The organism is Deltaproteobacteria bacterium (assembly GCA_016933965.1).
GTDB lineage: Bacteria > Desulfobacterota > Syntrophia > Syntrophales > UBA2210 > JAFGTS01.
Genome location: JAFGTS010000036.1, coordinates 1 through 55,972, shown reverse-complemented (window position 1 = coordinate 55,972; position 55,972 = coordinate 1). Strand labels below are relative to the sequence as shown.

64 protein-coding genes and 5 tRNA genes (1 of these 69 cut by a window edge) are annotated in these 55,972 nt (G+C 55.1%); 7 read left to right on the top strand and 62 right to left on the bottom strand.

Going from position 1 to position 55,972, the window contains the following annotated elements; translation table 11 throughout:
* On the bottom strand, positions 1-532 hold the 5' portion of the coding sequence (locus JXO48_08830; protein ID MBN2283979.1) for a 4Fe-4S binding protein. Its footprint begins 380 nt before the window's first position; the window shows 532 of its 912 coding nt (coding positions 1-532); the start codon lies at positions 530-532; its stop codon lies off the left edge, out of view.
* 834 nt (positions 533-1,366) lie between these two features.
* On the opposite strand from JXO48_08830, the gene JXO48_08825 reads away from it, so the two are divergent.
* The 5 genes from JXO48_08825 to pal all read left to right on the top strand — a co-directional run bounded on the left by JXO48_08825 (position 1,367) and on the right by pal (position 7,860).
* On the top strand, positions 1,367-4,732 hold the full coding sequence (locus JXO48_08825) for an AAA family ATPase (GenBank protein ID MBN2283978.1): 3,366 nt from the start codon (positions 1,367-1,369) through the stop codon (positions 4,730-4,732).
* A 158-nt stretch (positions 4,733-4,890) separates the two neighbouring features.
* The gene (locus JXO48_08820; protein MBN2283977.1) at positions 4,891-6,309 is read left to right on the top strand and encodes a sigma-54-dependent Fis family transcriptional regulator; all 1,419 of its coding nucleotides are present in this window, start codon (positions 4,891-4,893) and stop codon (positions 6,307-6,309) included.
* Positions 6,310-6,588: 279 nt separating this feature from the next.
* Positions 6,589-6,903 carry a hypothetical protein gene (locus JXO48_08815; GenBank protein ID MBN2283976.1) on the top strand — a complete coding sequence of 105 codons (315 nt, stop codon included), beginning with the start codon at positions 6,589-6,591 and terminating at the stop codon, positions 6,901-6,903.
* A gap of 25 nt (positions 6,904-6,928) precedes the next feature.
* Complete coding sequence (locus JXO48_08810) at positions 6,929-7,222, top strand: hypothetical protein (GenBank protein MBN2283975.1); 294 nt, start codon at positions 6,929-6,931, stop codon at positions 7,220-7,222.
* Positions 7,223-7,320: 98 nt separating this feature from the next.
* Positions 7,321-7,860: a peptidoglycan-associated lipoprotein Pal gene (gene pal, locus JXO48_08805; GenBank protein MBN2283974.1), complete on the top strand. Its 540-nt coding sequence runs from the start codon at positions 7,321-7,323 to the stop codon at positions 7,858-7,860.
* A 115-nt stretch (positions 7,861-7,975) separates the two neighbouring features.
* On the opposite strand, the gene JXO48_08800 is transcribed toward pal, so the two are convergent.
* The 4 genes from JXO48_08800 to JXO48_08785 all read right to left on the bottom strand — a co-directional run bounded on the left by JXO48_08800 (position 7,976) and on the right by JXO48_08785 (position 13,576).
* Positions 7,976-10,240 (bottom strand): type II/IV secretion system protein, encoded by a 2,265-nt coding sequence (locus JXO48_08800; GenBank protein ID MBN2283973.1) that lies wholly within the window; start codon positions 10,238-10,240, stop codon positions 7,976-7,978.
* A gap of 426 nt (positions 10,241-10,666) precedes the next feature.
* Positions 10,667-10,900 carry a DUF3343 domain-containing protein gene (locus tag JXO48_08795; protein MBN2283972.1) on the bottom strand — a complete coding sequence of 78 codons (234 nt, stop codon included), beginning with the start codon at positions 10,898-10,900 and terminating at the stop codon, positions 10,667-10,669.
* 2 nt (positions 10,901-10,902) lie between these two features.
* Entirely contained in the window at positions 10,903-12,096 is a 1,194-nt protein-coding gene (locus JXO48_08790) for an aminotransferase class V-fold PLP-dependent enzyme (protein MBN2283971.1), read from the bottom strand.
* 4 nt (positions 12,097-12,100) lie between these two features.
* Positions 12,101-13,576, bottom strand: coding sequence for a CoA-binding protein (locus tag JXO48_08785; GenBank protein ID MBN2283970.1), 1,476 nt, complete (start codon positions 13,574-13,576; stop codon positions 12,101-12,103).
* A 242-nt stretch (positions 13,577-13,818) separates the two neighbouring features.
* On the opposite strand from JXO48_08785, the gene JXO48_08780 reads away from it, so the two are divergent.
* A complete protein-coding gene (locus JXO48_08780; GenBank protein ID MBN2283969.1) occupies positions 13,819-15,069 on the top strand; it encodes an acyl-CoA/acyl-ACP dehydrogenase in 1,251 nt (416 codons plus the stop codon).
* A 204-nt stretch (positions 15,070-15,273) separates the two neighbouring features.
* On the top strand, positions 15,274-15,750 hold the full coding sequence (greA, locus tag JXO48_08775) for a transcription elongation factor GreA (protein ID MBN2283968.1): 477 nt from the start codon (positions 15,274-15,276) through the stop codon (positions 15,748-15,750).
* A 53-nt stretch (positions 15,751-15,803) separates the two neighbouring features.
* On the opposite strand, the gene JXO48_08770 is transcribed toward greA, so the two are convergent.
* The 57 genes from JXO48_08770 to JXO48_08490 form a co-directional block, all read right to left on the bottom strand.
* Positions 15,804-17,285, bottom strand: coding sequence for a cysteine--tRNA ligase (locus JXO48_08770; GenBank protein MBN2283967.1), 1,482 nt, complete (start codon positions 17,283-17,285; stop codon positions 15,804-15,806).
* Between the two features lie 58 nt (positions 17,286-17,343).
* Positions 17,344-18,381, bottom strand: a complete 1,038-nt coding sequence (locus JXO48_08765) for an N-acetyl-gamma-glutamyl-phosphate reductase (GenBank protein MBN2283966.1) — start codon at positions 18,379-18,381, stop codon at positions 17,344-17,346.
* A 53-nt stretch (positions 18,382-18,434) separates the two neighbouring features.
* Positions 18,435-18,827 carry a 30S ribosomal protein S9 gene (rpsI, locus tag JXO48_08760; protein ID MBN2283965.1) on the bottom strand — a complete coding sequence of 131 codons (393 nt, stop codon included), beginning with the start codon at positions 18,825-18,827 and terminating at the stop codon, positions 18,435-18,437.
* A gap of 21 nt (positions 18,828-18,848) precedes the next feature.
* A complete protein-coding gene (gene rplM, locus JXO48_08755) occupies positions 18,849-19,277 on the bottom strand; it encodes a 50S ribosomal protein L13 (GenBank protein ID MBN2283964.1) in 429 nt (142 codons plus the stop codon).
* 140 nt (positions 19,278-19,417) lie between these two features.
* Positions 19,418-19,972: a hypothetical protein gene (locus JXO48_08750; protein MBN2283963.1), complete on the bottom strand. Its 555-nt coding sequence runs from the start codon at positions 19,970-19,972 to the stop codon at positions 19,418-19,420.
* A gap of 37 nt (positions 19,973-20,009) precedes the next feature.
* Entirely contained in the window at positions 20,010-22,202 is a 2,193-nt protein-coding gene (locus JXO48_08745; GenBank protein ID MBN2283962.1) for an LPS-assembly protein LptD, read from the bottom strand.
* 141 nt (positions 22,203-22,343) lie between these two features.
* On the bottom strand, positions 22,344-23,621 hold the full coding sequence (locus JXO48_08740; GenBank protein MBN2283961.1) for a bifunctional folylpolyglutamate synthase/dihydrofolate synthase: 1,278 nt from the start codon (positions 23,619-23,621) through the stop codon (positions 22,344-22,346).
* A 34-nt stretch (positions 23,622-23,655) separates the two neighbouring features.
* Positions 23,656-24,429, bottom strand: a complete 774-nt coding sequence (locus JXO48_08735; GenBank protein MBN2283960.1) for a 3',5'-cyclic-nucleotide phosphodiesterase — start codon at positions 24,427-24,429, stop codon at positions 23,656-23,658.
* Positions 24,430-24,573: 144 nt separating this feature from the next.
* Positions 24,574-24,834 (bottom strand): translation elongation factor-like protein, encoded by a 261-nt coding sequence (locus JXO48_08730; protein MBN2283959.1) that lies wholly within the window; start codon positions 24,832-24,834, stop codon positions 24,574-24,576.
* A gap of 153 nt (positions 24,835-24,987) precedes the next feature.
* Positions 24,988-25,392, bottom strand: a complete 405-nt coding sequence (gene rplQ / locus JXO48_08725; protein MBN2283958.1) for a 50S ribosomal protein L17 — start codon at positions 25,390-25,392, stop codon at positions 24,988-24,990.
* Positions 25,393-25,481: 89 nt separating this feature from the next.
* On the bottom strand, positions 25,482-26,480 hold the full coding sequence (locus JXO48_08720; protein ID MBN2283957.1) for a DNA-directed RNA polymerase subunit alpha: 999 nt from the start codon (positions 26,478-26,480) through the stop codon (positions 25,482-25,484).
* A 31-nt stretch (positions 26,481-26,511) separates the two neighbouring features.
* On the bottom strand, positions 26,512-27,138 hold the full coding sequence (rpsD, locus tag JXO48_08715; GenBank protein MBN2283956.1) for a 30S ribosomal protein S4: 627 nt from the start codon (positions 27,136-27,138) through the stop codon (positions 26,512-26,514).
* Positions 27,139-27,187: 49 nt separating this feature from the next.
* Positions 27,188-27,580, bottom strand: a complete 393-nt coding sequence (gene rpsK / locus JXO48_08710; protein ID MBN2283955.1) for a 30S ribosomal protein S11 — start codon at positions 27,578-27,580, stop codon at positions 27,188-27,190.
* Positions 27,581-27,592: 12 nt separating this feature from the next.
* Entirely contained in the window at positions 27,593-27,964 is a 372-nt protein-coding gene (gene rpsM, locus JXO48_08705; protein ID MBN2283954.1) for a 30S ribosomal protein S13, read from the bottom strand.
* An 18-nt stretch (positions 27,965-27,982) separates the two neighbouring features.
* Entirely contained in the window at positions 27,983-28,096 is a 114-nt protein-coding gene (gene rpmJ / locus JXO48_08700; protein MBN2283953.1) for a 50S ribosomal protein L36, read from the bottom strand.
* Between the two features lie 18 nt (positions 28,097-28,114).
* Positions 28,115-28,333 carry a translation initiation factor IF-1 gene (gene infA, locus JXO48_08695; protein MBN2283952.1) on the bottom strand — a complete coding sequence of 73 codons (219 nt, stop codon included), beginning with the start codon at positions 28,331-28,333 and terminating at the stop codon, positions 28,115-28,117.
* Positions 28,334-28,366: 33 nt separating this feature from the next.
* Positions 28,367-29,116 carry a type I methionyl aminopeptidase gene (gene map, locus JXO48_08690; protein ID MBN2283951.1) on the bottom strand — a complete coding sequence of 250 codons (750 nt, stop codon included), beginning with the start codon at positions 29,114-29,116 and terminating at the stop codon, positions 28,367-28,369.
* 31 nt (positions 29,117-29,147) lie between these two features.
* Positions 29,148-30,455, bottom strand: a complete 1,308-nt coding sequence (gene secY / locus JXO48_08685; GenBank protein MBN2283950.1) for a preprotein translocase subunit SecY — start codon at positions 30,453-30,455, stop codon at positions 29,148-29,150.
* 1 nt (position 30,456) lies between these two features.
* A complete protein-coding gene (rplO, locus tag JXO48_08680) occupies positions 30,457-30,897 on the bottom strand; it encodes a 50S ribosomal protein L15 (protein ID MBN2283949.1) in 441 nt (146 codons plus the stop codon).
* Positions 30,897-31,091 carry a 50S ribosomal protein L30 gene (gene rpmD, locus JXO48_08675; GenBank protein ID MBN2283948.1) on the bottom strand — a complete coding sequence of 65 codons (195 nt, stop codon included), beginning with the start codon at positions 31,089-31,091 and terminating at the stop codon, positions 30,897-30,899. The genes rplO and rpmD overlap by 1 nt, the downstream gene beginning before the upstream one ends.
* Positions 31,092-31,120: 29 nt before the next feature.
* Complete coding sequence (gene rpsE / locus JXO48_08670) at positions 31,121-31,606, bottom strand: 30S ribosomal protein S5 (protein ID MBN2283947.1); 486 nt, start codon at positions 31,604-31,606, stop codon at positions 31,121-31,123.
* Positions 31,607-31,625: 19 nt separating this feature from the next.
* Positions 31,626-31,985 (bottom strand): 50S ribosomal protein L18, encoded by a 360-nt coding sequence (rplR, locus tag JXO48_08665; protein MBN2283946.1) that lies wholly within the window; start codon positions 31,983-31,985, stop codon positions 31,626-31,628.
* 32 nt (positions 31,986-32,017) lie between these two features.
* The gene (gene rplF, locus JXO48_08660; GenBank protein ID MBN2283945.1) at positions 32,018-32,557 is read right to left on the bottom strand and encodes a 50S ribosomal protein L6; all 540 of its coding nucleotides are present in this window, start codon (positions 32,555-32,557) and stop codon (positions 32,018-32,020) included.
* A gap of 37 nt (positions 32,558-32,594) precedes the next feature.
* Positions 32,595-32,999, bottom strand: coding sequence for a 30S ribosomal protein S8 (rpsH, locus tag JXO48_08655; protein MBN2283944.1), 405 nt, complete (start codon positions 32,997-32,999; stop codon positions 32,595-32,597).
* A gap of 12 nt (positions 33,000-33,011) precedes the next feature.
* On the bottom strand, positions 33,012-33,197 hold the full coding sequence (locus tag JXO48_08650) for a type Z 30S ribosomal protein S14 (protein MBN2283943.1): 186 nt from the start codon (positions 33,195-33,197) through the stop codon (positions 33,012-33,014).
* Between the two features lie 12 nt (positions 33,198-33,209).
* Positions 33,210-33,749 (bottom strand): 50S ribosomal protein L5, encoded by a 540-nt coding sequence (rplE, locus tag JXO48_08645; protein ID MBN2283942.1) that lies wholly within the window; start codon positions 33,747-33,749, stop codon positions 33,210-33,212.
* A gap of 15 nt (positions 33,750-33,764) precedes the next feature.
* Positions 33,765-34,085, bottom strand: a complete 321-nt coding sequence (locus JXO48_08640) for a 50S ribosomal protein L24 (protein ID MBN2283941.1) — start codon at positions 34,083-34,085, stop codon at positions 33,765-33,767.
* Positions 34,086-34,106: 21 nt separating this feature from the next.
* The gene (gene rplN / locus JXO48_08635) at positions 34,107-34,475 is read right to left on the bottom strand and encodes a 50S ribosomal protein L14 (protein MBN2283940.1); all 369 of its coding nucleotides are present in this window, start codon (positions 34,473-34,475) and stop codon (positions 34,107-34,109) included.
* Positions 34,476-34,505: 30 nt separating this feature from the next.
* The gene (gene rpsQ, locus JXO48_08630; GenBank protein MBN2283939.1) at positions 34,506-34,763 is read right to left on the bottom strand and encodes a 30S ribosomal protein S17; all 258 of its coding nucleotides are present in this window, start codon (positions 34,761-34,763) and stop codon (positions 34,506-34,508) included.
* Entirely contained in the window at positions 34,763-34,963 is a 201-nt protein-coding gene (gene rpmC, locus JXO48_08625; GenBank protein ID MBN2283938.1) for a 50S ribosomal protein L29, read from the bottom strand. Before rpmC ends, rpsQ begins: the two co-directional genes overlap by 1 nt.
* Positions 34,953-35,375, bottom strand: a complete 423-nt coding sequence (rplP, locus tag JXO48_08620; protein ID MBN2283937.1) for a 50S ribosomal protein L16 — start codon at positions 35,373-35,375, stop codon at positions 34,953-34,955. The genes rpmC and rplP overlap by 11 nt, the downstream gene beginning before the upstream one ends.
* A gap of 42 nt (positions 35,376-35,417) precedes the next feature.
* A complete protein-coding gene (gene rpsC, locus JXO48_08615) occupies positions 35,418-36,068 on the bottom strand; it encodes a 30S ribosomal protein S3 (GenBank protein ID MBN2283936.1) in 651 nt (216 codons plus the stop codon).
* An 18-nt stretch (positions 36,069-36,086) separates the two neighbouring features.
* Entirely contained in the window at positions 36,087-36,419 is a 333-nt protein-coding gene (gene rplV, locus JXO48_08610; protein ID MBN2283935.1) for a 50S ribosomal protein L22, read from the bottom strand.
* A 33-nt stretch (positions 36,420-36,452) separates the two neighbouring features.
* The gene (gene rpsS, locus JXO48_08605; GenBank protein MBN2283934.1) at positions 36,453-36,737 is read right to left on the bottom strand and encodes a 30S ribosomal protein S19; all 285 of its coding nucleotides are present in this window, start codon (positions 36,735-36,737) and stop codon (positions 36,453-36,455) included.
* A gap of 3 nt (positions 36,738-36,740) precedes the next feature.
* The gene (gene rplB / locus JXO48_08600) at positions 36,741-37,562 is read right to left on the bottom strand and encodes a 50S ribosomal protein L2 (GenBank protein ID MBN2283933.1); all 822 of its coding nucleotides are present in this window, start codon (positions 37,560-37,562) and stop codon (positions 36,741-36,743) included.
* Between the two features lie 18 nt (positions 37,563-37,580).
* Positions 37,581-37,868: a 50S ribosomal protein L23 gene (locus JXO48_08595; GenBank protein MBN2283932.1), complete on the bottom strand. Its 288-nt coding sequence runs from the start codon at positions 37,866-37,868 to the stop codon at positions 37,581-37,583.
* Positions 37,868-38,491 (bottom strand): 50S ribosomal protein L4, encoded by a 624-nt coding sequence (gene rplD / locus JXO48_08590; GenBank protein MBN2283931.1) that lies wholly within the window; start codon positions 38,489-38,491, stop codon positions 37,868-37,870. The genes JXO48_08595 and rplD overlap by 1 nt, the downstream gene beginning before the upstream one ends.
* Before the next feature lie 17 nt (positions 38,492-38,508).
* A complete protein-coding gene (gene rplC, locus JXO48_08585) occupies positions 38,509-39,138 on the bottom strand; it encodes a 50S ribosomal protein L3 (protein ID MBN2283930.1) in 630 nt (209 codons plus the stop codon).
* Positions 39,139-39,224: 86 nt separating this feature from the next.
* Positions 39,225-39,533 carry a 30S ribosomal protein S10 gene (rpsJ, locus tag JXO48_08580; protein ID MBN2283929.1) on the bottom strand — a complete coding sequence of 103 codons (309 nt, stop codon included), beginning with the start codon at positions 39,531-39,533 and terminating at the stop codon, positions 39,225-39,227.
* Positions 39,534-39,537: 4 nt separating this feature from the next.
* On the bottom strand, positions 39,538-40,731 hold the full coding sequence (tuf, locus tag JXO48_08575) for an elongation factor Tu (protein MBN2283928.1): 1,194 nt from the start codon (positions 40,729-40,731) through the stop codon (positions 39,538-39,540).
* Between the two features lie 52 nt (positions 40,732-40,783).
* Complete coding sequence (gene fusA / locus JXO48_08570; protein ID MBN2283927.1) at positions 40,784-42,862, bottom strand: elongation factor G; 2,079 nt, start codon at positions 42,860-42,862, stop codon at positions 40,784-40,786.
* Positions 42,863-42,906: 44 nt separating this feature from the next.
* Complete coding sequence (gene rpsG, locus JXO48_08565; GenBank protein ID MBN2283926.1) at positions 42,907-43,377, bottom strand: 30S ribosomal protein S7; 471 nt, start codon at positions 43,375-43,377, stop codon at positions 42,907-42,909.
* Between the two features lie 15 nt (positions 43,378-43,392).
* On the bottom strand, positions 43,393-43,764 hold the full coding sequence (locus tag JXO48_08560) for a 30S ribosomal protein S12 (GenBank protein ID MBN2283925.1): 372 nt from the start codon (positions 43,762-43,764) through the stop codon (positions 43,393-43,395).
* 67 nt (positions 43,765-43,831) lie between these two features.
* Positions 43,832-47,983 (bottom strand): DNA-directed RNA polymerase subunit beta', encoded by a 4,152-nt coding sequence (gene rpoC / locus JXO48_08555; protein ID MBN2283924.1) that lies wholly within the window; start codon positions 47,981-47,983, stop codon positions 43,832-43,834.
* Between the two features lie 54 nt (positions 47,984-48,037).
* On the bottom strand, positions 48,038-52,129 hold the full coding sequence (gene rpoB, locus JXO48_08550) for a DNA-directed RNA polymerase subunit beta (GenBank protein MBN2283923.1): 4,092 nt from the start codon (positions 52,127-52,129) through the stop codon (positions 48,038-48,040).
* 60 nt (positions 52,130-52,189) lie between these two features.
* Positions 52,190-52,579, bottom strand: a complete 390-nt coding sequence (gene rplL, locus JXO48_08545) for a 50S ribosomal protein L7/L12 (protein MBN2283922.1) — start codon at positions 52,577-52,579, stop codon at positions 52,190-52,192.
* Positions 52,580-52,603: 24 nt separating this feature from the next.
* Positions 52,604-53,131, bottom strand: a complete 528-nt coding sequence (gene rplJ, locus JXO48_08540) for a 50S ribosomal protein L10 (protein MBN2283921.1) — start codon at positions 53,129-53,131, stop codon at positions 52,604-52,606.
* A gap of 167 nt (positions 53,132-53,298) precedes the next feature.
* Positions 53,299-54,009: a 50S ribosomal protein L1 gene (locus JXO48_08535; protein MBN2283920.1), complete on the bottom strand. Its 711-nt coding sequence runs from the start codon at positions 54,007-54,009 to the stop codon at positions 53,299-53,301.
* A gap of 21 nt (positions 54,010-54,030) precedes the next feature.
* Entirely contained in the window at positions 54,031-54,456 is a 426-nt protein-coding gene (rplK, locus tag JXO48_08530) for a 50S ribosomal protein L11 (GenBank protein MBN2283919.1), read from the bottom strand.
* Between the two features lie 61 nt (positions 54,457-54,517).
* A complete protein-coding gene (nusG, locus tag JXO48_08525; protein MBN2283918.1) occupies positions 54,518-55,048 on the bottom strand; it encodes a transcription termination/antitermination protein NusG in 531 nt (176 codons plus the stop codon).
* A gap of 3 nt (positions 55,049-55,051) precedes the next feature.
* Positions 55,052-55,255, bottom strand: coding sequence for a preprotein translocase subunit SecE (secE, locus tag JXO48_08520; GenBank protein MBN2283917.1), 204 nt, complete (start codon positions 55,253-55,255; stop codon positions 55,052-55,054).
* A gap of 23 nt (positions 55,256-55,278) precedes the next feature.
* Positions 55,279-55,355 (bottom strand) — tRNA-Trp (locus JXO48_08515).
* 18 nt (positions 55,356-55,373) lie between these two features.
* A complete protein-coding gene (gene rpmG / locus JXO48_08510) occupies positions 55,374-55,523 on the bottom strand; it encodes a 50S ribosomal protein L33 (GenBank protein MBN2283916.1) in 150 nt (49 codons plus the stop codon).
* A 22-nt stretch (positions 55,524-55,545) separates the two neighbouring features.
* Positions 55,546-55,621: transfer RNA gene (locus JXO48_08505), tRNA-Thr, on the bottom strand.
* A 48-nt stretch (positions 55,622-55,669) separates the two neighbouring features.
* A tRNA-Gly gene (locus tag JXO48_08500) sits at positions 55,670-55,745 on the bottom strand.
* 21 nt (positions 55,746-55,766) lie between these two features.
* Positions 55,767-55,851, bottom strand: a tRNA-Tyr gene (locus JXO48_08495).
* Positions 55,852-55,868: 17 nt separating this feature from the next.
* Positions 55,869-55,944 (bottom strand) — tRNA-Thr (locus JXO48_08490).
* Positions 55,945-55,972 lie beyond the last annotated feature (28 nt).

The window sequence follows — 55,972 nt, the reverse complement described above, 5'->3', positions numbered from 1 at the left end:
AAAAGGCATTGTGTACGAAGCCTGCTTCATGGGCCTGACGGATCGCGTCGAGTGCCTCTTCCTTGGTGGCATAGTGGATGTTCAGCTTCTTTCCGCGCTTGACGGCATAGGTGGAAAAGGGTTCGCCGATAAACATGCACACGTGGTTCGGCTTGCAGGGATTCTCTACCAGGCTGCGACAGATGCAGTCACCGAGAGCGATCGTATCCGGGCTATTGATAACGATCTGATTCACGTGCTCGTACGTAAGCACCCGTTTTGCCCGCTGCACATCGACCTGTATGTCCTCATTCAGGTTTATTATTTTGCTGACATGATCGATCGTGAGGACTTTTCCATGATATCGTCCGGGCAGGTAGGTAACAATGGGTTTTATGAACGGGAGCTGCCAGATCCTTTTAGGAACATGTTTATCAACGAAGTTGAATATCTTGATCAACTTTGCGATATATTTTCTCGGATCACCGAAATAATAAATTGCATGCAAGAACAGGAAAGGATGCCGCCAGCCGTGCAATCGCCAGAAATCCATCGGCCTTCCCGTGTATCTGTCACGTTTGGTGGAATTGCGCGATTGATCGGAAGATGAAGTCGCCACTGTGTACCCCCTTGGTTTTTCTCTGTCACCAGTTGAAGTTCCGAGGAGGCAGCATTTTCATGAATATCCGCCTCTCATTATCGGAACCCCCTTCGCTCGTGTCGCTGAGCGATCCCTCTGTCCGTTCATAACGACATGACCCCTGCCGCACTATATCCATACGATGGGCAGGAAATTATACCAGGGTAACAATTCCTCTTGTGGTGGCATTACGCACTGCCGCGCGACCGTATCCGACGTATCATGGGATTTTCTGCTTTCTTATACTGTATTAGTATGACCTAAGAGTCAAGTAAATAATTGTGTCTCTTGAGACGGTTCATTTCTGATAAAAAATCAACGGCTATCAAAAAATAACAATATAATACAACCCGTTTGGAATTCACCTGTATCTCACTTTATCGTGCTCCATAACCGCTCACGATATTATTAATGAATAAGTGATGTACAGTTATGAAAGATCGCGATATTGGACGGCAAAGATCTTCCAAGGCAACAGAAGGAAAAACCCGAGGGTATCATCCATGTATTCATCGGGGGTGGATGGCACTATAAAATTAATGTTGATTTCTCCTATGATATCTCTTATCTTTCCACGCAAGGGGGCCCAATTCAGAAGAAAAATCGTTTCTCGCACCACTCTGGAATGTAACCGTTTGCCTGTGGAGGTTCCGGTTCACCATCCCGTGGGACCCATGCCGCCTCCCTGAGTACTGCTTCATATCATCAGGAGCCTCTTTGATATCTCATACGTGAGGTAATGGATCCATGGAATGTCCCCGGTGCAGGTTTCAGAATAGAGAGGGCGCGAAATTCTGTAAGGAATGCGGCTGTAAATTTCAAATTACCTGTCCTGCCTGTAATACCGTAAATCCATTTGACAGTAAGTTCTGTGATGAGTGCGGTCATGACCTGACGGCGGCATCTTCAGAAAGCCCGCAGCAGCCTGAACCGATCCCCGCTGCACAGATCATCACCGGCCCCGAGCGTAAATACATCACCGTCCTTTTCAGCGACCTTTCGGGATACACGGCCATGACGGAGCGGCTCGATCCCGAAGAGGTTGGAGAGATCATGGGCCGGATCTTCGGGGAGATCGCCCAGGTGGTCGTCAAGTACGGAGGGTTCATCGAGAAGTTCGTCGGTGATGCCGTGATGGCGCTTTTCGGGGTTCCTCGGGTCCACGAAGATGATCCGGTTCGCGCCATTCGTGCCGCCCTGGAGATCCACGAGGTAGTAAAGGCCATCGGCGTCTCCTTTGAGACGCGCATCGGCAAGCCCCTCACGATGCACACGGGGATCAACACGGGACTGGTGATCACCGGGGAACTCGACCTGGAAAAGGGTACGCCGGGAGTGCTGGGAGATACCATCAACGTGGCCTCCCGCCTCCAGGGGTTGGCCCGGGCCGATGAGGTCATCGTGGGGTTCGAGACGTACCACCGGACGGAGGGATATTTTGATTTTGAGACGCTGACACCGGCCACGGTCAAGGGGAAGGCGGAGCCGATCCGCATATACAAGGTCCTCTCAACCAAAGAGGCGCCCATCAAGGTGCACCGCCTCTCCGGCATGAGGGCGGACTTGATCGGCCGAAAGGTGGAGATGGAGCGTCTGCAGGAGGCCGTCGAACAACTGAAGCAGGGACGGGGGTCCATTTTCTCAATTGTGGGAGACGCCGGGACGGGAAAGACCCGTCTCATCGAGGAGTTCAAGAGCTCCCTTGAGCCGGGATCGGTTCAGTGGCGGGAAGGCCATGCCTATGCCTATGCACAGAACATCCCTTACTTTCCTCTGATCGACCTGCTGAACCGCACCTGGCACATACAGGAGAGTGACACGACGGGACAGGTGCGAAAGAAGGTGGAAGCGGGGGCACGGGCGATCATCGGGGAGCGGAGGGACCTCATTCCCTCCATCGGCAGCCTCTATGCCCTTTCCTATCCCGAAACCGAGCAGTTGAGCCCGGAAACCTGGAAGGCGCGCCTCCACGAAGCGGTGCAGCTGATCCTGGCCAATCTGTGCGGCCGTGCTCCCACCATCATACGCATCGAAGACCTCCACCAGGCGGACCCGTCAACTATCGAGCTGTTGAAAAAGGTCCTTACCGACTTTCGTCATCCTGCCATTTTTCTGTGCATTCATCGTCCACCCTTCAGCCTCTTTACGGCACATCAGATGAAGAGCCTCCGTTCATACCATGAGATCAGGCTCCAGGACCTCTCCCCGTCGGAGTCCCGGGATATGGTGGAGTCGCTTCTCGATACCCGGGATATCCCGGCGGAATTAAGCCGGTTCGTTCAGGACAAGGCGGAAGGAAACCCCTTCTATCTGGAGGAGGCCATCAACGCCCTCATCGAGTCGGATACCCTGGTCAGGGAAGATGCCCGGTGGCGACTCACCAAACCACTGACTGACGCTGATATCCCTTACACGGTCCAGGAGATCATCGCGGCGCGGCTGGATCGTCTCGAACGGGAGACAAAGCGCATCCTCCAGGAGGCCTCGGTGATCGGCAGGGCGTTCCTCTATGATATCCTGGGAAGGATCACAGAGCTGCGGGAGTCCATCGACCGGAGCCTCAGCAGCCTGGAGCGGCTGGACCTTATCCAGGCGCGCGCCATCCAGCCTGATCTGGAATACATGTTCAAGCATGCCCTCACCCAGGAAGTGGTGTACAACGGCATCCTGAAGAAGGACCGCCAGTTCATCCATGAACGGATCGGCCAGGTCATGGAGGAGCTTTTTCACGACCGGCTGCCGGAATTTTATGAGACCCTGGCGTATCACTTCCGGCAGGGGCGCTCCCTGCTCAAGGCCGTCGATTACCTGATGAAGGCAGGGAAAAAGAGTTTCAGCCGCTATGCCATCGATGAGGCCCACGCCCACTACCGGGAGGCCTATGAGCTCCTTTCCGGCAAGCCCGACCGGACGAGAGAGGAAAATGAACTGCTCATCGACCTCATCTTCGACTGGGCGTTTGTGTTCCACCATCGATCGGTCTTTCACGAGTTGCTTGACCTTCTCACGGATATTGAATCCCTGGTCATTTCACTGGGGGATACAAACAGACTCGGCATGTTTCATATCTGGAAGGGGGCGGCCCTGCAGAGAACGGAGAGATACCTGGAATCCTATGAACACCTTTCACAAGCCCACGATATTGCTCATGCTCTTGGCGATAAAACGATGTGTTGTTACGCCTGTGGCTGGCTTGTCCAGACGTGTTATGGCCTGGGACGATTGGATGATGCCCTGGAACTCGGGGAAAAAGGGAGAGAGCTGGATGTGTGTGAACATGACCGGGTGCTGCATCAATTGCTCATGGGCGCCATAGGATCAAATTACTATCTCAGGGGAGAGGGCGGGAAGGCCCATGAAATCGGAGATATCCTGCTGGACTACGGTCACGAGCATTCGGACATGGGTTCCATTGCCCATGGCCACATGTGTCATGGATTTGGATATTTAGTGCAAGGCAACTATCCGAACGCCATAGCGTCCTTCGAGAAACAGTCCCGTGCTTCCTGTGAACCGATGTTCCTGCTGAATGGAAAATTCTTTCTCGGAACCACCTATCTTTTCAATTCCCAGTATGCTGAGGCTGAAAACGTACTGAATGAAGTCAACGAATACTTCGAAAAGCACGGTTATGAATATTTAGGAAGCGCATCCAGGGCCTTTTCGGGAATGCTCATGATCGTCAAGGGAGAATTTGAACAGGGCATCGCTGTTGTCGAAAACGTTTTGAAGGAGTACCTCAGGCAGCACAATTGGTATAGATTTGCCGTAGTGAATCATAGCCTGGGCAAGGTATATTTACAGTTGGCTCAATTGCCTGGAGGAGAAACGGACCTTGCCGCTTTCGGAGGAAATGCAGCCTTTCTGAAAGATACTCTGCCCACCGCTCATGAAACGGCGGCGGAATATTTTATGACGGCCATTGAAAAGGCCGGGGAGATCGGTGCCAAAAGCGTTCATGGCCAAGCCTGCCTCGATATGGGAAGACTGCATAAACTGAAAGGGAAAAAAGAGGAGGCCGCGAAGTACCTTACTGAAGCAACTCACATATTCGAACAGATCGGGGCCGAAATCTTCCTGAAGCAGGCACAGGAGGAATCAGCCTCCCTGTGATAAAGGGATCAAGTCTACCGTTGACTCTTGCCATGTTATATTGCAAGACCTGACCCCACCTTCTACCCCATCTTTCTCCTTGTATTTATAGTCAGTTAGGACTAAAAGGACGCCTGAGGATCAGTATGCTGTAAGCAGATGAGGGGAACAACGAACGTATGAAACTCATTCTTGTGGCAACGACCGACAGGAAAGATGTACAGGCCATCAGGGAGTCCTTCCAGGCGGAGTACCGGGTCGACGTGGCGGCAAGCGCGGCACAATGCATTGAAATGTTCAGGAAGAAACGATGCGAGTACCTCTTCATCGACATCGAATTTCTGGAACACCTCCAACCGGCGCACGCTGAAGACCCGCATTTCAAAGCGGCACTGATGAACTTCTGGCAGGCATTTCCAACGGCACAGATCATCGTCCTTACCTCCGCCGAGCACATTCGAAAGGCCGTCATGGCCGTAAAGGGCGGGGCAAGCAATTATATCACCCGCCCCATCGACCGGGTTGAATTGAAATATATCACGGAAAGCGTGTACCGGACGCTTCTCATGAAGTCGGAACTGCATTATCTTCGGAACAGACTGCTGCAGGACAGCATGGACATCATTCATACGGAAAGTCCGGTAATGAAAAGCGCTATCGATAACCTCATGGCCGTCGCTCCCATGAAAACAACGGTTCTTCTAACCGGTGAGACAGGGACCGGCAAAAGCGTCCTCGCCCGAATCATGCACCGGTACAGCAATCGGGCAAACGAGCAATTCATACAGGTCCACTGCGGAGCCATTCAGGACACCCTGATAGAAAGCGAATTATTCGGCCATGAAAAAGGGTCCTTTACCGGGGCGGACCGCCGGAAACTGGGAAAGTTCGAGATCGCCGATAAAGGCACCATCTTCCTCGATGAGGTGGGCACCCTGACACCCTCAGCGCAGGTGAAACTGCTCCAGGTCCTGCAGGAACAGACGATGCAACGGGTCGGAAGCGAAATAGACATCCCCGTGGACGTCCGCGTCATCGCGGCGACAAATACGAACCTGGAAGAGATGATCGAAGAGGGCCTTTTCAGGAACGATCTCTTCTATCGTCTCAGTGTTTTCCCCATCGAGATCCCGCCTCTGCGGGAACGGAGCGAGGACATTTCCCTGCTGGCCGACAGCTTTCTCAGAGAACTCAACCGGATCAACACAAAGGTGATAAGCACTATCGATCCCCATGTGATAGAAATTTTTCAGCGCTACTCGTGGCCGGGAAACATCCGTGAACTGAAGAATATTATCGAGCGGGCCTTTATTATTGAAAAGTCGGAGGTCATCACCGTAGCGAGCATTCCCAAGGAACTGTCCCACGAATACCATAACGGGTATCATGGAGTGGCGAGAACCGCCGGCTCTCTGGCAGAGGCCAGGGACGCCACGGTAAAAGGGTATCTTCGAACACTCCTTTACGAATTTCGGGGGAATATCCGGAAAACGGCCGAGCAGGCCGGTGTTTCGACCCGCCAGATCCACAAGCTCATGAAAAAATACGGTTTTCAGAAGGAAGATTTCAAGGGAAACAAACACCCATCTGATAAATAGGAACTTTCGTTCACCGGTACGGAAATCGGAAAGAATGTTCCGATCATCCCATTCCTCCAACGATTCCAGATAGATATTCCATCACCAGTTTCATGCTTCCACGTACAAAAAGCGGAACACGCGTTCCGTTTTTTTCTATCGAAAATAATATTATACACAATATCAATTAGTTATGAAAATGGCACAGGTGATGCTTTGTGTATCCGGTAACGTGAACGGATGATGCAGCGGGATGCGGGCAATGGAATTCCCCAATAACAGCGGTTCACCCTGACGGTGATGGATGCAAGACGGCGAGACGAGGGAAAGCTTACCTGTGTGCGGGGAATAATCGTACCCTGGTCGTGGGATCGAGCGGGTGCGGTTGTCGAGGTCGTCATCGACACAGAAGAGGAACAGCGATATGTCCCCGTCCCGGTGGAGAAAAACAGGGAACTCGCCGCCCATGTCCGATGTTTTGTGGAAATTGAAGGGATCATTGAACACAGGCACAACGAGAGGCCCTGTCTCGATGTCAGAGAGTACAGGATCACAAGAAAACCGGGTGAACTATCAGATGATGGAACCGGTAATAAAGGAGCAGAGAGCTCATAATTTATTTCGAAAGGGAGGTAATGGCATGAAAAGGAATTTGAGAGTATTGATGGTAGTGTTTTGTCTGGCGGCAGTATCGATGTTCCTCACGACCGCAATGGTCACGAACGTCTGTGCTGCTGATGAGATGGTGATCATCGGTGTCGTCAATCCATCAGGGCAGCTGGTCGCTGAAGACGGAAACTCATACTTCATCGACCAGAACGACGCGGGGAAAGAACTTGCTGCAATGGCCGGCAAGAAAGTACAGGTAATGGGAACGGTCCAGGGTGAAGGGGACGCAAAAACCCTGACGATCTCGAGTTTTGAGGAAATTTAATAACAGCATCGTATTTCCGGGGACATCATACTCATTTTTCTTTTTCCCATGGATGTTGATCAGTGAATAAGCATGGTGTCCCCAGAACACCGAGGGGCATGAACGTGAAAAAACAACTTGTACTGATTGCGCTTCCACTCGTTCTGTCGGCATTGCTTATTGTAACGGGATGCGCGAAAAAACAGGCGGTGACAAGCGAGCCGGCAACGGCACCCGCGGCAGTCACTTACCAGGAAGCGGCACCGGAAAAGGCGGAACCCGCGGTGGCGGGTATTCAGGCCACGGTTCTGTCGGAAATTGAACTGTTCGAGTCGGAGAAGATATTTTTTGATTTCGACAAGTATGACCTGAAACCGGAGGCCCGGGAAATGCTGACGAGGAAGGCCGCGTGGCTCCAGGCACACCCCGAATTCTCCATATCGATCGAGGGTAATTGCGATGAGCGGGGAACGACGGAGTATAACCTCGCTCTCGGCCAGCGGCGCGCCGACGCAGCCATGTCCTATCTCACCACCCTCGGAATCGCGGCCGCCAGGATCGCGACCGTGAGTTACGGAGAGATGCAGCCTGTCGCTCCGGGTCATGACGAGGCATCCTGGGCACAAAACCGAAGGGATGAATTCAAGGTTATGAAATAAGCGATTAAAGGACAGATATAAAAAAGAAAGGGTGGCCGGGGTTCCTCTAGGGCTCAAGAGGACGGTGAATCTGGGGCAAGAGTATGGGCCACCCTTTTCTTCTAACAACGGGCGGTTACTTGATAACCGCTTTCATGACTTGTTCAAGATCAGTAAGACCGGCAAATACCTTTTCAATCCCATCCATCACCAATGTCTTCATACCTTCCGCAACAGCAAGTTCCCGTATTTCATCTATGGAATTCTTCTTCTTGATCGCCTGTTTCATGGCTGGAGATGTTTTGAGCAATTCATGAATTGTAATCCGTCCTTTATAACCAGTCCCTTCGCAACGCTCGCAACCCCGTTTCTTCATCAAAACTAAATCATTGGAATAGACAGGTAATTTGTTCGTGGAATCAGGGTCAGCCCCATAGATTTGAATCATTTTCTCATATTCTTCATACTCGGGATGATAAGCCTCCTTGCAGTGGTCACACAATTTCCTGGTCAGTCGCTGTGCCAGGATCCCCAGTATCGAATCAGCGAAATTCAGGGGATTCATATCCATTTCTATCAGACGGGTAATCGTTTCCGGAGCATTGTTGGTGTGAAGCGTGCTGAGCATCAGATGGCCCGTCAATGCCGCACTTATAGCTGTATTCGCCGTTTCAGAATCCCTCATCTCCCCGATCATGATGACATCCGGGTCCGATCTCAGAAAAGACCGCAGTGCTTCCTGAAACGAGTATCCCACTTTTGGATTGACCTGAACCTGCCGCAGCCCGCGCTGGGTGATTTCAACCGGGTCTTCTGCAGTCCATATTTTCCGATCCGGCGTGTTCAGATGTGCCAAGGCGGCATGAAGTGTTGTTGTTTTCCCAGAACCTGTGGGTCCCACACAGAGCAGCATGCCGTATGGTTTTTCAACAAGTTCCTTGAATGTTTGGAGATTGTAATCACTGAATCCCAATTCTTCCAACTGGAACAACCGTGACGACCTGAGAACCCTGAGCACAACATCCTCATTGCCGCCGGCGGTCGGCGTCACTTCAACCCTGAATTCGACCTGTTCGGCACCGTATCGCAAGGCGATCTTACCGCTTTGCGGACGTCGGTGTTCCGATATATCCAGATTGGCAAGGATCTTGATTCTCGACACAAGCGCCCTCTTGTAAACAGCCGGTATATGGTGAGCGACGCTGCAGACACCATCGATCCGATATCTGACCTGGGAAGGTTCCTTTCTCATCCCCGGTTCGAAGTGGATATCTGAAGACCCCCGAAGGTATGCTTCCCGGAGAATTCTGTTCACAAGACTGATTATCAAAGAATCCGATTCGCTGATTTGATCCTGCTGTTCCTTTTCATCTTCCCAAGACACCAAGGAAGTATCGGTGATATCATCAATCAGGTCTTTGACCCCGAAATTACCCTCATAATAATAATGAGTAATCCCTTCCGTTATTTGTTTTGATGTGGCGACAACAAATTCAATCCGTTTTCTTGTGTAGAATCTGAGAAGATCTTCTATTCTAATATCTGTCGGATCTGCAGTTGCAACAATGACACGTGCCTCATCCTTTTCAATGGGAATAACATTGAGAGACTTGGCAATATTTCCCGGTATCATATCAAGGGCACACTTATCAGGAATAATTCTCGTGAGATCCACATACTTCATCCTCAGTTTGATAGCCAGAGCCTTCAGAAGCTGCTCCTCGGTTATCATTTTCTTTTCCATAAGTAACTTACCGATTTTCTTGTTCCTTACATTTTTTTGCTCTTCCAGGGTTTCATCGAGTTGTGTTTGCGTAATTAGATCAGCAAGTACCAGAATCTGACCAACGCGAAACTTCTGCATGTCATCATACAGGCTGGAGAACATCCCTTTACTTTTATCTTCGGGTAATGATAACGCTTCGTTCGCATCCTTTCGACCACTTGCAACGCGTTGCTGCTGCTTGAACAAATACTTATAGAGCGTCGGCGAGGCTCCCGGATTCTCTGATTGATTATTTTCAATCACATTTATGGGAGCGCGGCTATCAATTGCAGAGTAATTGAAAAAAATAAGCTTGTAGTCACCATCTCCATTACTGTTTGTGTTCAAAGCGAAGAAACCGGTATCACTTTTTTTCTCACCAAGAGAATAGACAACATACTGCTGACCCGTAATGGTGGTAATACATTTGTTGACCCATCGATGGCCTGAAGATAAGATCCAATTCGAATCAGGAATCATTTTTACACAGCAAACATCGGAGAAATTATAATTATGCCGTTTACCATCATGCTTAGTCATAATTTCCAATGATTCGACTTGAGGATCAAAATCATGCGAGAGAATTCCGGATTCTCTTCGACCGTCCCTCAACTCTAATATGACATCTCGATACATTATTCTTGCCCCCTTGATGCTATTATTTGATGTATTGATGTGCACGAGTCATGCCTTATCGGTAGTTTTCCATAATAAAAATTCTATACGCATAATATCAATCACTTGGCAGCATTGCTGTAGGGATAATGTTCCTGTGGGAACATCATTGTTTGCTGTGGCTTCTGATTTTTGCCTACAAAAATTGTAGATAAGGAAATTGAGCGGGATTGGCTTGTTCCGATTTTATCTGTAATAACAAATAATAAGACGAATTTTCTCAATAAACATCTTCACAGTTCCTGTTTTTCTCAAACATGATGTGTATCGGTTGATTAGCTGAAAAAGATTCAGACAGACAAGAAATTGCATGGATAACAAAATATGTTATTGATATTCCAATAAAAAGTTTGACAAGTGCATCTTTCCCCAACAGGGTGAACCCGGTCAGTCAGGATATTCAAACGCGGCGAACCGGTCGTACTCGATACCTCTTTCGTCAAGTAGCGTCCGGACCCTTTGCTCATCATCCTTTCGCAGAAGGACACAGGAACCGCAATCGGAACTCAGGTGACGGGGGACGGGGACCATCTTATACCAGATGTCCGATCTCTTCAGGGTATCTGAGGCCCACACTGCATAATTGGTGGAGTGAAAAAGCACGACCAGGTATTCCGACATGTTCATATCTCCCGCCGGGTGATCTCCTCCAGGGCGTCGAGGGCCGTATCGATCTCGTCCACTGTATTGAAGATACTGAACGAAAACCGAACCGTTCCGCGGGGAAAGGTCCCCAGCGTCTGGTGAGCGAGAGGGGCGCAGTGGAGGCCGGCCCGGCACATGATCCCGTAAGTGTCGGCGAGGATACCGGCGATCGATGACGGTGCATTGGGCCGGATGTTGAATGATACAACCCCGGTGTTGAGCAAGTCGGCGGGCGTGTAGGAGATAAATCCGGGAACCCGCTTCGAAGCCTCTTCAAGGAAATGAGCGACAAGGGCCTTTTTGTGTTCCCGAACCTCCTTCAGGCCGCCAGGAACGGTGTTTCGTATATGCTCGATGCCGGCCAGCATACCGCTGATGCCGGCGGCGTTCAGGGTGCCGCTCTCGAACCGGTCGGGCAGGAAGGGCGGCTGTATGGGTTTTTCCGAGTAGCTCCCCGTCCCGCCATACTTGAGCGGCACGAGCATTGACGCGTCGAACCCGTCGGAAATGACGAGCCCGCCCGTGCCGGTCGGCCCGTACAGGCCCTTGTGCCCCGAGAAGGCAAGAAGGTCGATGCCGTCATCTCCCATGTCTATGTCGACAACGCCGGCGGATTGGGCGCAATCGGCGATCAGGATGATGTTCTTTTTCCTGCATATCGCGCTGATCTCCCGGAGGGGCTGCACGGTCCCGTTCACGTTGGAGGCATGGTTGACCACCATGAGCCGTGTTTCACCGGTGATGGTCTTTTCCAGGGCGACACGGTCGATGATCCCCGCGCGCGAGCAGGGCACCATTGAAAGGGTGATCCTTCCCCGCCGCTCCAACTCCGTCAGGGGTCGGAAAGTGCTGTTATGCTCCATGCCGGTGGTAATGACATGATCGCCTTCACGGGTAATGCCCAGGATGGCGAGGTTGAGCGCCTCGGTGGCATTGGAGCAGAATATGACGTGCATGGGGTGTGACACCCCGAAGAGGGACGCGACGGCCTCCCGCGCCGAAAAGACGATCTCACCCGCCCTCACCGACAGAGGATGACCCGAACGGCCCGGGTTCCCGCCGACGCGGGTCATGTAATCGACCACCGCCTCGGTGACCGCCGGCGGCTTGGGAAAGGACGTGGCGGCATTGTCGAAATAGATACAGTTGTCTGCCGTGCGTGGTTCATTCATATGCTTATGCCGCGTCATGGTCGCCGGTGTTCCAGCGTTTCCGCCGTTCATGATATTCCACGAGGGCGTGGATCGCCCGGACGGCCCGATGGGGACCGGGGAACACGGGCACGCCCCGTTCCAGAAGCCCCCTGATGAACTCCTCTTCCAGACTGCGGAAGGTGTAACCGATCACGGGCTTTCCTTTCTCCCTGACCAGGGCGACAAAGGAATCACAGAGGCTCTCGATGAATTCCCTGCTTTTGTCTCCGGCCTCCTCCTGGGAAACACCGAGACGTACCATGGACTGCCTGATCATTTCCGAAGGCATGAGAAAATAGGCGAGAAGCACGGCGGCGTTCTTTTCTTCCAGCAACACCCGGGGGATATCGGAAAAGAAGTCATTCCAGTTCTTGCTGTAAGTAATATCAACTGGATTCCGGATACTTCCCGTATTGGGCATGTAGGGAGACAACTTTTCGATGGTCTCCAGCGACAGTTCGGGCACCTCAAGCCCCATCCTGCCGCAGGCGTCAGCCGCCGCCGCCCCCGGCCCGCCGGAATGGGTCTGGATCACCACGCCGCGGCCTTCCGGTTCGGGCAGGCGCCCCAGGACGGCACAGAAATCGAAAAGCTCCGCCACCGACTCGGCACGGATCACGCCGCTCTGACGAAACACCCCGTCATAGAGGACATCGGGTCCCGCCATGGCTCCCGTGTGGGAATATCCAGCTTTACTGCCCGTTTCCGACCCCCCGACGTAATAGGCGACGATAGGCTTGTGGGGAACGATGGAACGGGCGACCCTGATGAACTCTGCGCCGCGCCGTATGCCTTCGATATACATGGCGATCACCCGGGTATGCGGGCAGGCGCCAAGATATTCCATACAGTCGACGATATCGATATTCGCCTCGTTCCCGACGCTGAAGGCCGTGCTGAACCCGAGCCCGAAGCGGGCAAGATAATTGAATATCTGGGTCACAAAGCTTCCGCTCTGGGATGCCATTCCAATGAATCCCGGTTTTCCTTCATACTGGAGGAACGTGGTGTTGAGTTTCTGATGGGGATTGGCCACACCGATGCAGTTGGGACCGATGAAGCGGATGCCGTAACGCCCGGCGATATCGACAAGTTTTCTTTCGAGTTCCGCGCCCTCGTCGCCGGATTCCTTGAAGCCTCCTGAGATCACTATGGCGTGTTTGATGCCCTTTTGCCCGCAGGCTTCCATCGTCTCGCATATAATGCGTGCCGGCAGGGTCATCACGGCAAGGTCGGGAACGTCCGGTATATCCATGACGGTCGGGTACGCGGTAAGCCCCTGTACAACGGTCTCCGTCGGGTGAACGGGATAAATGGCGCCCGGAAAGCCGAGGGCCCGCAGCGAGGAAAGCTGGGTCGTTCCCATGGCGGCGATGTTGTTGGATGCCCCGAAGAAGGCGATGCTCCGCGGATTCACCACGCGATAGACGGGACTGTCGGCAATCGATTGCACCAGCATTCTCCTTCCATATTCGTCAACGGGACCGGCCCGCAACATTTTTTTGAGACTCTGGAGCTTGATAGCAAATGGACATGCACAATTCAAGAAAAACATGGCGGCCGTCGCCGTTGCCTCATTACAGATACGTTTGAAAACCTTGGACTTTACAATACCGGCGGAACCTGATAGGGTGACCGCGGGTCATGGAAAACAGGCTGTCGCCCAGGCAGCATCCACATTTAAAAAACGGAGGAGTACCGATGTTTGATTATATGATGACCGCGGAACAGCTCAAGATCCGGGATGAGGTCCGGGACCTCGTCGCGTGGGTACCTCGCGAAATGATCCTTGACATGGACAGGGATGCCATAAAATTCCCCCGCGAATTCCTTCAGGAAGCGGGGCGCCGGAATCTCATGGGGTGCAGGTACCCCCGGAAGTGGGGCGGCCGGGACATGGACTGGGTCACCACCTGCATGGTCATGGAAGAAGTGGGAACCCTCGGATACGAGTTCGCCTGCGTCTTCGGCGTCGGCGCGGAACTGGTCTGCGACGCCATCATCCAGCACGGAACGGACGCGCAGAAGGAAAAGTATGTGGCGCCGCTCCTGAAAGGCGATCTGTTCGCCGCCGAGTGTCTGACGGAACCCCGGGGCGGTTCGGACTTCTTCGGCGCCACGACGAAGGCCGAGGACCACGGGGATTATTTCCTGCTCAACGGCCAGAAGCGTTTTATCGTTGGCGGTGAGGGCGCGGACTTCTTTCTTGTCTACGCCCGGACCAATTTTGACCCCGGCGTAAAACCCCAGAAAGCCATTACGGCATTCATCGTCGACCGCGGTCCCGGCGTGGAAACAAAATATCTTTACGGCCTGATGGGATGCCGCGGTGGCGGTACCGCTCGCCTTGTCTTCAAGGACGCGAAGGTCCCCCGTGAGAACGTCATCGGCGAGGTTCACGGCGCCTATCCCGTCTTTAATACCATGATGATCCCGGAACGGCTCGGAACGGCGGCCATGACGATCGGCGCCGCCAGGCCGGCGCTGGAGATCGCCACGAACTACACGACGCGCCGGAAGGCTTTCGGCCAGGTGATCGCCCAGTTCGAGGGGGTCAGCTTTCAGGTGGCGGAGGCGGTCATGCTTCTTGACGCGGCCAGGGCAATGGCCTATATAACGTCCCGTGCCGTCGACGCGGGCGAGGACATGCACCTGATCCGTCGCATGGTGTCGGAGAGCAAGAAATTCATCACCGAGGCCTGCCAGAAAGTGGTGCATAACTCGATGCAGGTCGTCGGCGGTATCGGCTACACGAACATATTCCCCATCGAGCGGATATACCGGGACGTCCGGCTCGCGTCCATCTGGACGGGCACCAGTGAGGTCATGTCGATGATAACGGCCCACGAATGGTACCGGGAGTTCCTGACGAAGAAGGCGGCGGCGCAGCCGCGCAATTACGAGGCTGACGCTGAAGAAGCCTTCGCGGAAGAGGAAAAGATATACGAATAAGCCGCAGAAGGTCGTATAATCGAAGAAGTTGTAACCATTGATTCAGAGAGCCGATCAGCAGTCCGGCTCTCTGGTTTTTTTTACTTCGGCTATCCGTCATACCCGACGTGGTCCGGCATCCAGCTCAACCCTGGATTCCCGCCTCCATGGGAATGACGATCTTGTCATATATTGCAGGGATAGATATACAGGGGAGGATAACAGATGAGCCAGATCCCGATCACACGCGCCGGATACGATAAATTGAAGAAGGACCTGGAGCAATTGAAGAATGTGGCGGTTCCTGAAAATATACGGGAGATCGAGGAGGCCCGCTCCCACGGGGACATATCGGAAAACGCCGAGTACGAAGCCGCCAAGGAACGCCAGGCCTTTATTCAGGGTAAGATCCAGGAAACAGAAAACAACCTGGCAAACTGCGTTGTGATCGATCCGAAGGACATGACCGCCGACCGGGCCGCATTCGGGTCCAGCGTCACGATAGAAGATATGGAAACGGGGGATGTGACCACCTATCAGCTCGTGGGACCGCTCGAATCCGACGTCCGCCAGAAAAAGATATCCGTCACGTCACCGATTGGAAAGGCGCTTATCGGAAAGAAAGTGGGCGATGCGGTGACGGTCAAAACCCCCGGGGGGGTCAGAGACCTGGAAGTGATCGACATCACGGTGGAATTTTAAGAAATGGCGTCACGGGGAATGCCGGGTCCCGTCTCCGGGGTCCGGCATATCCCTTACTGGATATTCCAGGTCGTCTCGGTAGGCGTATCTTTCAGTATGATGCCCTGTTCCGAAAGGGTAGCGCGGATCTCATCCGCCTTCTGCCAGTCCCTGGCTGCCCGCGCTTCCACCCGTTCCCGGATCAGAGACTCTATCTTCTCTCTGTCAAGGCCGCGTTTGAGCAGTTCCCGTGTCCGGTCCTTTTCGAAGTATTCGTCGGGGTCCTCGAGTAACAATCCCAGGACCTTCCCCAGCTCGTGCATGGTGGAGCGTGTTTTGTCGAGAACGAAGAGCGACGCCGGGGTCGGGCGAAATTTCTTTTCGTCCAGGTATCCGTTGATCAGTCGAATGACATCGAACATATAGCCGATGGCGCGCGCCGTGTTGAAATCATCATCCATGGCCTCCACAAACCGGCCGTCGAGCGCCTCGACCTTTGCGTACACCTCACGTTCCGCGCCTTCAAGGTCCTTTTCGGTTATGGCGGAAAAATCCATCTCACCGCCGAGGAGCTGCTTCACCCGCAGCAGTGTTTCATAGAACCGGTTCATACCGGCCCGGGCCTCGGCGAGCGATTCGTCGGAAAAATCGATATAGCTCCGGTAATGGCTTTGCAGAACAAAGAGCCGCAGCGTTTCGGGATGATAGAGTTTCAGGATATCCTTGATGGTGAAAAAATTACCCAGGGATTTTGACATCTTTTCATTGTTCACGCGGATGAACCCGTTATGGATCCAATAGCGGGCGAAGGGCTTCCCCGAGGCCCCCTCCGATTGCGCGATCTCGTTCTCATGGTGGGGGAATATGAGGTCCTCGCCGCCGCCGTGAATATCGAAGGTCTCTCCCAGGTACCGCTGGCTCATGACGGAACATTCGATGTGCCAGCCCGGCCTTCCGCGCCCCCAGGGGCTGTCCCACCAGGGCTCACCTTCCTTACTTGACTTCCAGAGGACAAAATCGAGGGGGTTTTTCTTCTTCTCATCCACGCCGACCCGGGCACCGGCCATCATGTCATCCAGATTGCGGCGGGACAGTTTTCCGTAACCCTTGAACGCATCGACGGAAAAGTACACGTCGCCGTTCACGACGTAGGCCAGGTCTTTTTCCAGGAGTTGCTCCACCAGGCGGATCATGCCCTTGATGTTTTCCGTGGCCTTCGGCGCGACCGTCGGGCGCGCCACGCTGAGCATATCCATGTCCTCGTTGTGCTCCCGGATATACCGTTCCGCGATCTCATGAATATCAACGCCCTCTTCATTGGACCGGGCTATGATCTTGTCGTCCACATCGGTGAAATTCTTCACGAAGGTCACCGCGTACCCCCGGGACTTGAGATACTTGTAAATGATGTCAAAGACGATCGCTGACCGGGCATGACCGATGTGACAAATATCATAGGCCGTAATGCCGCACACATAGAGGCCCGCCTTTCCCTCCTCCAGGGGTCGGAAGTCTTCTTTTTTTCTCGTCAGGGTGTTGTAAAACCGCAAACCCATGGTTGAACTCCTTGCTCACTCCACCGGCAGCCCCCGCGTACCGGCTGTGCCTGTTTTCTTATGGATACAGGGAAACCACGTCCAGACCCGCGGTTTCGGGAAACCCGCACATGATATTCATGTTCTGTATGGCCTGTCCGGCGGCGCCCTTGACAAGATTGTCGATGGCCGCCACCACGATGAGCAATCGGGACCCGCCGGGCCGGACAAACCCGATATCGCAGAAGTTGGAACCCCTGACGGACGATATGTCGGGCGTCCGGCCGGGACGGTAAAGCCGCACAAAGGGCTCTTTGTGATAGAACTTATCGAAGACGGTGAATATCTCGTCCATTGAGAGTTCCTCTGAAAGCTCCACATACATGGTGCTCAGGATACCCCGGTTCACCGGTAGGAGATGGGGAACGAAAGTGACCGACAGGGCGGAACCGGCCAGGAGGCTCAGCTCCTGATCGATCTCGGGCGTGTGGCGGTGCGAGCCGATCTTGTACGCCCTAAACCCTTCATTCACCTCGCAGAAGAGCGACCCGATCTGAAGGTTCCGCCCGGCTCCGCTGACACCCGATTTTGAGTCCACAATGATAGGGGATGTTTGTATGTGGCCTCCCTTCAGAAGCGGGGCCAGACCGAGAATCGCGCCCGTGGGATAACAGCCGGGATTCGCCACCAGGGCGGTTTTCCTGATCTCGTCCCGATACAGCTCGGGAAGTCCGTACACGGCCTTTTCTACCAGCGCGGGGGCCGTGTGAACCTTGTACCACGATTCGTAAAGGGCTATATCCCGCAGGCGGAAATCGGCGCTGAGGTCGATGATCTTCAACCCACGGTCGTAAAAGACTAGCGCCGCTTCCATGGCCTCGCCGTGGGGGACCGCGAGAAACACGACATCGCATTCCTCTGCCACCTGCTCCGGCGACGCGTCGATGAACACCAGGTCGGTCAACCCCGCGAAGAGGGGGTAGACATCAGCGACAGGTGTCCCCTTGTACGCTCTCGATGTGAGCGCCACCACCTCAGCCTGGGGATGCCGGACAAGAAAGCGAAGCAGTTCCTGCCCCGTATACCCGCTTGCTCCGTAAATTCCTACCTTCACCATAGCTCATCTCCGGACACAAAAAAGGGGGCCGAAGCCCCCGTTGCATGTTCTTTTTATCTCTTTGAATACTGGAACCGCTTTCGCGCCCCGGGCTGACCGTACTTCTTGCGCTCCTTCACCCGCGAGTCTCTCGTGAGAAAGCCCGCCTTTTTCAGGACCGACCTGAGATTTTCATCATATTCAACGAGAACTTTCGAAATGCCGTGCTTGATGGCGCCGGCCTGCCCCGATATGCCTCCGCCGCGCACGTTGATGTCGAAATCGAACTTGTCCTTCTGCTCCGCCACGGCCAGGGGCTGCATGATCAACCGTTTCAGGCTGTCGCGCGTGAAGTACTCATCAAACTTCCGCTTGTTGACGGTGAAATTACCGCTCCCCTCCTTCATCCAGACCCGGGCGATCGAGGTTTTTCTTTTTCCCGTTGCATAGTATTTCTTATCTGCCATACGATACTACTCCTGAGCGAACTATAGTTCCAACGCCTGCGGTGCCTGAGCCTCGTGGGGGTGCTCACTGCCGCTGTAGATTTTCAGCTTCTTGATCATCTGCCGCCCCAGACGGTTCTTGGGAAGCATCCCCTTCACGGCGAACCGCAGCAGGTTTTCAGGTTTTGTCTCAAGCAGCTTCTCGGCCGATGTTTCTTTTAACCCGCCGGGGTACCCGCTGTAACGATAGTACTTCTTGTCGAGCAGCTTGTTCCCGGTAAGGGCGATCTTCTCGGCATTGATCACGACGATGAAATCACCCGTGTCGACATGCGGCGTATAGATCGGTTTGTTTTTCCCCCTCAGCCGCGAGGCGATCTCAGCCGCCAGCCTTCCGAGGATCTTCCCATCGGCATCGATCAGATACCAGTTTTGTGATACATCTTCTTTCTTCGCACTGAATGTCTTCATAGCACACCATATATATTCATGAATAACGAAAACGGTACGCTATGCAATAACGGCGTTTTTGTCAAGGAAAAAACTCAGATTTCATCGTTCCTATGCAAAGAATATGGGGCCGGCCGCGTTCCCGCTCCCGTCGATCGATCTCACCGTTGTTCCTGTGGTATTTTTCCAAGACGGGTGAAAAACCTGTCGCGCACCTGTTCTATATGCACCGCCTCCCGGTAGTCCAGTATCGCCGTGTCCTGATGCTTGAACCGGTCCGGCAGCACCTGCAGGGCGTAGGAATTGACCTGCCGTTCCCAGAACCACTGGGCACAGCAGAACTGGATATTTTCGGGATCGATGGCCGTGAGCCCCCGCAACGCCCTGAGCAACGCTTTGCCCGGGATACTGTTCTCGACGCAAAGCGCGATATAGGCGATCCGGTATGTTACCTTCTCGATGGTATCCGACACTGGCAGCGGTTCAAGAGTACGGGGTTCACTGCGGCCTGAACAGAGGAAATGTCCATAACAGCTCTGGAGTGTGAAACAATGGGGCAGTGTATTGAATGCCGCGACAAGCCCGATGATGGGAGCATCGATTATATCATCACTCAAAACGGCCAGGGTCTTTCGCCGCTGTTCCTGGTAATCCGGATTCTCAACCAGTTCTTTCAGTGCTGTGAAGGTCTCCATGGCATTGTCACGATAAAGCATTTTGTGTATCAGCCCGAATTATTTTACTCCTGTCTTGCTACCACTCCTCGGGAACGCTCCCCGACACTTTCCCCACCTTGCCGAGGCCCAGCAGGGTGAAGATGACCATGAAACCCCGGTCATCCGATGAATCGGTATAACTGAAGTTCACGCTCCAGCACTGCTTGTGATAGTCGATGCCGTAAGCCGTTTCGATGTACCGGTGATCGAGAAGGTTTTTCTTCAGAATATAGGAAAGAGTGAGGTTCTCCGTCACGACACCCGCCAGGGAAAGGTTGACCTCTTCGACGGAATTCTGCGTGTACCGGTACTCGATACCGGCGCTGTCGCCCCGGGGGTCCGTCGTGTCGAGACTCGCGTTGAGCCGCTTCCATTCGCCGCTCTCCGTGTCAAACCGGGCGTCGGAACTGAAGGAGAGGTACTGGAAGGGGTTGACGTCGAGTTCCATGTCAAAGGTTCCGAACGGCCGCCGGTCGTCATCGGGCGATTCCAGCGTGCGCCGGGCTTCCCGGATGTCGTAGGTCTGGCTCAGTTTCAGCCGCATGACCTCGCGGTAGCTGATGTTCCCCTTTTCATCCTTGAGTCTCGCCGTTATAAAGTTCGTCACCGAATAGGTCAGCGCGTTTGTTTCGTCGATCACAGGCACGAAGTCGGGCATGTCGTCCTGGTTTTTGTAAGGGATATACCGATAGGCCACCTCCGGTTTTATCAAGTGCCTCAGTTTATCAAGATGACCGCCACCGATGGTGAAGATGCGCTGAACCTCCGTTGAGAGTGTTCCTCCCGCTTCGTAGAGTGTGCGGCTCGCGTGGGTACTCTGTTCGGGTGTGAGCGTATCCTGGCTGTCCCAGGCGGTGAAGCGCACCGCCATCTCCGGCGTGAACTCGAGGTAGTGGCGGAAGCGAAGCGGCAGGGACACCGTGGGATATTCATCGAAAAAATGGCCGCGGTAGCCGGTCCTGCGGTAGTAGTTATCGTACTGGGTCTCGCTTTCGACCGTGAAGGGCGTGCCGAAGAGGGGCTGCTGTATGAGGGAAAAGGTCACCTCGGGATATTTCTGCAGGGTGTTTTCGTTGGAGATACGCTGCAGGTCGTCGGTGTATTGCACGAGGGCGGTGGCGTTATAGAGAGGCCCATCCTTTACGAGCCGCGCCGTTGAATCGAGGGAGGCCAGCGACCGGTCACCGAGAAAGGACACGCCGTCGAAGGGACCGCCGCTGTTCCCGCCGTAATGGGCGCTGTAGTAATTATAGGAATCGAAATCCCTGAAATACCAGATGTCGGATATCTTCCTGAGGTCGGCCCGGAAAGATATGCCGTGATCGAAGCGGGATTCATGATTGACGTACCAGGACCAGCGCTTGTGGTTCCCCTCCCAGTCCCGCTCCAGGTCATCCTCTTCCCCGGAGACGTCCATGGAGTCATTCAGGTAATCGCCGTAGACTGTTCCCGCCGAATCTTCCGACAGGCAGTACCGGAACTCCGTCCCGAACTGCATCCCCCGTTTATCCATGTACCGCTCGTAGAAGGTTGCATCGGCGCTGTCCGACAGGACCCAGTAGAAGGGTACCTCCACGTCCCAGCCGAGCTTGTCCTGCGAATAGGCGAACCGGGGAAAGAGGAAACCGGTCTGCCGCTTGGTTTTCGCGGGAAACAGGAGATAGGGCACGTACAGCAGGGGGACGTTCCGGACCTGGAATGTCCCGTCCCGGATGGTTCCGTACCCGTCGATGGTGACATCCACTTCTTTGCCGGTAAAGCGCCAGTCCGGCTCCGGTCCGTCGCAGGTCGTGGCCCGGGCGTCCCTGAGCGAATACGACGCATCCCCCGTTTTCCGGATCTCTTCCGCCGTGAGATAGAAGTTGTTCTGCTCGATAAAGAGCGTTCCCCGGTCGAGGGACCCCTGCCGGCTTTCGATATTGAAATCCAGCCGTTCGCCCTCCATGGTATCGAGGCCGCTTCTGAGAAAGACATGTCCCCGCGCCTCGACATCCCCGGTCTCTCTGTTCATGAGGACCCGGTCGCCCCGGAGCAGTCCGTCTTCAAAGGTGATGAGGACCCGTCCCTCGGCAAGGTAGGTCTGTGTTCTCTCATCATACTCCAGCCGGTCCGCCTCGATCGTTACCGGCCCCGCCGGGACGCTTCGTTCCGCCGCGAACAGGGAGGGAACCTGAAAGAGGAGGATCAGGAGAACAGCAAGTATGAGAAGGGGTTTCCCGGCGTTTGTCACAGCGCGTTCCTTCGGGCAATGGGGATTTCCCGTTGCATAGCATAAATTCAGGTTTTCAAAAATCACAAAAAGGTGATGGGGCTGCACTTTCGGCAGACAGCGGACGGCCATGGCCGCGACATCCATGGAATGCGGCCGGTTTTACCGTTGTGATGCGTGCTCCGAGGAAAGGATCTCCTTCATGCGCCCCACGAGATAGAGCGAACCAGTCACCAGGATGAGATCACCGGGACCGGCCAGGGCACGGGCGCGTGCCAGCGCCTGTATCGGATCACTGATGGACTCCACCCGGTTCGCGAAACGACGGGCGACCGGCTCTATCCGCTCCGGGGGCAGTGCCCGTTCCTGGGAGATGGAGGTCACTATCACACGATCGGCCAGGGGCGCCAGTATCTTGAGGATGGCCCGGTAATTCTTGTCACGAAGCACGCTGAAGATAAGGACAAGTTTTTCATAGGTCAATTCCTCTCTCAGGGCCCCGGCAAGCACCGCCGCGGCGGCGGGATTATGGGCGCCGTCCAGGAGAATGGGGGGAACGGATCTCACCATGTCGAACCGGCCTTCCCAGTGTACCCGCATGCGTCCTCCGGCGATTGCATCAAGGGGAACACCAATGCCCCCGGCTGCAAGTATTTCAAGAGCGGCCAGGGCAAGGCCAGTATTCCCCCGCTGGTGACCGCCGGGCAGTGGAAGCGGCAGAGAAGGGATGTTCATTGAAATTCCATAGTAGGAAATATGGCCGTTTTTCCGCCGCCTGACCTTAATATCCCTGCCCATGCGATAGAGGCGCGCCCTTCTTTCGTGACAGATAGCCTCGATGACCGCCAGGACCGCCGGCTGACGGGCGGCTGTTATGCATACACCACCGTCCTTGATGATGCCTCCCTTTTCACCGGCGATGTCGGCAAGGGTCCTCCCCAGGTAATCACAGTGTTCACGGGAGATATTGGTTATGATGGAGCATGCCGGCCGGGCCAGGTTGGTCGCGTCGAGCCTCCCCCCCATGCCCGCCTCGAGAACCGCGATATCGACCGACGACCGGGCGAAATGCATGAAGGCCATTGCCGTGGCACATTCGAAGTAGGTCAGTTCATCGCCGCCCTTTTGGCGGACCTCGGCGAGGACCCACCGGAGGTCGCAGGGGGAGATCATTTCCCCGTTTACCTGAATTCGTTCTCTGAAATCAACAAGATGGGGGGATGTATAGAGACCGACCGTATACCCACCCGCCTGCAGAAAGGCGGCCAGGATGGCGGCAACGGAACCCTTGCCGTTGGTGCCGGCAATCAAGACCGTCGGATAGTGCAGGTGTGGATTACCGCACTTCCGGAGCACTTCTGCGAGCGGTTCGAGCCCGAGCCTGATACCCTTACTCTGCAATTGTGAGAGGAATGTATAGGGGTCTGATGGATTTCTCATGGACGGCATCAATCAATCATCACGCCGGCTCACTTCATACCTGAAGAATGTCGCCGTCACTGATGATCCTGAGATTCTTCCGCTGGATCCTGCCGATCTCCTCGGTGATGGCCTCCCGGTACTGAGGCTTGATATGGTAGATGAATATAGGGATGTCATCGACATCAAGCTTGCTAAGTTCCTGTTTGAGGTGCTCGGGGGTCAGATGACCCGCGGCAAGCGCCATCGCGCTCATGCTGTTGGGAAAGGATACTTCCACGAACAGCGCTTTCAGAGAGGTGCCAATCCTGTTCGCCTCCTTCCAGACGTCTTCCGTCGGTCCCGTGTCGCTGATGAAAAGGACCATTGAGCCGTCCTTTTCCAGGATATAGGAAACGGCGTTGACCGCGTGGGAAACGCTGACGGCCGTGCCCCTGAGATCGTTCAGTACAAAGGGAACCCCCGGCGTTATGGCTTTGAACGTGATGACCGGCTTCTCCGGCGAGGGGATAACGGAAAAATCCGGCCAGATGACATCATTGAAGAGATGGGTACGAAGGTCATTGAGGATGTCTTCGGTTGAAATAACGCAGACCGGCTTGGTCCTGGAATTGGCGATACTGAGATTGTCGGCCAGGAACAACAGGTCCTGCACATGATCAAGATGTCCGTGCGTTATCAATACGTTGTTTATCGCAAGCTGCTCTTCCAGGGAAAGGACCTTCGTTACCGTACCCGCGTCAACCAGCATGGTATCATCCACCAGAAAGCCCGTTGTATTGAAACCGGGCATCTGCGCACCGTAACACCCGAGAACCCTTATTTTCATTACGTGACCCCCGCCCATCGCCGGGCACCCCGCAATTCCCCGGCGACTTTTCCACTCCCCCTGCGTCACTGAGTAAAAAAAGGCCACGGAACGAAGTCTCTCATCCCGTGGCAATAACTACCCTAAGAAAAACATGAAAGGTTCTTATTCAGGGGTTACCCTGAAAACTTCATCCCCGGGACGAACTCGATCGGCTACCTTGATTCCGATATAATCTCCAACGACGGCCTTCTCAATTTTTTCGTTATTGATTTCCATGGATTTGATGGCATCTTCGAAATCCGTCGTGTGTCCTACGAATCGCACCGTATCACCGACCAGCAGTTCACCACCCGTAATTTTTACGGCTGCGACACTTGGTTTCGCGAAAAATTTTACCACCTCACCGATTTTTTCTTCTGCCATGGTTGATTCCTCCTGAGACTTCTCGTTGGAAAAGACGTCATCCCGCCGTAACGTGTTCTTTCTTATATATCTTTCACGACGAAAAAAGCAAGAATAAAAAAGGCAAGGAGCCATCGCTCCTTGCCTTTCATTGATCCCGTGAACCCGGTGGTCCTATTTTGACTTGGCCGCCTTCGGTTTTGCCTTTTCCTTCTTTTTCTTTTCATCCACGACGAGTTCGATGATGGACATGGGCGCGTTGTCGCCGACCCGGTAGCCCGCCTTGATGATCCGGGTATATCCGCCGGGCCGCTCGTTATAACGGCTCGCCAGTTCATCGAAAACCCGCTCCGTCACGGAACGGTCCCGGATGAACGCGAGGGCCTGCCTGCGGGCATGCAACGTCCCCCGCTTGCCCAGAGTGATCATCTTCTCGGCAACACTCCTCAATTCCTTCGCTTTCGCGTCGGTGGTAACTATCTTGTCGTGTCTCAGGAGGGATGTCACCATATTACGCAGCATGGCCTTTCTATGGCTCGATGTCCTTCCCAGCTTTCTCCCGGCCTTCCTGTGACGCATCGTGTATTATTCCTTTCAAAACGAATATCGGCGACTTCGGGAAAACCCGCATACCGCGGATTTTCACGAAACCTTCATGCCTGTAAATGTCACTCTTCCTTGCTCTCCACACTCGCGGGAGGCGTGAAATCTATCTTTATTCCAAGTCCCAGACCCATTTCCTGGAGGATTTCCTTTATCTCATTGAGTGACTTCCGCCCGAAATTCTTTGTCTTCAGCATCTCGGCTTCCGTTTTCTGAACAAGCTCTCCGATGTACTGGATACCGGCATTCTTCAGACAGTTGGCGGACCTGACGGAGAGCTCCAGTTCCTCAACGCTCTTGTAGAGATTTTCGTTGATATGATCGCTCTCCTCCACGGATTCGGACACTTCCTCTTCTTCTTCCTCTTCAAAATTGATGAACACGTCAAGCTGCTCTTTGAGGATCTTTGCCGAAAAGGCAACGGCATCCTCGGGCTGGACGCTCCCATCGGTCCATACTTCAAGGATCAGGCGGTCAAAGTCGGTGATCTGGCCGACCCTGGCGTTCGTGACCGTATAGCTCACCTTCTTTATCGGCGAAAACACGGCATCGATGTTTATCGTCCCTTCCGGCTGGTCCTCGTCACGCTCGCGCCTGGCCGGAACATACCCCTTGCCGATCTCCACCGTCATCTCCGCCTTCAGCCCTCCCTCTCCCGAGAGAGTGGCGATATAGTGCTCGGGGTTCAGTATTTCCACCGTGGCATCGGTTATGATATCAGCCGCCGTCACGGCACCTTCCCGTTTCACATCAAGACGGACCGTCCTCGGTCCCTGCTGGTTGAGCTTGAGCCGTATCCCTTTCAGATTCAGAATGATATCGGTAACATCTTCCTTGACACCGGGAATCGTGGAAAACTCGTGCAGCACACCCTCGAATTTGACGGATGTGATCGCCGCGCCGTAGATCGAAGAAAGGAGCACCCGTCGCAGTGCGTTCCCGAGGGTTATGCCGAATCCCTTTTCCAGAGGCTGACAGTCAAATTCCCCATAGGAACGGCTATGGGTTTTGTCGTCAACTTCTATCCGCTTCGGCTTTATAAGACTGCGCCAATTTTTCTCCATGTTTACGATTCCTATCGATTTTGTTGTGTTGTTATTTTGAGTAAAACTCTACCACGAGCTGCTCCTGAATGGGCATCGTCAGTTCTTCCCTCGTCGGCAGAGCCTTTACCGTACCGGTAAATGCATCCTTGTTCAGTTCAAGCCATTCCGGAACACCGCGCCGGGCGACGGTATCCATCGCTTCGATGATGCATCCCATGGTCCGGCTTTTTTCCTTGACCTGGATCGTATCCCCCACGTTCACGATATAGGACGGAATATTGACCTTCCTGCCGTTCACGAGAAAGTGGCTGTGGCGGACCAGTTGCCGCGCCTCGTTCCTCGAACTGGCAAATCCCATCCGATAGACCATGTTGTCAAGCCGCCGCTCAAGGAGCAGCAGGAGGTTCGAGCCGGTCACGCCCTTCTGCCGGTCAGCCCTGACAAAATATCCGGCGAATTGCTTTTCCAGCAGGCCGTACATTCTTCTCAGCTTCTGCTTCTCGCGCAACTGAACACCGTAGTCGGATTTCTTTCGACGCATCTGGCCGTGCTCGCCGGGCGCGTATCCTCTTCTCTCGAACGCGCATTTATCGCTGTAGCAGCGGTCACCCTTGAGAAAGAGCTTCACGCCCTCACTCCGGCAAAGCCTGCATAATGAATCTGTATATCGTGCCAACGTAATCCTCCGTTCCCGGCATCATATGACCGGGCGTTATCGCATTGTGTTACACTCTTCTCCGCTTCGGCGGGCGGCACCCGTTATGGGGAATCGGGGTGACGTCCCTGATCAGCGTGACATTCAACCCGGCCGCCTGGATCGCCCGCAGGGCGGACTCGCGCCCCGCGCCGGGTCCTTTCACAAAAACCTGCACGGACCGCAGACCGTGGACCCGCGCCTTTTTCACCGCCTCCGTCGCGGTCAACTGCGCCGCAAAGGGAGTGCTCTTGCGTGACCCCTTGAATCCCTGCTCCCCGGCGGAAGACCAGGCGATCACGTTACCGCTCATATCCGTTATCGTCACGATCGTATTGTTGAAGGTGGATTGAATATGGGCAATCCCCTCGGCAATATTCTTCTTCTCTTTTTTCTTGACGCCTCTTCGATTCGGTCGAGCCATTTTGCCTCCAGCTTACTTCTTTCGTTTACCGCCGATCGCCCGCCGCGGACCTTTCCGGGTCCGGGCATTCGTGCATGTTCTCTGTCCCCTCACGGGCAAACCTTTCCTGTGCCTCAATCCGCGGTACGTCCCGATGTCCATGAGCCGCTTGATGGACATGGCGATCTCCCGCCTCAGGTCACCCTCAACCTTGTGTTCCTTGTCAATGATATTTCTGATGGCGGTTATCTGGTCGTCGGCAAGGTCATCGGTCCTGGTATTCAGATCAACCCCGGCCTGCTCGAGGATCTGGCGGGCCTTTGAGGGACCGATACCGTAAATGTAGGTAAGAGCGATATCCATCCGTTTGTTCTTTGGTAAATCAACACCTGCAATCCGTGCCACCGTGATACCTCCCTTTTCTTATCCCTGCCGCTGCTTATGCTTCGGGTTCTCGCAGATGACCCTCAGTACACCGCGTCGTTTGACGATCTTGCACTTATCACATATTTTTTTTACTGATGCCCGTACTTTCACGATATTACTCCCTTTATGCTATTTCGACCGATAGGTGATCCGTCCCCGGGTCAGATCATAGGGTGACAGTTCGACCGTCACTTTATCTCCCGGCAGTATCTTTATAAAATGCATCCTCATTTTACCGGATATATGCGCGAGCACACGGTGACCGTTTTCAAGTTCGACTCGAAACATCGCGTTGGGAAGGGGCTCGATCACCGTTCCTTCCACAACTATTGATTCCTCTTTCGCCATAATCTCCGCTGTTTCCCTTCGCCGTTTCCGCGCTTACAGGACCTTGCTCAATATCTCCGGCCCATCCTCGGTTATCGCCACGGTATGCTCAAAATGAGCCGACAGTTTACCGTCGCCGGTAACGACGGTCCATCCATCAGGCTTTACCTGGACCTTGTAGATCCCCTCATTCACCATTGGCTCGATGGCCAGGACCATTCCCGGCTTCAACTCTATGCCCCGCCCCCGCACGCCGAAGTTCGGAACGGGAGGGTCCTCGTGAAGGCTCTTGCCGATCCCGTGACCTACGTAATCCCGGACAACGGAGAACCCGGCACGCTCCACGAAGTTTTGAACGGCGTAGGATATGTCGCCCAGCCGGTTGCCGGCCCGCGCCTTGTCGATACCCTGATAGAGGGCCTCTCGGGTGACCTTCATCAACCGGGACGCCGTTTTCGTTATCTTCCCCACGGGCAGTGTCACCGCCGAATCACCGTAATACTCGTCATAGCGGACCCCGAAATCAAGGCTGACGATATCGCCTTCCTTCAGTGGCACGTCGGAAGGGAATCCATGGACCACTTCCGAATTAACCGATGTGCAGAGAGCAAAGGGATATCCGCCGTATCCCTTGAACGCCGGGTCCGCGCCTTCCTTCCGGGCTTCCGACTCGGCATATTCATCAAGCTCACGGGTGGTAACACCCGGTTTGACCAGTTCCGACAATCCTTTTAAAATGCGGGCGACAATTTCATTGCTCCGGCGCATTTTTTCGATTTCTTCGGGAGACTTCAGGATAACCATTCACCGTGTTCCCCCTGTGAGAATCCCCACATCAACGTCTTCTGGTGATCCTCCCCTTCTTCATGAAACCTTCATATTGCCGTGTCAGCAGATGCGTCTCTATCTGACCCGCCGTGTCGAGGGCGACACCGACCACGATGAGGAGCGCCGTACCCCCGAAATAAAAAGGAACATTGAACTGACTGATCAAAATACTCGGCAGTACGCAGACCGCCGAAACATATATGGCCCCGCTGAAGGTCAGCCGGGTCAGCACGCTGTCGATATACTCGGCCGTTTTCTTTCCCGGCCGTATGCCCGGCACATAACCGCCGTATTTCTTCATGTTATCGGCCACATCCACGGGATTGAAGGTGACGGCCGTGTAAAAATAGCAGAAGAAGACGATCAGGGCCACATACAGAAGATTGTACACCACGTGACCCGGCATCAGAAAATCCGACATCGCCTTCATCCAGGGATGAGGGACAAAATTCGCGATCGTTGCCGGAAACATGATGATCGAGGACGCGAAGATCGGCGGGATGACCCCCGAGGTGTTTACCTTCAGTGGCAGATGGGTCGCCTGGCCGCCGTACATGCGCCGGCCGACGACACGTTTCGCGTACTGGACCGGGATCCGCCGCTGGCCGCTTTCCACAAAAACGATAAAACCGACGGTGGCCACCATCAGCACCAGCAGGAGAACGATAAAGAATATCCCCATCTCACCCGTCGAGAGAAGCCGGATCGTGTTGTACACACCGGCCGGCCCCCTGCAGACGATACCGGCGAAGATGATGAGCGAGATGCCGTTCCCGATACCCCGCTCGGTGATCTGCTCGCCGAGCCACATAATGAAGGCCGTTCCGGCGGTGAGGGTTATGACCGTCATGAGACGGAACCCCCATCCGGTGTGAATGACGACCGAGAGACCCGTGGGACCGGCCATGTTCTCCAGTCCGATGGATATTCCGAATCCCTGGATTATACTTAAAAGAACCGTCCCGTACCGCGTGTACTGGGTTATTTTCTTCCTGCCCTGCTCCCCCTCTTTGGAAAGCTTTTCCAGGTAAGGCACGGCCACTGTCAGAAGCTGCAGGATAATGGACGCGCTGATGTACGGCATGATGCCGAGAGCGAAGACCGACAAATTACTCAGCGCCCCGCCGGCGAACATATCAAAGAGGCCTATCAACGAACCCCGCGCCTGTTCGAAGAATGCCGCAAGGGCGGCTGTATCGATACCGGGCGTGGGAACATGGGCCCCGACCCGGTATATTGCCAGAAGAGCGAAGGTCATGAGGATCCTCTTCTGGAGTTCGGGTATTTTCGTTATATTCCTGAAACCTTCGAGCACTTCAGATGACCTCTATCGTCCCGCCTGATGTTTCTATTTTTTCCCGTGCCTGCCGGCTGATCCCGTTCACCCTGACCGAAAGGGGATATTCGATCGACCCCTTGCCGAGGATCTTGATCCCGTCACCCCGTTTCTTGATGATGCCCTTTTCAAGAAGGGAATCGGCATCGACGACCGAGCCTTCAGGGAATTTCTTCAGCTGCTCCAGGTTCACGACAACGATATCCTTCCGGAACTTGTTAAAGAATCCTCTCTTGGGCAGCCGTCTCGTCAAGGGCATCTGTCCGCCCTCGAAGCCCGGTTTCACCTTGCCGCCGGATCGGGCGTTCTGCCCCTTCGAACCCTTGCAGGAGGTTCCGCCATGGCCTGAACCGGTGCCCCGGCCCACCCGTTTTTTCTTTTTCCGAGAACCCTCGGGGGGTTTCAGTTCACTCAAATTCATTACGAAGCCACCTCACATTCCTCGACGGCGACCAGGTGGGAAACCTTGTTCACCATACCCCGGACCTCAGGAGTATCTTTCAGATATACCGTTTTATGCATCTTTCCAAGCCCCATTCCCTGAAGGACCTTTCTCTGTTTCTGCGGCCTTCCGATAAGGCTCCTGATCTGCGTTATCTTCAGTTGTTTTTCCACGCCATCACCTCACTGCAACCCCGCTGTTCCTATGCCTGAAAGGCTTCCTTTCCCCTCTTGGAAGCGATATCGTCAGGGTTCTTCAGATTTTCAAGTCCATCCATCGTCGCTTTGACCAGGTTGTGGGGATTGTGTGAGCCGATACACTTGGTCAGTATGTTCTGCACGCCGGCGCATTCAAGAATGGCCCGTACGGCCCCACCCGCTATCAGACCGGTACCGGGAGACGCCGGTTTCAGGAGGACCCGTCCCGCGCCGTAATGACCCATGATCTCATGGGGGATCGTTCCCTCATTAATGGTCACGGTGATCATGTTCTTTTTGGCCAGTTCCGTCCCTTTTCTGATCGCCTCCGGCACTTCCTGGGCCTTTCCGAGTCCGACGCCCACCGAGCCGTTTCCGTCACCGACGACCACGAGGGCGCTGAATCTGAACCGTCTTCCACCTTTCACGACTTTTGCCGTTCTCTTGATTTTTATTACCTTGTCAAGAAGTTCGATCTCTTCCATAGCCATCCTTGTCCGCACGTAAATATTAAATTTGTATTCCCGATTCTCTGACCGAATCGGCAAGGGCTTTCACCCGTCCGTGATAAAGGTATCTGCCGCGGTCGAACACACCCGACCGAAGGTTCTTTTCCTGCATCCGTTTCGCCAGAAGTTTTCCCACTTCCTTCGCGACCTCGGTCTTCTTCAATCCGGACAGCTTTCCCTGAAGGTCCTTGCTCATGGACGACGCTTCGGCAAGAGTCACGCCGCTCACGTCATCGATGGCCTGGATATAGATGGCCCGGTTGCTGCGAAACACCGAAAGGCGGGGACGTTCCGCCGTACCGGATATCTTGCCCCTGACTCTCTGTTTGCGCCGTGCCCGTATTTTCTTTATCTTCTTAATCGACGTCACCGCTTTTCCCCTGTTATCCTGAATTAAGCTCCCGCTGACTTCCCGACTTTTCTGCGGACTTTCTCACCGGCGTACCGGATACCCTTGCCCTTGTACGGCTCCGGTTTCCGTATCCGCCTGATCTGGGCGGCCACGCTTCCGACCAGTTCCTTGTCTATGCCGGAAACAACAATATTCACCTGCTTGTCGATGCGGATGGAGATCCCCTCCGGCACTTGATATTCCACCGGTTTGGAGTAGCCGACCATCAAACGGAGAAGGTTTCCATCTATCTCGCTCCGGTAGCCGACACCGACGATCTCGAGCCCTTTTTCGAAGCCCGTGCTGACACCGGTCACCATATTGGAGACGAGCGTCCTGGCAAGACCGTGCATCGCCCGCCCTCGTTTATCGTCGGTCAGCCGCCTGACCGTGATGAGCTTATCGTCTATATCGAGGGCGACCTCCCGGGGGATCGTCCGCGACAGCGACCCTTTCGGACCTTCAACGCTGACGAGGGACTCCTCCATCTTTATTGCCACACCCGCAGGAATTTCAATCGGTTTTTTTCCAACTCTGGACATGAAATACTCTCCCGGTTATTTGCGCACTGATGCTTTTCTACCAGACATTACAGAGGATCTCGCCTCCCACGTTCAGCGCCCGCGCCTCCGCGTCGGTCATGACGCCCCGCGACGTGGACAGGACGGATATGCCGAACCCGTTCAGGACCTTGGGTATTTTCGAGCTTGACGTGTACATGCGCCTGCCCGGCTTGCTCATCCTCTGAATGCCGGTGATGACCCGTTCCTTCCTGTCGGTATACTTCAGATGGACCCTCAACATATCATGGGTCTTCGCATCGTTCTTTACAATATCGAACCCGCTGATATATCCCGCTTTCTTCAATGTCTTGGCTATATTGATGTTCAACTTGGAAAGCAGGACATCAACGCTCTTGAACTTCATTCGATTGGCGTTTCGAACACGCGTCAGCATGTCAGCGATAGGATCGCTCATTCCCATAGTGTTTCTCCTCTACCAACTCGACTTGATCATGCCGGGGATCTCTCCGTTGAGCGCCCGCTTTCTGAGGCATATCCGGCACATGTCAAATTTCCGGTAATAGGCACGTGGTCTCCCGCAGAGCGGGCATCGATTGTAATCTCTCACGTCAAATTTCTTCGTTCTCTTGGCCTTTGCCATCAAGGATTTCTTGGCCACGCTCACTCCTCCCTACGTTCTGAACGGCACACCCAGCAATTGCAACAGTCGGCGCGCTTCATCATCCGTCTTGGCTGTCGTTACGATAGTGATATTCATGCCTTTGACCTTGTCGATCTTGTCATACTCGATCTCGGGGAAAATATAATGTTCATTGATGCCCATGGAGAAATTTCCCCTGCCGTCAAAGGAGCGGGGCGATATCCCCCGGAAGTCCCTGATCCGGGGAACGGCTACATTGACGAGCCGGTCAAGGAACTCGTACATCCGGTCTTTCCGCAGCGTCACCGTACAGCCGATGGACATGCCTTTCCTGAGCTTGAAGGTGGCGATGGACTTCTTTGCCTTTGTAATGACCGGCCGCTGGCCGACAATGAGACCAAGCTCCTCCACGGCGCTTTCCAGTATCTTGGCGTTCTGGATCGCCTCGCCCAGGCCCATGTTGACGACGATCTTCTCGACCTTGGGCACTTCCATTCTATTTCGATACCCGAACTCTTTGGTGAGCTCGGGGATTATTTCCTTGTCATACTGTTCCTTTAATCGCGCCATCAATCATTCCCCTGCTTATTCATCCAGAATTTCCTGGCACTTCTTGCAGATGCGAACCTTCTTGCCGTCTTCGAGGATCTTGTATCCGATGCGGACGCCCTTGTCACACTTGTTGCAGATGATCTTCACGTTCGACAGATGGATCGAGCCTTCCTTTTCCAGGATCCCTCCCTTTCCCTTCATGTCGGGTCTCTGATGCTTCTTGACGAAATTCAGCTTTTCGACGATCACCCGATTCTTGTCATGGTTGATGCTGACCACCTTGCCGGTCTTTCCCTTCTCCCTGCCGGCGATCACTTCGACCATATCACCTTTTCTTATGTGGACCCGCTCCATCGCTATATACCTTCCACCTCTCTATATCACCTCGGGAGCCAGGGACACGATCTTCATGAACTGCTTGGCCCGCAGCTCGCGCGCCACCGGTCCGAATATCCGGGTTCCCAGGGGCTCGAGAGATTCATTTATCAAAACGGCTGAATTATCGTCAAAACGCAGATAGGACCCGTCTTCCCGGCCGATCTCCTTCCTGGTCCTCACCACGACCGCCTTGACGACATCGCCTTTCTTCACCTTGGAATTGGGGATCGCTTCCTTGACCGACACGACGATAACGTCTCCCACGCGGGCATATCTCTTCCGCGATCCGCCAAGTACCTTTATGCAGCAGACCTTCTTCGCTCCGGAATTATCCGCCACATTCAACATGGATTGCATCTGGATCATGACTTCATGTTCTCCGCAAAACTCGACCTGTTATTTCGCCTTTTCCAGGATCGTTCGAACCCTCCAGCGCTTATCCTTGCTGAGAGGACGTGATTCAACTATCAGTACCGTATCTCCCACGCCGCACTGATTCCCTTCGTCGTGGGCTTTGTATTTCATATGTCGCCTGATGTATTTATGGAACTTCGGGTGTTTCACCAGCCGTTCCGTCCGCACCACGACGGTCTTGTCCATCTTGTCGCTGATAACAATGCCCTGCAGGGTTCTCTTAATGCCTCTTCCTTCCATCATCGTGACTCCGCAATCTCCCGTTCCCTGATAACTGTTTTGATCCGGGCGATATCCTTCTTCGTGTAGGTCAGGGACGCCGTGGAATCAAGCTGCCCCGACGCGAACTGGAACCGCAGTTTAAAGAGTTCCTTCGAGAGATCCCGTTCCTTCTGTTTCAGTTCCTCGATGCTGAGATCCCTGATCTGTTTAATCTTCATCGAATATCTCCCTGGAAAGAATTTTCGTCTTTATGGGAAGCTTCTGGGCCGCGAGCCTGAGAGCGTCAAAGGCGATGTCCTTCGGCACGCCTTCCATCTCATAGAGGACCGTTCCCGACTTTACCACGGCAACCCATTCCTCGGGTGATCCCTTTCCCTTCCCCATACGCGTTTCCGCCGGCTTTTTCGTCAGGGATTTGTGCGGGAATATGCGGATCCATATCTTGCCGCCACGCCGTACCCGGCGGGATATGGCGATTCGAGCCGCCTCGATCTGACGCGCCGTTATCCGGCCCGGCTCCAGGGCCTGCAATCCGAACTCGCCGAAATCTACCGTGTTGCCCTTCTGGGCCTTTCCGCCGACCCGGCCCTTCTGAATCTTTCTGTACTTGACTCTCTTCGGTGATAACATAGTATTCCATCCTGTCCGTTGTGCCCGCCGGCACAACAGCGATCACGCACTCACGGGGCTTTCCCTGTCGGGCAGAACTTCACCGTGAAATATGAGAACCTTGACACCAATGGCGCCATAGGTGGTGCGACCTTCCGCGAAACCGTAATCGATGTCGGCCCGCAACGTGTGGAGGGGGACCCTTCCTTCCCGGTACCACTCCCGTCGTGCCATTTCAGCGCCGCCCAGCCGGCCCGCGCAGGCCACCCGGATGCCCTGGGCCCCGAACTTGAGAGCCGTGGTGACGGCACGCTTCATGGCCCGCCTGAAACCGACCCTTCGCTCAAGCTGGAGCGCTATGTTCTCAGCTACGAGCTGCGCGTTGATCTCCGGTTTCCGTACTTCAAGAATATTAATGATCGCCTCGCCGGACATGATCGATTCAAGGTCCTTCTTGACCTTTTCTATCTCGGAACCCTTCCGTCCGATAATGATCCCCGGGCGGGCGGTGTGTATATTTATCTTCGCCTTGTCGGCGGCTCGTTCAATATCGATCCCCGCGATACCGGCATGATAGAACTTCTTCTTGAGATGCTCTCTCACCCGCATGTCCTCATGGAGCAATTCACTGTAATTGCGCTCCGAGAACCACTGGGATTTCCAGGTTTTATTGACGCCCAGTCTGAATCCGATGGGATTAACCTTCTGCCCCAAGCTTCACCTCCTCACTTCCTACCGTTCATCAAGCACGACTGTTATATGACTCGTTCGTTTCCGGATGGGCGCCACACGACCCTGCGCCCGGGCCCGCCATCTTTTCAGCGTCGGGCCGGCGCCCACAAAAATTTCCTTCACATAGAGGATATTTTCGTCGATGTTGGGGTTCTGCGTCGCGTTCGCCCGGGCGGACTTGAGGACCTTGTTCACAATCAAGGCGGCCTTTTTACGCGTAAAGGCAAGTATCCGCTCCGCCTCGTCGACTTCTTTTCCCCTGATCAGATCAACGACCAGTCTCGCCTTCTGGGGCGATATCCGAACATATTTGGCAATAGCTCTTGCTTCCATTGAATCTCAAAACTCCATGAGTCACGTTCTGCGTTAGCGCTTCTTTACCTTCGTTTTCCTGTCTCCCGCGTGCCCGAAGAAAGTTCGCGTCGGCGCGAATTCACCGAGCTTATGGCCGACCATGTCCTCCGTTATATAGACGGGAATGAATTTCTTCCCGTTGTGAACGGCAAAGGTATGGCCTACCAGTTCCGGAACGACCATCGAACGGCGGGACCACGTCTTGATGACTCCTCGGTCACCGGTCTCCTCGACCTTTCTGACCTTTTTCAGAAGCTTCTCAGAAATATAGGGACCTTTTTTGATTGAACGCGCCACCCTTTAACCTCTCTTCTTCACGATGTATTTATCGGATTCCTTGCGCTTCCGTGTCTTGTATCCCTTGGTCGGAATACCCCAGGGAGTGCAGGGATGTCTTCCGCCCGATGATTTTCCTTCACCGCCGCCCATGGGATGGTCGATGGGGTTCATGGCAACGCCGCGGACCTTGGGTCTCTTGCCCATCCAGCGGGACCTGCCGGCCTTTCCGATGCTGATGTTCTCATGCTCGATGTTCCCCACCTGGCCGATGGTGGCCCTGCATTCCACATGGACCTTTCTGACCTCTCCCGAGGGAAGGCGGATCTGCGCGTAACTTCCTTCCTTCGCCATCAACTGCCCGTAGGAACCGGCGCTGCGGATCATCTGCCCGCCTTTTCCGATCTTCAACTCAAGATTGTGAATGAGCGAACCCAGGGGGATGCTCTTCAGGGGCATCGTGTTCCCCTCCTTGATGTCGGCCCTCTCGCTGCTCACGATGGTGGCTCCCACTTGAAGACCGTTGGGGGCGATGATGTAGCGCTTCTCTCCGTCGGCGTAATGCAGCAGGGCTATCCGGGACGAGCGGTTGGGATCGTATTCGATGGCCGCCACCTTTGCAGGAACATCCATCTTGTCACGCCTGAAATCAACGACCCTGAAACGCCGCTTGTGGCCGCCGCCGATATGCCTGCTCGTCATCCGGCCGAGATTGTTGCGTCCGCCCGATCTCTTCAGCGGTTCGAGAAGACCCTTTTCGGGTTTCGATTTCGTGATCTCCTCAAAGGAAGAACCGGTTCGAAATCTCTTGCCGGGCGATGTCGGTTTGTATTGTTTAATAGCCATTATCCAAGCCTTCTCTCGTTAAACTCCTTCGAATACTTCGATGCTGTTGCCGGGGGCAAGGGTGACAACGGCCTTCTTCCAGTCTTTTCTCCTGCCCATTGTCCTTCCCAGTCTTTTGCGTTTTCCCTTCATACTGATCGTATGAACATCCACGACCTTGACCTTGAAGATCTTCTCGACGGCGGCGCGAATATCGACCTTCGTGGCGTCGGAAGCCACTTCGAAGATATACTTGTTCCCATCCTCTCTGAGAAAGGTGGATTTCTCCGTGATCACCGGCTTTTTTATAATCGAGTACATATCCATTATGACAGCAACGCTCCCTCTATCTGTTTCACCGACGGTTCCAGGAGGACCAGAGTATCGTACTTCAGAAGGTCGTACACATTCACGCCTTCCGAGCGCAACATCTTCACATCCTTGATGTTTCGGGAGGACTTTTCCAGGATCGCATTTTCCCTGTCGATGATGAAAAGGACCTTTTTCAATTCGAACCGGTCAAGAACTTCCTTGAATTTCCTGGTCTTGATCTCCTCCATGGGGAAGTCCCGGAGGACGATGATCCTGTTTTCCTGCGCCTTCAGGCTCAGGGCCGACCGCAGGGCGACCTTTCTGACCTTCTTGGGGACCTTGTACGCGTAATCACGGGGTTTGGGTCCGAAAACGATCCCTCCACCCCTCCAGATGGGCGACCGGAGCGTGCCGACGCGGGCCCGTCCCGTTCCTTTCTGGCGCCAGGGCTTTTTGCCGCCGCCGCTCACGTCGCTGCGGCCCTTCGTCGAGGCGGTCCCCTGCCGTCTGCATGCCATCTGCATCCGCACGACCTCATGCATGACATGTTCTTTTATCGGCGCGCCGAAAACAGCGTCATCGACCTCTATTTCCGCCACCTTGTTCTTTTCAATATCGTACACGTTGAGAATCGACATGATACAACTCTGCACCCTCAGTATTTGACAGAATCCTGCACGAGAACGATCCCGTTGATACTGCCGGGGACGGCTCCCTTGATTAATATGATGTTATGCTCGGGCCGCACGCCGGCGATGATGAGGTTCTGAACGGTCTTGCGCTTGTCGCCCATCTGTCCCGGCAGTTTCGTTCCCTTGAATACCCGGGAGGGATCGGCGCTCGCGCCGATGGAGCCCGGCGCCCGGTGGAACATGGAACCGTGCGAGGCCCTTCCGCCTCTGAAGCCGTGCCGCTTGATGACACCGGCAAAACCTCTTCCCTTCGTCGTGCCCACTACATCGACATGGTCGCCGATCTCAAAGATGTCCGCCCGCAGTTCCTGTCCGACCTCGTATTCGTCGACATCGTCGGTCCTGACCTCTTTGAGCACCCGGAACGCCCCCTTGTCCGCCTTCGCGAAATGCCCCCGAAGCGGCTTCGTGATGTTCTTCTCCTTCACCCGACCGTACCCAAGCTGGATGGCGTTGTAACCGTCCGTATCTTCCAGCTTTTTCTGGATAACGACGCAGGGCCCGACCTCAACGGCCGTAACGGGCACCACAGAGCCGTCCTCCCAGAATATCTGGGTCATTCCTAACTTTTTTCCAATCAGCGCCTTCTTCATAATAATGACACATTCCCGTTTAAGGTATTGACAAAAAAGGAGGAGATGGAAAAACCACCAGTGCCATCTCCTCACTCCGAGTAACCCTACAATTTGATTTCCACATCAACGCCGGCCGAGAGGTCCAGCTTCATCAGGGTATCCACGGTCGCCTGCGTCGGTTCGATAATATCGATGAGCCGCTTGTGCGTTCGTATCTCAAACTGTTCCCGGGACTTCTTATCCACATGGGGAGATCTGTTTACACAGAACTTGTTGATCACCGTGGGGAGCGGGATGGGGCCCGCCACGCGGGCGCCGGTCCGTTTCGCCGTTTCCACGATATCCTGCGCCGATCTGTCAAGCAGCTTGTAATCGTACGCCTTGAGCCGAATTCGTATCTTCTGATTTTCCATTTCCCTACTCTATAATCTGGCTGATCACTCCGGCGCCGACCGTCCTCCCGCCTTCACGAATGGCGAACCGCAGCTGTTCCTCCATCGCGATGGGGGTGATCAATTCAGCAGTCATTTCCACGTTGTCTCCGGGCATGACCATCTCCGTACCTTCCGGCAGATGGCAGACACCGGTCACGTCGGTCGTCCTGAAGTAGAACTGGGGACGGTATCCATCAAAGAAGGGGGTATGCCGTCCGCCCTCTTCCTTGGTCAGAACGTAGACCTGGGCTTTGAACTTCGTGTGCGGCGTAATGGAGCCCGGTTTCGCGACGACCTGGCCTCTTTCCACCTCTTCCCGCTTCGTACCCCTGAGCAGGACACCGATGTCATCACCGGCCCGTCCTTCATCCAGGGTCTTGCGGAACATTTCAACGCCCGTGCAGACGGTCTTGAAGGTCGGCCGAATGCCGACGACTTCCACTTCCTCACCGGTCTTGACGATCCCACGGTCCACTCGCCCCGTCACGACGGTACCGCGACCGGAAATGGTGAACACGTCACCGATGGGCATCAGGAAGGGCTTGTCCAGATCCCGCTGGGGTTCGGGGATATAACTGTCGACCGCCTCAAGCAGTTCCCAGATGCTCTTCACGTCCTCGGAATTGGGGTCATCGCTCTCCAGTGCTTTCAGGGCGGACCCTCTGATGATGGGAATATCATCACCGGGGAACTTGTATTCGTTCAGGAGCTCCCGCAGTTCGAGCTCGACGAGGTCGAGAAGCTCCGGATCATCGACAAGGTCAACCTTGTTCATATACACAACAACCGAGGGAACCTGCACCTGGCGTGCAAGGAGGATGTGTTCCCGCGTCTGCGGCATGGGACCGTCCGACGCCGCAACGACCAGGATGGTACCGTCCATATGGGCGGCCCCCGATATCATGTTCTTGATATAGTCGGCATGACCCGGGCAGTCCACGTGCGCATAGTGCCGCTTATCCGTCTGATACTCAACGTGGGCGATATTGATCGTGACGCCGCGTTCCTTCTCCTCCGGCGCGTTGTCGATCGCGTCAAAGGCCATATATTCGGCCATTCCCTTGCTGGCGAGGTGCTTCGTTATTGCCGACGTCAAGGTCGTCTTACCGTGATCGACATGGCCGATGGTGCCGATATTCAAATGCGGCTTCGTCCTCTCGAATTTCTTTTTAGCCATAACCATTACCTCCTTTTGGTTATCAAATGGTTGTATTCAGAATTCCTGATTATTATTTCCTCTGCTTTTTTTCAACAATATCCCGAGCCAAATCTTCTGACAAGGCATTATAATTCAAAAACTTCATCGTAAAGGCGGCTCGTCCCTGCGTCTTTGACCGCAGATCGGTCGCGTAGCCGAACATCTCCGCGAGGGGGACCTCCGCGTGGATCGCTTCCGACGCGGGCCTCGATTCCAGGCTGACAATCTTTCCCCGCCGGGAGCTGAGGCTGCCGATGACATCGCCCAGGTACTCCTTTGGAACGACGACTTCAACAGACATGATGGGCTCCAGGAGGATCGGATGGCACCGCCTGGCGGCTTCCTTGAAGGCCATGGAACCGGCCACCTTGAAAGCGAGCTCCGATGAATCCACCTCGTGGTACGAGCCGTCGACCAGGCTCACCTGGACATCCACAACGGGATAGCCTGCCAGTACTCCCTCTTCCAGGGCTTCCCGGACACCCTTTTCGACGGCCGGGACAAACTCGCGGGGAATGACGCCGCCGATGATCCTGTCCTTGAACTCGAACCCGCCGCCGGGCACCTGCGGTTCTATCTCCAGCCAGACATGACCGTACTGGCCTCGTCCGCCCGACTGCCTGACGAACTTGCCTTCGGCCCGTCCACCCCGCCGGATCGTCTCCTTGTAGGCCACCTGGGGATTTCCGATATTCGCTCCGAGGCCGAATTCCCGCGAGAGCCGGTCCACGATGATCTCAAGGTGAAGCTCGCCCATGCCCGATATCAGGGTCTGTCCCGTGTCCCTGTCCTGCCTGACCCGGAAGGTCGGGTCTTCACGGCTGATCTTCTGCAGCGCCGTGTCAAGCTTTTCCTCGTCCACCTTCGTTTTCGGCTCGATGGCAATGGCGATGACGGGTTCGGGAAATTCGAGCTTTTCCAGCAGGAGCGGGCTGTTCACATCGCAGAGCGTGTCTCCCGTGGATGTCACCTTCATGCCCACCGCGGCGGCGATATCACCGGTCCGTACTTCCTTTATGTCCTCGCGCTTGTCCGCGTGCATCTTCAGAAGGCGCCCGATCCGTTCGCGCTTTTCCTTCGAGGCGTTGTAAATATAGGAACCGCTCTCCAGAACGCCGGCGTACACCCTGAAGTAGGTCAGCTGGCCCACGTAGGGATCGGTCATGATCTTGAAGGCAAGCGCCGCAAAGGGAGCCTCGTCCCGGGGCTCGACCGACAGGGTCCCGCCTTTGGTATCCCGCGCGACCACGGGCGGCAGATCCAGCGGCGACGGAAGGTAGTCGATGACGGCGTCGAGCAGCGGCTGCACGCCCTTGTTCTTGAATGCGGAGCCGCACAGAACCGGTGTTATCTTCATCGACAGGGTCGCTTTCCTGACCGCCTGCATGATGTCTTCATGTGAAAGAACTTCTTCGTTCAAATATTTCGTCATCAGTTCCTCGTCATAGTCGGCGAGGGACTCGATGAGTGCTTCTCTCTCTTTTTCAGCCGTTTCTCTCAGATCGGGAGGTATCTCGCTCGTGGTATATTCGGAGCCCAGGGTATCCTGATCATAGATGATCGCCCGCATCCGGATGAGATCGACAACGCCTCGGAACGTTTCCTCCGAGCCGATGGGTATTTGCAGCGGCAGGGGGTTCGCTCCCAGCCGGTTTTTTATGGCTCTGACAACTCCCCGGAAATCGGCCCCGACCCTGTCCATCTTGTTGATGAAAGAGATCCGGGGAACACCGTATTTGTCGGCCTGCCTCCAGACGACCTCCGACTGGGGCTCAACACCGCCGACGGCACAGAACAGGGCGACGGCACCATCAAGAACCCGCAACGACCGCTCAACTTCAATCGTAAAATCAACATGCCCCGGGGTATCGATAATATTAATCCGGTTATCCTTCCAGAAACAGGTCGTCGCGGCGGAGGTGATGGTGATTCCCCGCTCCTGTTCCTGTTCCATCCAGTCCATGACAGCGGCGCCGTCATGCACTTCGCCCATCTTGTGGGAAACCTTCGTGTAATAGAGAACCCTCTCCGTGGTCGTGGTTTTCCCCGCATCGATATGGGCCATGATGCCGATATTACGTATATGCTGTAAAAGAACCTGCCGTGCCAAGAGATGTTCACCTGCTCTGAATAAACCGTCGCGGAGGGACGCCCTTAAAACCGATAATGGGCAAAGGCCTTGTTGGCCTCGGCCATCTTATGGGTGTCCTCTTTCTTTTTGATCGCTCCGCCTCTGTTTTCGGCCGCATCAATCAACTCGGCTGCAAGCTTTTCCCTCATGCTTTTTCCGGCACGACCATTCGCGTTGCCGATCAGCCACCGGATCGCCAGGGCGACCCGCCTGTCCGGCTGCACTTCCGTGGGGACCTGATAGGTGGCCCCGCCTACCCGCCGCGATTTCACCTCGAGAACGGGTTTGACATTGCTCATCGCCCGCTCAAAGACATCGATGGGCGACTCCTTGCTCTTGTGTTCAATAATGTCAAAGGCCCCATAAAGGATCGACTCGGCGGTGCTCTTCTTCCCCTTCTTCAGAAGGTTGTTGACGAAGCGCGCCACGAGCACGCTGTTATATTTCGGATCCGGCAGAACCTTTCGTTTTGTTACCTCTCGTCTTCTCGGCATGGCACTTATCCCTGCTTACTTCTCTCTCTTTGCTCCGTATTTTGAACGTCCCTGTTTTCTATCCTGCACTCCAATGGCATCGAGCGTGCCACGCACGATGTGGTATCGCACGCCGGGAAGGTCCTTGACTCTGCCGCCACGCACCAGTACGACGGAATGTTCCTGCAGATTATGGCCGATCCCCGGGATGTAAGACGTCACTTCATATCCGCTCGTGAGGCGCACACGGGCGACCTTTCGCAGAGCGGAATTGGGCTTCTTGGGCGTCGTCGTATACACACGAACACAGACACCTCGCCGCTGGGGGCATTCCGCCAGCGCGGGGGCGGCCGTCTTTTTCCGTACCTTCTGTCTCCCTTTTCGTATCAACTGGTTGATTGTTGGCATTCTTCCTCCACTGCAATATTCACTGCCGCCGAACTAATCAAGTACACGCAGAAATTCGGTCTGTGTATCAATTCGCAGCTTCTCTGTCAAGGCTTTTCTCTTCTTCATGCTCAATTAATTGAGACTCTTCCGGGGCCGCTTCCTCACCGGCGTCATCGACGTCGATACCCAGCTTCTTGTAGGTGGTGATCCCTGTTCCGGCGGGGATGAGACGACCCATGATAACGTTCTCTTTCAGGCCCCTCAGAAAATCGATCTTCCCCGACATGGCCGCTTCCGTGAGGACGCGGGTCGTTTCCTGGAACGACGCCGCCGATATGAAGCTGTCCGTCGTCAGCGATGCCTTGGTGATTCCCAGAAGCACCGGCTCGGCGATGGCCGGGGTCCCGCCGGCGGCGGCAACCGCTTCGTTCGCCTCTTCGAACTCGGACCGGTCCACCTGCTCGTCTGCAAGGAAGGACGTACTTCCCGGTTCCATGATACGAACCTTCTTGAGCATCTGCCGGACGATAATCTCAATGTGCTTGTCGTTGATCTTGACACCCTGCAGCCGGTAGACCTCCTGGACCTCGTCCACCAGGTAGCGGGCCAGGTCCTTTTCCCCCTTGATGCTGAGAATGTCGTGAGGGTTGCTGGCGCCGTCCATCAGGGACTGTCCCGCCACCACCACGTCACCTTCCTGGACGCTGATGTGTTTCCCCTTCTGGATGAGATATTCCTTGGGATCGCCCACGTCGGGGGTGATGATGACCCGCCTCTTGCCCTTGACGCCCTCACCGTAGGTGACGGTGCCGTCGATCTCGGAAATAACGGCATGCTCCTTTGGTTTCCGCGCCTCGAAAAGCTCGGCGACACGGGGCAGACCGCCGGTGATGTCCTTGGTCTTCGTCGTTTCCCGGGGGATCTTGGCAATGATGTCACCGGCCCGTATGAACTCGCCCTCGGACACGACGATGTTGGCCCCCACGGGAAGAAGGTGGCGGGCGATAACGTTCGTCCCGGGCAGTTTTGCCGTTTTGCCGTCCTTGTCCTTGATCGAAACCCGGGGGCGAAGATCGATATTCCGGTATTCAACGATGACCTTGCGGGAAAGGCCGGTAACCTCGTCGACCTGCTCCTGCATGGTCTTTCCTTCTACGATGTCACCGAACTTGATGGTCCCGCTCACCTCGGAAAGGATCGGAATGGAATAGGGGTCCCACTCGGCAAGGAGCTCGCCCTTTTTCACCTCTTTTTCCTTGGACATTCTCAGGTGGGCGCCATAGGGAACGGGATACTTGCCGCGGCTCCTTTCCTTCTCGTCAAGGACATGGATCTCACCGTTGCGGCTCATGACCACGATGCGGTTGTTGCTGTCCACCTCCATGTGGAGGTTGACGAACTTCAGCGTTCCGTCGTGGCGCGATTCCAGGGTCGAATGTTCCTCGAACTTTGCCGTACCACCGATGTGGAAGGTCCTCATCGTCAGCTGCGTGCCGGGTTCGCCGATGGACTGGGCGGCGATGATGCCGACGGCCTCGCCGATATTGACGAGATGGCCGTGGGCAAGGTCACGCCCGTAACACCGGGCGCAGACACCGAATTTCGATTTACAGGTGAGAACGGAGCGAATCAGCACCCGTTCAAGGCCCGCCCGGTCGATCTTCTCCGCCAGGGCTTCATCGATCTCCTCGCTCGCCTTAACGATGACCTCTCCGGTGAAGGGGTCTTTCACGTCCTCAAGAGCCACACGCCCGAGCACCCGTTCACCGACGGTCTCGATGATCTCGCCGCCTTCCACGAGGGCGAACACGTCGATGCCGTCAATGGTATTACAGTCACTTTCCGTTATGATGCAGTCCTGCGCCACATCGACGAGACGGCGCGTCAGGTACCCGGAGTTGGCCGTCTTGAGGGCCGTGTCGGCCAATCCCTTGCGGGCGCCGTGTGTCGAGATGAAGTACTGCAGGACCGACAGCCCCTCCCTGAAATTGGCGGTAATGGGCGTCTCGATGATCTCTCCCGAGGGTTTCGCCATCAGTCCCCGCATGCCGGCAAGCTGCCTGATCTGGGCGGCGCTTCCCCGGGCGCCGGAATCGGCCATCATATAGATCGGATTGAAGCTCTCCGCCTTGAAGGCCGTTCCCTCCGGGGACGCGACATCCTCATTGGCGATATCCCTGAGCATCTCATTGGCGACCTTTTCAGTCGCGTGTGCCCAGATATCAATGACCTTGTTGTAACGCTCGCCGTCGGTTATGAGACCTTCCATATACTGCTGCTGAATTTCCAGAACATCGTTCTTTGCCTGGTCGACGATGCCTTCTTTTCCGGGCGGTATCATCATGTTATCGATACATATGGAGAGTCCCGACAGCGTGGCGTACTTGAATCCGACGTCCTTGAGACGGTCCGCCAGAATGACCGTCGCTTTCGCGCCCACCGACCGGTAAGTGTGATCGATGAGATTGGCCAGTTCTTTTTTGTTCATGACCCGGTTGATGAATTCAAAGGGAATCTCCTTCGGAATGACCTCATAGAGGAGCACCCGGCCGACGGTGGTATCCACCAGCCCGCCGTTCATCCGGACCCGGATCTTGGCATGGAGCTCGACGGCATCGGCATCAAAGGCGCACCGGACCTCCTCAGGGTCGGAAAAGACCATGCTTTCCCCGCGGGCGAATTCCTTGGACCTCGTCATGTAATAGATCCCCAGTACGATGTCCTGGCTGGGAACGATGATCGGTTTCCCGTGAGCCGGCGAAAGGATGTTGTTCGTGGACATCATCAGGCACCGGGCCTCGACCTGGGATTCAATGGACAGGGGGACGTGAACGGCCATCTGGTCGCCGTCGAAGTCGGCGTTGAATGCCGCGCATACCAGCGGGTGCAGCTGGATCGCCTTTCCCTCGATCAGGACGGGTTCAAATGCCTGGATACCGAGCCGGTGGAGCGTGGGAGCACGGTTCAGGAGCACGGGGTACTCCCGGACGACCTCGTCAAGGGCGTCCCAGACCTGGGGGTCTTCGCGCTCGACCATCTTTTTCGCGCTCTTTACCGTGGTAACGAAGCCCTTTGCCTCGAGCCGGTTGTAGATGAAAGGCTTGAAGAGCTCCAGGGCCATTTTCTTCGGAAGCCCGCACTGATGGAGCCGAAGGTCGGGACCGACGGTGATAACGGACCGTCCCGAGTAGTCGACCCGCTTGCCGAGCAGGTTCTGCCGGAATCGGCCCTGCTTTCCCTTGAGCATGTCCGACAGGGACCGCAGGGGACGTTTATTGGAACCCGTCACGGCCCGCCCCCGCCGGCCGTTGTCGAAGAGGACGTCCACCGCTTCCTGGAGCATGCGTTTCTCGTTGCGGATAATGATCTCCGGCGCGTTGAGCTCGAGGAGCCGTTTCAGGCGGTTGTTCCTGTTGATGACCCGCCGGTACAGGTCGTTGAGGTCCGACGTGGCGAATCGGCCGCCGTCTAGGGGAACGAGGGGCCGCAGGTCGGGCGGTATGACGGGAAGGACCGTCAGGATCATCCACTCCGGCCGGTTGCCCGACTTCTTGAGGGACTCGGTCACTTTCAGCCGCTTGACGATCTTCTTTCTCTTCGTCTCGGAATGGGCGTCATCCAGTTCCACCCGCAGTTCCTTATCCATCTCCTCGAGATCGATCTCTTCCAGCAGGGTCCGGATGGCCTCGGCGCCGATCCCCGCCTTGAAGCTGTCGGAACCGTACTGCTCACGGGCCTCGATATATTCTTCCTCGGTCAGAAGGTCCTTCTTGCCGAGGGGCGTATCCTTGGGATCGAGAACGATCCACGATTCGAAATAGAGGACCTTTTCCAACTGTTTCAGGGTGAGATCCAGAACATTTCCGATCCTGCTGGGGAGGCTCTTCAGAAACCAGATATGGGCCACCGGCGCCGCCAGGACGATGTGCCCCATCCTGACCCGGCGGACCTTCGACTGAATGACCTCGACACCGCATTTCTCGCACACCATGCCCCGGTGCTTCATCCGCTTGTACCTGCCACAGAGGCACTCGTAATCCTTCACGGGACCGAATATCTTCGCGCAGAACAGGCCGTCCCGCTCGGGCTTGAAGGTCCGGTAATTGATCGTTTCAGGTTTTTTCACTTCGCCGTGTGACCAGGACATGATCTTTTCCGGCGAGGCGAGGGACACCCGCACGGCATTGAACCGTATGGGATCCTTGGGTTTCTCAAAAAATCCGTAAATATCTTCCACTGGATTCAACTCCCTTTATAGTATCGTTTTCCTTGAGGGCCGATCATCGGTATCTCAGGCGTCCTCTATCATTTCCACATCGATACCGAGACCCTGCAATTCCTTTACGAGGACATTGAACGACTCCGGCAACCCCGGTTCCAGTGTATGATCGCCCTTAACAATTGACTCGTACATTCTTGTTCTCCCCGCCACGTCATCAGACTTGACGGTGAGAAATTCCTGCAATGAATAGGCCGCTCCGTAGGCCTCGATGGCCCAGACCTCCATCTCGCCGAGACGCTGCCCGCCGAACTGGGCCTTCCCGCCCAGCGGCTGCTGGGTCACCAGCGAATAGGGACCGATTGACCGGGCATGGATCTTGTCATCGACCAGGTGGTGGAGCTTGAGCATGTAGATCATGCCCACCGTGATCTGCTGGTCGAAGGGCTCACCTGTCCGCCCATCATAGAGTCTGACCTGCCCTACCTCGGGAAGGGACGACATCTTCAGCATTTCCTTGATCTCGCCTTCCTTGGCCCCGTCGAAAACGGGAGATGCCATGGGAATACCACTTTTGAGTTTCGACACGAACCGCTTCAACTCGCCCTCGTTCATGCCGTCCACAAAGCGGGAGAACTCATCAGTGTTGTACAGCTTCTTCAGCTCTTCTTTTATTTTCTTGACGCTGAAACGTTCTTCCAGAAGCCGCTGCACATCCTCTCCCAGCTTCTTGGCAGCCCACCCCAGGTGCGTTTCCAGGATCTGGCCCACGTTCATGCGGGAAGGAACGCCAAGGGGGTTCAGAATGATGTCCACGGGTGTCCCGTCTTCAAAGAAGGGCATGTCCTCCTCGGGAAGGATGCGGGAAAGAACACCCTTGTTCCCGTGCCGTCCCGCCATCTTGTCGCCCACGGAAAGCTTCCGCTTGATCGCCACGTAGACCTTGACCAGCTTGATGACGCCCGGCGGCAGCTCATCGCCCATTTTGACCTTTTCGATCCGCTCGGCGAAGAAATTGTCTATCACATCTATCTTGTCGTCGAGGTTCCTGCAGATCCGTTTCAAGCGCTCTTCCGCATCCGCGTCGTCAAGGGCGATCTCCTTCCAGAATTCGAAGGGGGTCTTCTTCAGAAGTTCGTCGGTGATAACCTCGCCCTTCTTGATCAGGATCTTCCGTTTCTTCGTGTCCATCAGGCGCGACACGACGGTCTTGCTGATGAGCATTTCAGCGACCTTTTTCTTGACGTTTTCCGTAATGATCTTTTTCTCGTCGTCACGGTCCTTCAGAAGCGCGGCGATATCCTCATCCTCGAGCTTCTGTGACCGCGCGTCCTTGTCGGCACCTTTCCGGCTGAATATCTTCGCGTCGATCACCGTGCCTTCGACGCCGGGCGGTACGCGCAACGAGGTATCGCGGACATCACCCGCCTTTTCACCGAAGATGGCCCGCAGCAGTTTCTCCTCAGGCGAGAGCTGCGTCTCACCCTTGGGCGTCACCTTGCCCACGAGGATGTCGCCGGCCTTCACGGAAACGCCCATCCGGACGATGCCGCTCTCATCGAGGTTCCGCAGGGCCTCCTCGCCGACATTCGGGATGTCCTTGGTTATCTCTTCCTTGCCGAGCTTCGTATCCCGGGCCACGGTCTCGAACTCTTCGATGTGGACCGACGTGTAGATATCGTCCTTGACGATGCGCTCGCTCACCAGGATGGAATCCTCAAAATTGTAACCACCCCAGGACATGAACGCCACGAGGACGTTACGCCCCAGCGCCAGCTCGCCGCTGTCGGTGGACGAGCCGTCGGCGATGACGTCGCCCCGTTTGACCCGGTCTCCCCGCGTAACGATGGGTTTGTGGTTGAAACAGGTATTCTGGTTCGTCCGCCGGTACTTGATGAGATTGTAGATGTCCACGCCCGTTCCGGACAGGTCGCCCTCGCCGTCGTCGCACTTGATGACGATCCGCGAGGCGTCGACGTCCTCGATGAGACCTGAGCGTTCCGCCACGATGACCGTACCGGAATCACGGGCCACCACGCCTTCCATTCCCGTTCCCACCAGCGGCGCTTCCGGCTTCATGAGCGGAACCGCCTGGCGTTGCATGTTTGAACCCATGAGGGCCCGGTTCGCGTCGTCGTGCTCGAGGAACGGTATGAGGCCGGCGGCGACACTGACGAGCTGATTCGGTGACACGTCCATCAGGGTGATCTCAGTGGGATCGACGGTGACGTAATCGCCGCCCTTTTTCGCCGTTACCAGAAGCTCCGTGAACCGTCCCTGCCAGTCGAGCTTGCTGTCGGCCTGGGCGATGACGTGGTCCTCCTCCTCGATGGCGGTGAGATAGACGATCTCGCTGCCCACCTTGCCGTCCTTCACGATGACCGAGGGCGTCTCGATGAAGCCGAACTCGTTGACACGGGCATAGGTGCTCAGTGAAACGATCAGGCCGATATTGGGACCTTCCGGGGTTTCCACGGGGCAGACACGGCCGTAATGGGTATTATGAACGTCCCTGACCTCGAACCCCGCCCGCTCGCGCGTCAGGCCGCCGGGGCCCAGGGCGGAAAGACGCCGCTTGTGGGTGACCTCCGACAGGGGGTTCGTCTGATCCATGAATTGCGAGAGCTGGCTGCTCCCGAAGAACTCATTGACAACGGCCGTGACGGGCTTGGCGTTCACCAGGTCGTGGGGCATCATCGTCTCCACGTCGAGCAGGCTCATCTTTTCCTTGATGGCCCGTTCCATCCGCACCAGGCCGATCCGGTACTGATTCTCTATCAGCTCACCCACGGAACGGATCCTCCGGTTGCCCAGATGGTCGATGTCGTCGACGCTGTAATCGCCGATGTTGTTCTTGAGATTGATAAGGTACTTGACGGCATCCATCACGTCCTCTTTCCGCAGCACGCAGATGTCCGTGGGAACGTCCTTCAGGCGAAGTTTGTAATTGATCTTCGCCCGTCCCACGTCGGAGAGGTCGTAGGTGTCGGCGTTGAAAAAGAGGCTGTTGAAGAACTTCTGGGCCGTTTCGAGGGTCGGGGGATTGCTGGGCCGCAGCCGACGGTAGATATCAATGATCGCTTCCTCTTCGCTGTCGATCCGCTCCAGGAGCATGGTGTTCCTGATGTAGGCGTTCACCCCTTCCTCATCGAGCTGAATGAGATGAACTTCCTTCACCCCCTTCTCGATGAGCTGCTGCGCCCCCTCGGCGGTGATCTCATCGTTGCACTTCATGAAGGACTCGTCCGTTCCGGGGTCCTTCACGTCGGCGGCGAGGACCTTTCCCACCACGTAATCCTCAGGAACTTCTATATGCTTCAGGCCCGCGTCGACCATCTTCTTCAGGGCCACCTTGGTGATCTTCCGGCCCTTCTTGACGAGGGACTCCTCCGACTTGGGCTCCTTGATGTCCTCGGGCGCCTTCTCACCGACGAGGGCATCGTCAACGACGAGGAAGAACCGGCCTTCGCGGTTCACCACCGTCTCCACGTTGTAGAAGTACCGCATGAGGTCCCCGGCGGAATACCCCATCGCCTTCAGGAGGATCGTGACGGGCATCTTCCGCCGCCGGTCGATCCGGGCATAGAGAATGTCCTTGGGGTCGAACTCCAGGTCCAGCCAGGAACCGCGGATGGGGATGATGCGGGCGGAATAGATGAGCTTGCCGCTCGCGTGGGTCTTCCCCTTGTCATGATCAAAAAAGATGCCCGGCGAGCGGTGGAGCTGGCTCACGATGACCCGCTCGGTACCGTTGATATTGAAGGTACCGTTCTCCGTCATGAGCGGTATCTCGCCGAAGTAGATCTCCTGCTCTTTCATGTCCCGGATGGTCCGCTGTTCGCTTCCCCGGTTGCTGTCAAACACAACGAGCCGCACCACGATGCGCAGCGGTGCGTTGAAGGTCATACCCTTTTCGGTACACTCCCGTACGTCATACCGGGGGGTGCCGATCTTGTAACTGATGAACTCCAGAGAGCACTTCCCGCCGAAATCGACGATGGGAAAGACGCTCTTGAAGGCCCCCTGAAGGCCGACATTGCTCCGCTTTTCCGGGGACACATCGGCCTGCAGGAATTTTGCATATGACTTTTTCTGAATCTCGATGAGATTCGGGATCTCAACGATCTTCTTGATCCGACCGAAATTCTTTCTGATTGTATCCATCACAACCCTTATTCTGAGCCGCAGCTCATTTTTTTGATGTAGATGGGTATCGTTTCCTCGTTACTTGATCTCAACGGTGGCGCCTACTTCTTCAAGTTTCGCCTTAATATCTTCAGCTTCCTGTTTGGAGACACCCTCTTTCACCGGTTTCGGAACGCCCTCGACGAGGTCCTTGGCCTCTTTCAGCCCGAGACCTGTCACGGCGCGGGCGACCTTGATGACCTGGATCTTCTGGTCACCGTACCCGGTGAGAATAACGTCAAACTCGGTCTTCTCTTCCGCCGCCGCAGCCGCACCGGCCGCCGGGGCCGCACCGGCCGCCGCAACCGCCACGGGCGCCGCCGCGGAAACACCGAATTTTTCTTCCAGTTCCTTTACCAGTTCCGACAGTTCGATGACCGTCATTTCCTCGATAAACTTGATTACGTCTTCCTTCGTGATCTTTGCCATTTTCCATCTTCCTTCCTGTATGTGTTAATTCTCAGATTCTTCTCTTTTCACCCGATAGGCTTCAAGGACCTGTACGAAGCTCCTCGGAACGGCGCTGAGGACGGTGACCAGTTGTGTCTGCACGGCCACCATGAGCGAAAGCAGTTTCGCGATGAGCACGTCCTTGCTCGGCAGATCGGCAAGCACCTTGATCTGGTCGCCCGTCAGGAGCCTGCCTTCGAGAACGCCCGTGATGACCTCCAGTTCGGCGTTCTTCTTCGCGAACTCCACGAGAGCCTTCGTCGGTTCAACCACATCGCCGTAATTCATGATAAGCGCCCGGGGGTCCTTGAGGTACTCCTCCAGGAGCACGAAGTCCGTATCCTTGAGGGCGATCCTGAGAAGACTGTTCTTCACAACCTTCATCTCGCCGTCGACCTTGCGGAGCTGATTGCGCAACTCGGTTATCTGTCGCACGTTCATGCCCTTGTAGTCGACAAGGACGGCCAACTTCGTGTCTTTCAGCTTACCGTGAAGCTCGGCAACAACCTGTTCTTTTGTACTTCGATCCAATCTCCGGCCTCCTTTCGATAGGGGCTAACCCCCTGCTTTTACAATCCATGAAAGTCAGACCGCCCATACAGGAAGAAAACAGAAAACACCACGATTGTCTCGGCAGGCCGAAACGCTGTTCGATTAAACATCCTGTACCTGCTGTCTCTGACTTTATGTTTTTGATCTTATCCCGCTCTTAAAATGTTCCTCACATCCGTAGTATCCACCTTGACTCCCGGACCCATGGTTGTGGAAAGTGAAATGGTTTTGAGGTAGGTTCCCTTACTCGATGCTGGTTTCAGTTTTATAATCGTATCGATCAGCGCCAGGAGGTTCTCCACGAGCTTGTCGGCGCCGAAGGATGCTTTTCCGACGGGACTATGGACAATACCTGCTTTTTCCACTCTGAATTCTACTTTACCTGCCTTGAGTTCCTGAACGGCGTCCTTCACGTCGAAGGTCACCGTACCAACCTTGGGATTGGGCATCAGGCCCCGGGGGCCCAGGATCTTCCCGAGCTTGCCGACGGTCCCCATGATATCAGGGGTCGCCACCACCCGGTCAAAGTCGAGCCACCCTCCCTTGATCTTTTCGACCAGCTCGTCGGAACCCGCGTAATCGGCACCCGCCTCAAGGGCTTCGCGTTCCTTGTCACCCTTCGCGAAGACGAGCACCCTGACCGTTTTCCCCAGCCCGTGGGGAAGGACACAGCTCCCGCGAACCATCTGGTCCGCGTGTTTCGGATTCACTCCGAGCCGAATGGCCGCATCGACCGTTTCGTCGAACTTCGCGCCCGCCGACGAAAGGGTTATTTCCATTGCCTCACGCAGCGTATACCGCGTGCCCGGCTCAATTTTCTTTTTTACTTCCGTGTATCGTTTGCCCCTGTTAGACATGTGCTCAAACTCCGAACCGTTTTAAGGAATAATCTCGATGCCCATGGACCGCGCCGTGCCTTCAACGATCTTCAACGCGCCTTCCATGTCAACCGCGTTCAGGTCTTTATACTTGACCTCGGCAATCTCTTTCAGCTGCTTTTCCGTCACCTGCCCCACCTGCTCACGCTTCGGGTCACCGGCGCCCTTGGCGATCTTGGCCGCCTGTTTCAGAAGAACCGACGTGGGCGGTGTCTTGGTGATAAAGGTGAACGACTTGTCGGCGTAAACGGTAATAATGACAGGAATGATCGTTCCTTCCTGGCTTTGCGTCAAGGCGTTGTACGCCTTGCAGAATTCCATGATGTTCACGCCATGCTGGCCCAGGGCCGGGCCGATCGGCGGCGACGGTGTCGCCTTGCCCGCCTGGATCTGGAGCTTAATGTTCGCGATTACCTTTTTTGCCATTTCGTTCCCCTTACCGTGAAAGTTCCCGTACAGAACTTTCCGCCGGCGTCACACCTGGCGGTCAGTTCTGAACGACCTGTATAAACTCGAGCTCGACCGGCGTGGACCGGCCGAAAATACTTACGATAACACGCAATTTGCCTTTTTCCGGCTTGACCTCATCGACGATGCCGTCAAAATTGGTGAAGGGACCGTCGATGACCCGCACATGATCACCCACCTCGAATTCGAACTTGGGTTTCGGCTTCAGCGTACCCTCGTCGATCCGGGTCTTGAGCGACTCCACGTCGGCGTCGGGGATCGGCGTTGGACGGTCGTTGACCCCGATGAACCCCGTTACCTTCGGCGTGTTCTTCACCAGGTGCCAGGTATCGTCATTCATCTCCATCCGCACGAGGATGTACCCGGGAAAGAATTTGCGCTTGGACGTCTTCTTCTCGCCCTTCTTGAGCTCTACCACGTCCTCCTCGGGGATCAGGATATCTTCGAAAAAATCACCCATCCCCGCGGCCTGGATCCGCTCCTCGAGGGACTGCTTGACCCGGTTCTCAAAACTTGAATATGTATGAACGACGTACCAGTGAAACGCCATGCCCTATCCTAAAATCATGCGAACGATCTTCGTGAGACCCAGGTCGACGGCGCCAAGGAAGAAAGAAACGACCATGACGACGATAATGACCACCGATGTCGACGCAATGGTCTGCTTCGGCGTGGGCCATGCCACTTTCCGCAACTCAACCCTGGCCTCATTGAGGAACTGCCGTATGTTGTTATAGTTTTCCTTTATCTTTTCCATCGACGGACCCGGCTCAATAAAAATGGCAGGCCAGGAGGGACTCGAACCCCCATCACCCGGATTTGGAGTCCGGTGCTCTATCCATTAGAGCTACTGGCCTGTTTTCCTGTCATCCTGCCTATTTGGTTTCTCTGTGAACCGTATGGGTTCTGCAGAACCGGCAATACTTCTTTAACTCGAGGCGATTTTTGGTCGTCCTCTTGTTCTTCGTTGTTGAGTAATTTCTCCGTTTACATTCGCTGCATGCAAGGGTGATAATATCTCTCATTCCGAACCTGCTTTCACTGAAATGGAGCCCACGACCAGGATTGAACTGGTGACCTCATCCTTACCAAGGATGTGCTCTACCGACTGAGCTACGTGGGCCGTTCCAAACTCAGTATTTCTTCCCTTCCTGGAGATCCCTCAAAAAAATGGAGCGGGAAACGGGATTCGAACCCGCGACCCTCAGCTTGGAAGGCTGATGCTCTAGCCACTGAGCTACTCCCGCATCCTCACGTATATCCACATATGGTGGAGGGGGGAGGATTCGAACCTCCGAAGGCTTCGCCGGCAGATTTACAGTCTGCTCCCTTTGGCCACTCGGGAACCCCTCCGCACGTATCTGAGCCACTGGAGCTGGCGATGGGACTCGAACCCGCAACCTGCTGATTACAAATCAGCTGCTCTACCGATTGAGCTACGCCAGCAACCGAAACCATGTATATTCACGTACTT

What these genes read in the sequence shown, in the direction of transcription:
- rplF (MBN2283945.1), bottom strand. Translation starts at nt 32,557, where the DNA reads ATGTCCAGAGTTGGAAAAAAACCGATTGAAATTCCTGCGGGTGTGGCA.
- rpsH (MBN2283944.1), bottom strand. Translation starts at nt 32,999, where the DNA reads ATGGGAATGAGCGATCCTATCGCTGACATGCTGACGCGTGTTCGAAAC.
- JXO48_08750 (MBN2283963.1), bottom strand. Translation starts at nt 19,972, where the DNA reads ATGCTTTATCGTGACAATGCCATGGAGACCTTCACAGCACTGAAAGAA.
- tuf (MBN2283928.1), bottom strand. Translation starts at nt 40,731, where the DNA reads ATGGCTAAAAAGAAATTCGAGAGGACGAAGCCGCATTTGAATATCGGC.
- secE (MBN2283917.1), bottom strand. Translation starts at nt 55,255, where the DNA reads ATGGAAAAGATAAAGGAAAACTATAACAACATACGGCAGTTCCTCAAT.
- rplL (MBN2283922.1), bottom strand. Translation starts at nt 52,579, where the DNA reads ATGGCAAAGATCACGAAGGAAGACGTAATCAAGTTTATCGAGGAAATG.
- rplP (MBN2283937.1), bottom strand. Translation starts at nt 35,375, where the DNA reads ATGTTATCACCGAAGAGAGTCAAGTACAGAAAGATTCAGAAGGGCCGG.
- JXO48_08720 (MBN2283957.1), bottom strand. Translation starts at nt 26,480, where the DNA reads ATGGAGAAAAATTGGCGCAGTCTTATAAAGCCGAAGCGGATAGAAGTT.
- JXO48_08825 (MBN2283978.1), top strand. Translation starts at nt 1,367, where the DNA reads ATGGAATGTCCCCGGTGCAGGTTTCAGAATAGAGAGGGCGCGAAATTC.
- JXO48_08820 (MBN2283977.1), top strand. Translation starts at nt 4,891, where the DNA reads ATGAAACTCATTCTTGTGGCAACGACCGACAGGAAAGATGTACAGGCC.
- rpmC (MBN2283938.1), bottom strand. Translation starts at nt 34,963, where the DNA reads ATGAAGATTAAACAGATCAGGGATCTCAGCATCGAGGAACTGAAACAG.
- rplE (MBN2283942.1), bottom strand. Translation starts at nt 33,749, where the DNA reads ATGGCGCGATTAAAGGAACAGTATGACAAGGAAATAATCCCCGAGCTC.
- infA (MBN2283952.1), bottom strand. Translation starts at nt 28,333, where the DNA reads ATGGCGAAAGAGGAATCAATAGTTGTGGAAGGAACGGTGATCGAGCCC.
- rpsE (MBN2283947.1), bottom strand. Translation starts at nt 31,606, where the DNA reads ATGGCTATGGAAGAGATCGAACTTCTTGACAAGGTAATAAAAATCAAG.
- JXO48_08770 (MBN2283967.1), bottom strand. Translation starts at nt 17,285, where the DNA reads ATGGGTTTGCGGTTTTACAACACCCTGACGAGAAAAAAAGAAGACTTC.
- JXO48_08535 (MBN2283920.1), bottom strand. Translation starts at nt 54,009, where the DNA reads ATGTCTAACAGGGGCAAACGATACACGGAAGTAAAAAAGAAAATTGAG.
- greA (MBN2283968.1), top strand. Translation starts at nt 15,274, where the DNA reads ATGAGCCAGATCCCGATCACACGCGCCGGATACGATAAATTGAAGAAG.
- JXO48_08730 (MBN2283959.1), bottom strand. Translation starts at nt 24,834, where the DNA reads ATGGCAGAAGAAAAAATCGGTGAGGTGGTAAAATTTTTCGCGAAACCA.
- JXO48_08800 (MBN2283973.1), bottom strand. Translation starts at nt 10,240, where the DNA reads ATGTATCGAGATGTCATATTAGAGTTGAGGGACGGTCGAAGAGAATCC.
- rpsJ (MBN2283929.1), bottom strand. Translation starts at nt 39,533, where the DNA reads ATGGAAAATCAGAAGATACGAATTCGGCTCAAGGCGTACGATTACAAG.
- map (MBN2283951.1), bottom strand. Translation starts at nt 29,116, where the DNA reads ATGGTTATCCTGAAGTCTCCCGAAGAAATCGAAAAAATGCGCCGGAGC.
- pal (MBN2283974.1), top strand. Translation starts at nt 7,321, where the DNA reads ATGAACGTGAAAAAACAACTTGTACTGATTGCGCTTCCACTCGTTCTG.
- nusG (MBN2283918.1), bottom strand. Translation starts at nt 55,048, where the DNA reads ATGGCGTTTCACTGGTACGTCGTTCATACATATTCAAGTTTTGAGAAC.
- rpsQ (MBN2283939.1), bottom strand. Translation starts at nt 34,763, where the DNA reads ATGGAAGGAAGAGGCATTAAGAGAACCCTGCAGGGCATTGTTATCAGC.
- rpsI (MBN2283965.1), bottom strand. Translation starts at nt 18,827, where the DNA reads ATGGCAGATAAGAAATACTATGCAACGGGAAAAAGAAAAACCTCGATC.
- JXO48_08595 (MBN2283932.1), bottom strand. Translation starts at nt 37,868, where the DNA reads ATGGATATGTACTCGATTATAAAAAAGCCGGTGATCACGGAGAAATCC.
- JXO48_08815 (MBN2283976.1), top strand. Translation starts at nt 6,589, where the DNA reads ATGGATGCAAGACGGCGAGACGAGGGAAAGCTTACCTGTGTGCGGGGA.
- JXO48_08735 (MBN2283960.1), bottom strand. Translation starts at nt 24,429, where the DNA reads ATGAAAATAAGGGTTCTCGGGTGTTACGGTGCGCAGATGCCCGGTTTC.
- JXO48_08765 (MBN2283966.1), bottom strand. Translation starts at nt 18,381, where the DNA reads ATGGTGAAGGTAGGAATTTACGGAGCAAGCGGGTATACGGGGCAGGAA.
- rpmG (MBN2283916.1), bottom strand. Translation starts at nt 55,523, where the DNA reads ATGAGAGATATTATCACCCTTGCATGCAGCGAATGTAAACGGAGAAAT.
- rpsG (MBN2283926.1), bottom strand. Translation starts at nt 43,377, where the DNA reads ATGCCGAGAAGACGAGAGGTAACAAAACGAAAGGTTCTGCCGGATCCG.
- rplB (MBN2283933.1), bottom strand. Translation starts at nt 37,562, where the DNA reads ATGGCTATTAAACAATACAAACCGACATCGCCCGGCAAGAGATTTCGA.
- rplD (MBN2283931.1), bottom strand. Translation starts at nt 38,491, where the DNA reads ATGTCGATTCTCAACGTGTACGATATTGAAAAGAACAAGGTGGCGGAA.
- rplM (MBN2283964.1), bottom strand. Translation starts at nt 19,277, where the DNA reads ATGAAGACATTCAGTGCGAAGAAAGAAGATGTATCACAAAACTGGTAT.
- JXO48_08795 (MBN2283972.1), bottom strand. Translation starts at nt 10,900, where the DNA reads ATGTCGGAATACCTGGTCGTGCTTTTTCACTCCACCAATTATGCAGTG.
- JXO48_08740 (MBN2283961.1), bottom strand. Translation starts at nt 23,621, where the DNA reads ATGAGAAATCCATCAGACCCCTATACATTCCTCTCACAATTGCAGAGT.
- rplK (MBN2283919.1), bottom strand. Translation starts at nt 54,456, where the DNA reads ATGGCAAAAAAGGTAATCGCGAACATTAAGCTCCAGATCCAGGCGGGC.
- JXO48_08560 (MBN2283925.1), bottom strand. Translation starts at nt 43,764, where the DNA reads ATGCCAACAATCAACCAGTTGATACGAAAAGGGAGACAGAAGGTACGG.
- rplO (MBN2283949.1), bottom strand. Translation starts at nt 30,897, where the DNA reads ATGAATTTGAGTGAACTGAAACCCCCCGAGGGTTCTCGGAAAAAGAAA.
- rpoB (MBN2283923.1), bottom strand. Translation starts at nt 52,129, where the DNA reads ATGGATACAATCAGAAAGAATTTCGGTCGGATCAAGAAGATCGTTGAG.
- JXO48_08785 (MBN2283970.1), bottom strand. Translation starts at nt 13,576, where the DNA reads ATGCTGGTGCAATCGATTGCCGACAGTCCCGTCTATCGCGTGGTGAAT.
- rplN (MBN2283940.1), bottom strand. Translation starts at nt 34,475, where the DNA reads ATGATCCAGATGCAATCCATGTTGAATGTGGCGGATAATTCCGGAGCG.
- JXO48_08640 (MBN2283941.1), bottom strand. Translation starts at nt 34,085, where the DNA reads ATGGAGCGGGTCCACATAAGAAAAGGTGATATGGTCGAAGTGATCGCC.
- JXO48_08780 (MBN2283969.1), top strand. Translation starts at nt 13,819, where the DNA reads ATGTTTGATTATATGATGACCGCGGAACAGCTCAAGATCCGGGATGAG.
- rplC (MBN2283930.1), bottom strand. Translation starts at nt 39,138, where the DNA reads ATGAAGAAGGCGCTGATTGGAAAAAAGTTAGGAATGACCCAGATATTC.
- JXO48_08790 (MBN2283971.1), bottom strand. Translation starts at nt 12,096, where the DNA reads ATGAATGAACCACGCACGGCAGACAACTGTATCTATTTCGACAATGCC.
- rpsK (MBN2283955.1), bottom strand. Translation starts at nt 27,580, where the DNA reads ATGGCTCGACCGAATCGAAGAGGCGTCAAGAAAAAAGAGAAGAAGAAT.
- rplV (MBN2283935.1), bottom strand. Translation starts at nt 36,419, where the DNA reads ATGGAAGCAAGAGCTATTGCCAAATATGTTCGGATATCGCCCCAGAAG.
- JXO48_08810 (MBN2283975.1), top strand. Translation starts at nt 6,929, where the DNA reads ATGAAAAGGAATTTGAGAGTATTGATGGTAGTGTTTTGTCTGGCGGCA.
- rplQ (MBN2283958.1), bottom strand. Translation starts at nt 25,392, where the DNA reads ATGCGTCACAGGAAGGCCGGGAGAAAGCTGGGAAGGACATCGAGCCAT.